Origin of the sequence: Acinetobacter sp. A22 (assembly GCF_030913345.1) — a bacterium.
GTDB classification, from domain to species: Bacteria; Pseudomonadota; Gammaproteobacteria; order Pseudomonadales; family Moraxellaceae; genus Acinetobacter; species Acinetobacter junii.
This window is the reverse complement of the sequence record NZ_CP133162.1, coordinates 173,014-230,684: the sequence shown is the minus strand read 5'-3', so window position 1 is coordinate 230,684 and position 57,671 is coordinate 173,014. Positions and strand designations below refer to the sequence as shown.

The 57,671-nt window shown below is 38.3% G+C and carries 50 protein-coding genes and 3 pseudogenes (1 of these 53 running past the window's edge); 17 read left to right on the top strand and 36 right to left on the bottom strand.

From position 1 onward, the window contains the following. Position 1: 1 nt before the first annotated feature. Complete coding sequence (locus tag Q9Q86_RS01090) at positions 2-760, bottom strand: hydrolase (protein ID WP_112987362.1); 759 nt, start codon at positions 758-760, stop codon at positions 2-4. 90 nt (positions 761-850) lie between these two features. On the opposite strand from Q9Q86_RS01090, the gene Q9Q86_RS01085 reads away from it, so the two are divergent. Continuing rightward, a complete protein-coding gene (locus Q9Q86_RS01085) occupies positions 851-1,426 on the top strand; it encodes a peroxiredoxin (protein ID WP_039047443.1) in 576 nt (191 codons plus the stop codon). Between the two features lie 52 nt (positions 1,427-1,478). Here Q9Q86_RS01085 and bfr read toward each other — a convergent pair whose 3' ends face one another. After that, a complete protein-coding gene (bfr, locus tag Q9Q86_RS01080; protein WP_112987361.1) occupies positions 1,479-1,943 on the bottom strand; it encodes a bacterioferritin in 465 nt (154 codons plus the stop codon). Positions 1,944-2,292: 349 nt separating this feature from the next. Between bfr and Q9Q86_RS01075 the strand changes: the two genes are divergently transcribed. Further along, complete coding sequence (locus Q9Q86_RS01075; protein ID WP_112987360.1) at positions 2,293-3,348, top strand: aldehyde reductase; 1,056 nt, start codon at positions 2,293-2,295, stop codon at positions 3,346-3,348. 51 nt (positions 3,349-3,399) lie between these two features. Here the strand turns inward: Q9Q86_RS01075 and ligA are convergent, their stop codons facing one another. The 6 genes and pseudogenes from ligA to Q9Q86_RS01045 form a co-directional block, all read right to left on the bottom strand. After that, positions 3,400-5,427: an NAD-dependent DNA ligase LigA gene (gene ligA / locus Q9Q86_RS01070; RefSeq protein ID WP_112987359.1), complete on the bottom strand. Its 2,028-nt coding sequence runs from the start codon at positions 5,425-5,427 to the stop codon at positions 3,400-3,402. 72 nt (positions 5,428-5,499) lie between these two features. Then, entirely contained in the window at positions 5,500-6,498 is a 999-nt protein-coding gene (locus tag Q9Q86_RS01065; RefSeq protein ID WP_087539836.1) for a cell division protein ZipA C-terminal FtsZ-binding domain-containing protein, read from the bottom strand. Position 6,499: 1 nt separating this feature from the next. Beyond that, entirely contained in the window at positions 6,500-9,949 is a 3,450-nt protein-coding gene (smc, locus tag Q9Q86_RS01060) for a chromosome segregation protein SMC (protein WP_112987358.1), read from the bottom strand. 10 nt (positions 9,950-9,959) lie between these two features. Continuing rightward, positions 9,960-10,655 (bottom strand): GntR family transcriptional regulator, encoded by a 696-nt coding sequence (locus tag Q9Q86_RS01055; protein ID WP_004960197.1) that lies wholly within the window; start codon positions 10,653-10,655, stop codon positions 9,960-9,962. 535 nt (positions 10,656-11,190) lie between these two features. Then, positions 11,191-11,903: pseudogene (locus tag Q9Q86_RS01050) on the bottom strand (IS5 family transposase). Positions 11,904-11,990: 87 nt separating this feature from the next. After that, on the bottom strand, positions 11,991-12,791 hold the full coding sequence (locus Q9Q86_RS01045; RefSeq protein WP_075696164.1) for a sulfite exporter TauE/SafE family protein: 801 nt from the start codon (positions 12,789-12,791) through the stop codon (positions 11,991-11,993). Between the two features lie 31 nt (positions 12,792-12,822). Between Q9Q86_RS01045 and Q9Q86_RS01040 the strand changes: the two genes are divergently transcribed. Continuing rightward, positions 12,823-13,575 carry a biotin--[acetyl-CoA-carboxylase] ligase gene (locus Q9Q86_RS01040; RefSeq protein WP_171293765.1) on the top strand — a complete coding sequence of 251 codons (753 nt, stop codon included), beginning with the start codon at positions 12,823-12,825 and terminating at the stop codon, positions 13,573-13,575. Positions 13,576-13,589: 14 nt separating this feature from the next. Continuing rightward, positions 13,590-14,333, top strand: coding sequence for a pantothenate kinase (locus Q9Q86_RS01035; RefSeq protein ID WP_004960213.1), 744 nt, complete (start codon positions 13,590-13,592; stop codon positions 14,331-14,333). Here Q9Q86_RS01035 and Q9Q86_RS01030 read toward each other — a convergent pair. Then, positions 14,303-14,890 (bottom strand): alpha/beta hydrolase, encoded by a 588-nt coding sequence (locus Q9Q86_RS01030; protein WP_112987327.1) that lies wholly within the window; start codon positions 14,888-14,890, stop codon positions 14,303-14,305. The two genes, Q9Q86_RS01035 and Q9Q86_RS01030, sit on opposite strands and share 31 nt — an antisense overlap. Positions 14,891-15,040: 150 nt before the next feature. After that, a complete protein-coding gene (gene ffh, locus Q9Q86_RS01025) occupies positions 15,041-16,456 on the bottom strand; it encodes a signal recognition particle protein (protein WP_112987328.1) in 1,416 nt (471 codons plus the stop codon). Positions 16,457-16,604: 148 nt separating this feature from the next. Here ffh and Q9Q86_RS01020 point away from each other — a divergent pair, with 148 nt between their 5' ends. Together Q9Q86_RS01020 and Q9Q86_RS01015 are read left to right on the top strand one after the other, a co-directional pair. Continuing rightward, the gene (locus Q9Q86_RS01020; protein WP_005403133.1) at positions 16,605-17,414 is read left to right on the top strand and encodes an inner membrane protein YpjD; all 810 of its coding nucleotides are present in this window, start codon (positions 16,605-16,607) and stop codon (positions 17,412-17,414) included. Between the two features lie 79 nt (positions 17,415-17,493). Beyond that, the gene (locus tag Q9Q86_RS01015; protein WP_112987329.1) at positions 17,494-18,423 is read left to right on the top strand and encodes a tRNA-dihydrouridine synthase; all 930 of its coding nucleotides are present in this window, start codon (positions 17,494-17,496) and stop codon (positions 18,421-18,423) included. Positions 18,424-18,463: 40 nt separating this feature from the next. Here Q9Q86_RS01015 and Q9Q86_RS01010 read toward each other — a convergent pair whose 3' ends face one another. The 7 genes from Q9Q86_RS01010 to Q9Q86_RS00980 form a co-directional block, all read right to left on the bottom strand. Further along, the gene (locus Q9Q86_RS01010; protein ID WP_112987330.1) at positions 18,464-19,525 is read right to left on the bottom strand and encodes a pilus assembly protein FilA; all 1,062 of its coding nucleotides are present in this window, start codon (positions 19,523-19,525) and stop codon (positions 18,464-18,466) included. A 12-nt stretch (positions 19,526-19,537) separates the two neighbouring features. Continuing rightward, positions 19,538-22,150: a DUF6160 family protein gene (locus Q9Q86_RS01005; protein ID WP_112987331.1), complete on the bottom strand. Its 2,613-nt coding sequence runs from the start codon at positions 22,148-22,150 to the stop codon at positions 19,538-19,540. A gap of 27 nt (positions 22,151-22,177) precedes the next feature. Further along, positions 22,178-22,981 (bottom strand): hypothetical protein, encoded by an 804-nt coding sequence (locus tag Q9Q86_RS01000; protein ID WP_112987332.1) that lies wholly within the window; start codon positions 22,979-22,981, stop codon positions 22,178-22,180. Between the two features lie 10 nt (positions 22,982-22,991). After that, a complete protein-coding gene (locus tag Q9Q86_RS00995) occupies positions 22,992-25,355 on the bottom strand; it encodes a hypothetical protein (RefSeq protein WP_112987333.1) in 2,364 nt (787 codons plus the stop codon). Positions 25,356-25,915: 560 nt separating this feature from the next. After that, a complete protein-coding gene (locus Q9Q86_RS00990; RefSeq protein ID WP_112987334.1) occupies positions 25,916-27,571 on the bottom strand; it encodes a hypothetical protein in 1,656 nt (551 codons plus the stop codon). Positions 27,572-27,810: 239 nt separating this feature from the next. Then, on the bottom strand, positions 27,811-28,380 hold the full coding sequence (gene dcd / locus Q9Q86_RS00985) for a dCTP deaminase (RefSeq protein ID WP_004914176.1): 570 nt from the start codon (positions 28,378-28,380) through the stop codon (positions 27,811-27,813). A gap of 105 nt (positions 28,381-28,485) precedes the next feature. Next, on the bottom strand, positions 28,486-29,079 hold the full coding sequence (locus Q9Q86_RS00980; RefSeq protein WP_112987335.1) for a LysE family translocator: 594 nt from the start codon (positions 29,077-29,079) through the stop codon (positions 28,486-28,488). 326 nt (positions 29,080-29,405) lie between these two features. On the opposite strand from Q9Q86_RS00980, the gene Q9Q86_RS00975 reads away from it, so the two are divergent. Then, a complete protein-coding gene (locus tag Q9Q86_RS00975) occupies positions 29,406-29,963 on the top strand; it encodes a DUF2062 domain-containing protein (RefSeq protein WP_042891389.1) in 558 nt (185 codons plus the stop codon). Positions 29,964-29,981: 18 nt separating this feature from the next. On the opposite strand, the pseudogene Q9Q86_RS00970 reads toward Q9Q86_RS00975, so the two are convergent. The 4 genes and pseudogenes from Q9Q86_RS00970 to Q9Q86_RS00955 form a co-directional block, all read right to left on the bottom strand. Further along, a pseudogene (locus tag Q9Q86_RS00970) lies at positions 29,982-30,854 on the bottom strand (5'-methylthioadenosine/S-adenosylhomocysteine nucleosidase). A 128-nt stretch (positions 30,855-30,982) separates the two neighbouring features. Next, positions 30,983-32,212 carry an iron-sulfur cluster carrier protein ApbC gene (gene apbC / locus Q9Q86_RS00965; protein WP_112987336.1) on the bottom strand — a complete coding sequence of 410 codons (1,230 nt, stop codon included), beginning with the start codon at positions 32,210-32,212 and terminating at the stop codon, positions 30,983-30,985. Between the two features lie 150 nt (positions 32,213-32,362). Further along, positions 32,363-32,899, bottom strand: a complete 537-nt coding sequence (locus Q9Q86_RS00960; protein WP_112987337.1) for a hypothetical protein — start codon at positions 32,897-32,899, stop codon at positions 32,363-32,365. Between the two features lie 192 nt (positions 32,900-33,091). After that, complete coding sequence (locus tag Q9Q86_RS00955) at positions 33,092-33,628, bottom strand: GNAT family N-acetyltransferase (RefSeq protein ID WP_112987338.1); 537 nt, start codon at positions 33,626-33,628, stop codon at positions 33,092-33,094. Between the two features lie 107 nt (positions 33,629-33,735). On the opposite strand from Q9Q86_RS00955, the gene Q9Q86_RS00950 reads away from it, so the two are divergent. Beyond that, complete coding sequence (locus Q9Q86_RS00950; RefSeq protein WP_004952510.1) at positions 33,736-34,239, top strand: hypothetical protein; 504 nt, start codon at positions 33,736-33,738, stop codon at positions 34,237-34,239. A gap of 21 nt (positions 34,240-34,260) precedes the next feature. On the opposite strand, the gene Q9Q86_RS00945 is transcribed toward Q9Q86_RS00950, so the two are convergent. Continuing rightward, complete coding sequence (locus tag Q9Q86_RS00945; RefSeq protein WP_004952507.1) at positions 34,261-34,725, bottom strand: hypothetical protein; 465 nt, start codon at positions 34,723-34,725, stop codon at positions 34,261-34,263. 200 nt (positions 34,726-34,925) lie between these two features. On the opposite strand from Q9Q86_RS00945, the gene metG reads away from it, so the two are divergent. Further along, positions 34,926-36,983, top strand: a complete 2,058-nt coding sequence (gene metG / locus Q9Q86_RS00940) for a methionine--tRNA ligase (protein ID WP_112987339.1) — start codon at positions 34,926-34,928, stop codon at positions 36,981-36,983. A gap of 71 nt (positions 36,984-37,054) precedes the next feature. On the opposite strand, the gene Q9Q86_RS00935 is transcribed toward metG, so the two are convergent. Beyond that, positions 37,055-37,609 (bottom strand): HNH endonuclease, encoded by a 555-nt coding sequence (locus Q9Q86_RS00935; RefSeq protein ID WP_112987340.1) that lies wholly within the window; start codon positions 37,607-37,609, stop codon positions 37,055-37,057. A gap of 189 nt (positions 37,610-37,798) precedes the next feature. On the opposite strand from Q9Q86_RS00935, the gene Q9Q86_RS00930 reads away from it, so the two are divergent. Further along, positions 37,799-38,764, top strand: a complete 966-nt coding sequence (locus Q9Q86_RS00930; protein ID WP_112987341.1) for an MBL fold metallo-hydrolase — start codon at positions 37,799-37,801, stop codon at positions 38,762-38,764. 57 nt (positions 38,765-38,821) lie between these two features. On the opposite strand, the gene Q9Q86_RS00925 is transcribed toward Q9Q86_RS00930, so the two are convergent. Continuing rightward, positions 38,822-39,445 (bottom strand): LysE family translocator, encoded by a 624-nt coding sequence (locus tag Q9Q86_RS00925; RefSeq protein WP_112987342.1) that lies wholly within the window; start codon positions 39,443-39,445, stop codon positions 38,822-38,824. Between the two features lie 311 nt (positions 39,446-39,756). Then, on the bottom strand, positions 39,757-40,437 hold the full coding sequence (locus Q9Q86_RS00920; protein ID WP_004952490.1) for a DUF1345 domain-containing protein: 681 nt from the start codon (positions 40,435-40,437) through the stop codon (positions 39,757-39,759). A 189-nt stretch (positions 40,438-40,626) separates the two neighbouring features. Here Q9Q86_RS00920 and Q9Q86_RS00915 point away from each other — a divergent pair, with 189 nt between their 5' ends. The 4 genes from Q9Q86_RS00915 (at position 40,627) to Q9Q86_RS00900 (ending at position 44,961) form a co-directional block, all read left to right on the top strand. Then, entirely contained in the window at positions 40,627-41,175 is a 549-nt protein-coding gene (locus Q9Q86_RS00915; RefSeq protein WP_112987343.1) for a TetR/AcrR family transcriptional regulator, read from the top strand. A 13-nt stretch (positions 41,176-41,188) separates the two neighbouring features. Continuing rightward, positions 41,189-42,835, top strand: a complete 1,647-nt coding sequence (locus Q9Q86_RS00910) for an MFS transporter (protein ID WP_112987344.1) — start codon at positions 41,189-41,191, stop codon at positions 42,833-42,835. Between the two features lie 125 nt (positions 42,836-42,960). Further along, the gene (locus Q9Q86_RS00905) at positions 42,961-44,028 is read left to right on the top strand and encodes an HlyD family secretion protein (protein ID WP_227540270.1); all 1,068 of its coding nucleotides are present in this window, start codon (positions 42,961-42,963) and stop codon (positions 44,026-44,028) included. 66 nt (positions 44,029-44,094) lie between these two features. Beyond that, a complete protein-coding gene (locus tag Q9Q86_RS00900) occupies positions 44,095-44,961 on the top strand; it encodes a 1-aminocyclopropane-1-carboxylate deaminase/D-cysteine desulfhydrase (protein ID WP_112987346.1) in 867 nt (288 codons plus the stop codon). 42 nt (positions 44,962-45,003) lie between these two features. Here Q9Q86_RS00900 and Q9Q86_RS00895 read toward each other — a convergent pair. Then, a pseudogene (locus Q9Q86_RS00895) lies at positions 45,004-45,371 on the bottom strand (DUF4870 family protein). Between the two features lie 142 nt (positions 45,372-45,513). On the opposite strand from Q9Q86_RS00895, the gene Q9Q86_RS00890 reads away from it, so the two are divergent. Beyond that, positions 45,514-46,710 carry an NAD(P)/FAD-dependent oxidoreductase gene (locus Q9Q86_RS00890; protein ID WP_075696149.1) on the top strand — a complete coding sequence of 399 codons (1,197 nt, stop codon included), beginning with the start codon at positions 45,514-45,516 and terminating at the stop codon, positions 46,708-46,710. 31 nt (positions 46,711-46,741) lie between these two features. On the opposite strand, the gene Q9Q86_RS00885 is transcribed toward Q9Q86_RS00890, so the two are convergent. The 3 genes from Q9Q86_RS00885 to Q9Q86_RS00875 form a co-directional block, all read right to left on the bottom strand. After that, positions 46,742-46,921 (bottom strand): hypothetical protein, encoded by a 180-nt coding sequence (locus Q9Q86_RS00885; protein WP_004914255.1) that lies wholly within the window; start codon positions 46,919-46,921, stop codon positions 46,742-46,744. A 96-nt stretch (positions 46,922-47,017) separates the two neighbouring features. Beyond that, entirely contained in the window at positions 47,018-48,580 is a 1,563-nt protein-coding gene (locus Q9Q86_RS00880; RefSeq protein ID WP_112987348.1) for a mechanosensitive ion channel, read from the bottom strand. 227 nt (positions 48,581-48,807) lie between these two features. Then, the gene (locus Q9Q86_RS00875) at positions 48,808-49,008 is read right to left on the bottom strand and encodes a hypothetical protein (protein WP_026057418.1); all 201 of its coding nucleotides are present in this window, start codon (positions 49,006-49,008) and stop codon (positions 48,808-48,810) included. Positions 49,009-49,220: 212 nt separating this feature from the next. Here Q9Q86_RS00875 and Q9Q86_RS00870 point away from each other — a divergent pair, with 212 nt between their 5' ends. Then, on the top strand, positions 49,221-49,643 hold the full coding sequence (locus Q9Q86_RS00870; protein ID WP_005403158.1) for a hypothetical protein: 423 nt from the start codon (positions 49,221-49,223) through the stop codon (positions 49,641-49,643). A gap of 21 nt (positions 49,644-49,664) precedes the next feature. Here the strand turns inward: Q9Q86_RS00870 and Q9Q86_RS00865 are convergent, their stop codons facing one another. Then, the gene (locus Q9Q86_RS00865; protein ID WP_112987349.1) at positions 49,665-50,426 is read right to left on the bottom strand and encodes a ferredoxin--NADP reductase; all 762 of its coding nucleotides are present in this window, start codon (positions 50,424-50,426) and stop codon (positions 49,665-49,667) included. Between the two features lie 84 nt (positions 50,427-50,510). Between Q9Q86_RS00865 and gigC the strand changes: the two genes are divergently transcribed. Continuing rightward, positions 50,511-51,395, top strand: a complete 885-nt coding sequence (gene gigC / locus Q9Q86_RS00860; protein ID WP_004914268.1) for a LysR family transcriptional regulator GigC — start codon at positions 50,511-50,513, stop codon at positions 51,393-51,395. A gap of 16 nt (positions 51,396-51,411) precedes the next feature. Here the strand turns inward: gigC and Q9Q86_RS00855 are convergent, their stop codons facing one another. From Q9Q86_RS00855 to nuoL, 6 genes are all read right to left on the bottom strand, one after another. Beyond that, positions 51,412-52,119, bottom strand: a complete 708-nt coding sequence (locus Q9Q86_RS00855; protein WP_112987350.1) for a cold shock domain-containing protein — start codon at positions 52,117-52,119, stop codon at positions 51,412-51,414. 96 nt (positions 52,120-52,215) lie between these two features. Then, positions 52,216-52,509: a cold shock domain-containing protein gene (locus Q9Q86_RS00850; protein ID WP_004914276.1), complete on the bottom strand. Its 294-nt coding sequence runs from the start codon at positions 52,507-52,509 to the stop codon at positions 52,216-52,218. A 114-nt stretch (positions 52,510-52,623) separates the two neighbouring features. Next, positions 52,624-53,259 (bottom strand): uracil phosphoribosyltransferase, encoded by a 636-nt coding sequence (upp, locus tag Q9Q86_RS00845; protein ID WP_004914278.1) that lies wholly within the window; start codon positions 53,257-53,259, stop codon positions 52,624-52,626. A gap of 114 nt (positions 53,260-53,373) precedes the next feature. Further along, positions 53,374-54,870, bottom strand: coding sequence for an NADH-quinone oxidoreductase subunit NuoN (gene nuoN / locus Q9Q86_RS00840; protein WP_004914279.1), 1,497 nt, complete (start codon positions 54,868-54,870; stop codon positions 53,374-53,376). A gap of 3 nt (positions 54,871-54,873) precedes the next feature. Then, entirely contained in the window at positions 54,874-56,472 is a 1,599-nt protein-coding gene (gene nuoM / locus Q9Q86_RS00835) for an NADH-quinone oxidoreductase subunit M (protein WP_004952461.1), read from the bottom strand. 1 nt (position 56,473) lies between these two features. Beyond that, a protein-coding gene (gene nuoL / locus Q9Q86_RS00830) for an NADH-quinone oxidoreductase subunit L (protein WP_112987351.1) crosses the window boundary here: on the bottom strand, positions 56,474-57,671 show its 3' portion. Its footprint extends 698 nt past the window's final position; only the last 1,198 of its 1,896 coding nucleotides appear in the window; its start codon lies beyond the right edge, outside the window; the stop codon is at positions 56,474-56,476.

The window sequence follows — 57,671 nt, the reverse complement described above, 5'->3', positions numbered from 1 at the left end:
TTCAAGCAAGATTGAACGTTGAGTAAATAAAATCTTCAATTACTTGCACAGTCTGCTCCACCATAAAACATGGAAAACCATGAGAAGCATCATCAATAGAAACAACAGTTAGATTTTTTGCAGCTAAATTCTGGATATTTTGAACAACTTGGTAAGGAACCAAAGCATCATGCTCAGCAAATACATGCAACTGTCTGCCTTGATAATTTTCATACAAATCAACCAAATTTAATTGCCCCAACAACTGCAACCCATCCCTAAGCAATGCAATCGCTTGTGGCCGTATCAATTTTTGCATAGCTAAGAAATCTTTTTTAGCCGAACTTGTACCTTGACAGACCAATAAGCCAAAACGTTTTAATGTGGTAATCGCATCCTGTTCGAATGACTGTTTAAACTGAATAAAAGTTTCAACTGGCATGGCTGTCGTCCAATTAGTTTGAGCAACAAAACATGGATTCGATGCTAGAGTGATTAAGAGCTTCTGTTCATCATATTGCAGTTGAATTTGGTTGACTAATAGTGTTGCTAGTTGACCTCCCAGTGACCATCCCACAATGACATCAAATTTCACTGCAAGTTCGACGTGCTGCTGCAAAACTTCATTATCGAGAGCATTAAAAATATTAATCCGCTGAACGAGATACCCCTTTTGTTCTAAAGCATCATGTAAAGGTTTTAATAATTCGGCACCACCACCCCAGCCAGTGATAAGTAAGATCTTTTTAGACAATGAGATACCTGTCGATTGCATAATCATTTTGTATAAAACATCGCATAAATTGGTTATTTTTCCTAGCGAGGTCAACTCGATTTGCTAAAATATGACCTATCACACTTTGAGATCAAAATGATGAATACGATAAAGTCCAAAGTTCTTATCGTTTGTAGCACACTTATGTTGCTCGGATCAGCGAGTTCAAGCTTTGCTCAAACCTCTATTTTCTCTAAACAAAATACCGCTCAAAAAGAATGGGTTGGACAGTCTGCACCAGATTTCAAACTGCAAGATCAAAGTGGGAAATGGCATACGTTAAGCCAATACAAAGGCAAATGGATTGTGCTTTATTTTTATCCAAAAGACGATACAGCTGGTTGTACCCAAGAAGCCAATCAATTTAAATCGCTCTATCCTCAGTTTTTAAAATCTAATGCTGTGGTACTCGGTGTGAGCTTAGACGATGTCGCGTCACATCAGAAATTCTCAAAAAAACTCGGACTTCCTTTCCCAATCTTGGCTGATGATAAAGGCGACCTTGCTGGAAAATTTGGAATTGTTCGAAATCTAGGTATTACCAAAATTGCCAAGCGAGAGAGTTTTTTAATTAATCCTCAAGGTGCCGTCATGTATCATTACACGAGTGTGAATACACAGACACATGCCGATCAAGTATTGAAAGATTTAAAAAGTTTACAGAAGAAATAGAATAGCAAATAAAAAAACTCAGCATATGCTGAGTTTTTTTAATTCACAAATCTTAGATTTGCGATTGAATATAATTCTGTAAACCAATCAATTCGATCAAACGTAGTTGCTTTTCTAACCAATAAGTATGATCTTCTTCTGTGTCAGAAAGCTGCTGACGCAATATATCACGACTAATAAAATCGCCTTTTTCTTCGCAGAGTTTGATTCCTGTCGCCAGTTTTTCACGTACATGATATTCCAGTGCCAAATCTGCTTTTAAACAACTTACCACATCAGTACCCACATTAATGTCTTCACGGTTCATGTTTGGTTGTGCACCTAAAAACAGAACACGGCGAATAATGGCATCTGCATGTGAGGCTTCTTCTTGCATTTCATGATCAATGCGTTCATAAATTTTGCTCAAGCCCCAATCTTCATACATTCTTGAATGAATTAAATATTGATCACGAGCAGCCAACTCACCGCCAATGAGCATATTTAAATAGTCGATGACTTCTGGATTGCCACGCATAATATTTACTCCTTCCGAATACAAGTATTATGAGCAACTTATAAGACATTTGCAAAAAATTAATTGTGTAAGTTTATGATTTTTATAAAATTAAAATGAGAAACATACGCATTTACAGTTCTAATTCGCATAATTTGTTTAGATAAAATAAGCTCTTGCAGATTTATTACCCCATTCGAAGCGGTAAAGTTACATCATTTTGTATTATTTGATTTTTGTAACGATTAACAATACTTCTTATTTGAACCTGGAATTGATCAAAAAAACATTAAAAATGACTGGTCAGCTGTTGTTTGTTTGAGCAAAATTCGCTAAATATCTTCAATCACAAAAATGATTAGGAAAAAAAATGGATAAAAGTAAAGCAATTCTAGTCACGGGTGCGACGGGTTATATTGCAGGCTGGATTATAGAACGCTTACTCAATCAAGGTTATAAAGTTCACGCAACCGTTCGAGACCCCTCAAAAAAAGATAAAATCCAACATCTCTATGACCTCGCTGAAAAATCATCAGGTGAAATTCACTTTTTTAAAGCAGACTTACTTGAAGCACATTCATTTGATGAAGCTATGAAAGGCTGTGAGGTTGTCATTCACACTGCGTCCCCTTTCGTAGTCACCAATTACAAAGATGCCGTAAAAGACATTATTGAACCTGCTGTGAAAGGAACAGAGAATGTACTAGACAGTGTGAACCGCACTGATTCAGTAAAACGCGTTGTTGTGACCTCAAGTATTGCATCAACCTACGGTGATGCAATTGAGATTCAAAATACTGCTCATAATGAATTTGATGAGAGCCACTGGAATAATAGCAGCAGTGAAACTCACCAACCATATCCATATTCAAAAGTGGCTGCCGAACGTAAAGCATGGGAAATGGCTGAACAACAAGATCGCTGGAGCCTTGTTTGTATCAATCCTGCACTTGTTATGGGTCCATCACTCACTGATGCGAGTCAATCAGGCAGTATTGAAGTATTACAACAGTTTGGTAATGGCACAACCTTATTTGGTGTTCCACCAATGTGGAATGGAATCGTAGATGTTCGAGATGTTGCGGATGCTCACGTTGCAGCTGCCTTAAATACTCAAGCAAAAGGTCGTTATATTATTTGTGGTGGCACACTAAGCTTATTAGAAATGGGCAAAGCTTTAACGCAGAAGTTTGGTTATAAATATCCTTTTCCACACTTTACTGTACCTAAAGCAGCATTCTCATTGGTCGCACCAATATTTGGGCACTCTCGTCAATTCGTAAAACTCAATATGGGATATCCAATTTATTTTAATGCTCAACGTAGCGTAGATGAATTGGGTATCGAATATAGAGACATTCGAGAAAGTGTTTGCGAACATTTCCAACAATTACTTGATGATGGCATTGTAAAAAAACGTGCATAAGCAAAAAGCCCGTTCAATGTGACTCACTGAACGGGCTTTTTTATAGCTTTATTAGGCTTCGTACTGTGCAAGGAACTCTAAAAACTCTTGCTCGTTCATTACACGAATGTCTAACTTTTGTGCCTTATCAAGTTTGCTGCCTGCTTTCTCACCTGCAACGACACATTTGGTTTTACTTGAAACACTACCGCTCACACGCGCACCTAAAGCTTGAAGCCGCTGGGTTGCTTCATCACGCCCCATACTTTCCAATGTGCCAGTCACAACCCAACTTTCACCATTCAAAGGCTGGCGAGTTGGTGCAGTTGGTGCATCCCAATGAATCCCTGCAGCAAGTAAACGCTGCAAGACCTCTAAGTTATGCTCGGCTTGGAAAAAATCCACAATCCATTCTGCCGTAATATCACCTACATCAGGTGTTTTCTTCAAAGCATCAATATCTGCAGCTTTCAAAGCATCGAAGGTCTGGAAAGTATTGGCGAGCATACGTGCCGTAGTTTCACCTACACCACGAATACCTAAAGCATAAATGAAGCGTGCCAATGTGGTTTTCTTACTTGCATCAATTGCATCAATAAGGTTTTGAACTGACTTTTCACCCATTTTTTCAATGCTGAGTAATTTTTCTCGATGTTCATGTAAGTGATAGATATCGGCTACATCTCTGAGTAGATCTAGATGTAATAATGACTCTACCCAACGATCCCCTAAGCCCTCAATATCCATAGCCTTGCGTGAAACAAAGTGGCGAATCGCCTCAATACGCTGTGCTGCACAATATAAACCACCAGAACAACGAGCTAAAGCCTCACCTTCTGGCATGACGACAGGAGAATCACATACTGGACAATTCGTTGGTAGATAAACAAGCTCAGCATCGGCAGGTCTAAATTCAGCCCAAACCTTTTCAACTTTTGGAATCACATCACCCGTCCGATACACGCTGACGGTATCGCCAACACGTACATCTAAACGATGAATTTCACCAATATTATGTAAAGTTACATTCGAGACAGTCACACCGCCAACAAAGACAGGAGCTAAACGAGCAACAGGTGTTAGCGTGCCAGTACGCCCTACTTGCCAGTCAATATTTTCAACCTTGGTCAAAGCCGCTTGCGCTGGGAATTTATAGGCTGTCGCCCAACGTGGCTCTCGACTTAAAAAGCCCAGTTGTTGCTGCTGTTTAAGGTCATCGACTTTGACCACCATCCCATCAATTTCAACTCTGAGATTCGGACGTTCAAGCTGAATTTGCTCATAGCGTTGTTGGACTTCTTCAATCGACTCACAAAGATATTGACGCTCTGCGATCTCAAAGCCAAATTTGGTCAACCAGTGCAAACTGTCATGCATCGTCGTTAAGCCATGATGAGGCTCGCATTGAGCAATACCATAAGCATAAAAAGCCAATGGACGCGATGCTGCGATATTGGGGTCAAGCTGTCTTAAACTCCCCGCAGCAGCATTTCGTGGATTAGCAAAGGTCTTTTCACCTTTAGCCTCCTGATCTGCATTGAGTTTTTCAAAACCTGATTTTGGCATCAATACTTCTCCACGCACCTCTAAGAGTTGTGGAATAGCTTGGTGCTGAGAAGATAAAATCTTAGGTAAATTACGGATGGTTTTGACATTTTGAGTAATGTCCTCGCCTGTTTCTCCATCACCACGAGTTACGCCTCGAACCAACACACCATTTTCATACCAAAGCGAAATCGCTAAACCATCGAGTTTAAGTTCAACCTCGTATTGAACCTTTTGATTCGGTAGGCGCTCATCAATACGACGTGCAAAGGCAAATAAATCATCCTGATTGAAAACATTACCTAATGACAGCATCGGCACCACATGAGTCACACTTTCAAATTTTGATAATGCTTGTCCACCGACTTTATTCGTGGGTGTATCAGCTTGCATAAACTCTGGATACTGTTGTTCTAATGCTTTAAGTTGATGAAATAAATGGTCATATTCACTGTCGGTGATCGTAGGTTGATCCATCACGTAGTAAGCATGATTATGTTTAGCGATCAATTGAATCAATTGACGCATTTGCTCAATAACTGAGTTTTGTTCCATTTAAATTTCACCATATAAAAGGGCGGAAAACCGCCCTATGTCTTTCATTGCATTTATTACAAAAATTTGATTTTAAACAGTTGTTTGACTTGGTCGATAGTCAATCACATGATGACGCCAATGCTCTTTCAACTGCGGAGAAAACTCGAGGTTATTCTCATCATAAACTTTACCATCAATTTCACGTGCTATTAATCCTGCAATACTGGTCATCATATCGTAGCCAGTAACCGCTTTGCTGTTTGGTAAAGCAAGGAAGAAAGCCAAGCCCTGTACTTGTTCACCTGATAATGTCTCCAAGTCAAAACCTGCTGGACCATTATCTGTAATGCGCAATACTGAAAACATCAAAGCACTTGGTTCATCAGTATTTTCATAGCGATGGAAACATGACATTTCGCCAAAACGCAAACCGTATTTAAGTAATACTTTTAATGCTTTGTCACCAGAAAGTGCACGGCGCGGGTTTGGATAGACATTTAAGGCAATAATTTCTTCAGCAGTTGCTAACGCACTTTCATCATCGTAACGTTGTTGCTCATGCAAATGGACATCTAAAATATTACTTTCACCATCAAACTCAGCAATCTCAACAGTCTCAATACTTGGGTTTAACGTGAGTTCAGGCTCAACTTTCACTTCATCAAGTTTATCGGAAGGATTTACTTGATCCTCTAAAGCCTCCCCCTCTGTCTGAGTTGGAGTGGAAAGTTCAGCTTCAGTTGCTACAGATGTTTTAACTTCAACTGATTCAGCAATCTCTTGAACTTTTTCAGGTTCAGATGCTTTTTCAACTACAGTGACTGGTTGAGAAGCAATAACGGGAGCAGCTTCGATTGGATTGGTTTTAAAACTAGGCTCAACACGTTCAACAGCTAGCTCAGGAGTTTCCACCTTCAGAATCTGATCTCTCACATGACGTGGAATCACAGGCTGATTACTTTCAGGATTAATGTGCAAATCTGCTTCTAGTGAAGGCTCAACTGGTTTTGGTTTTCTTAAAATCATTATCAAACCAACGAGCATAATCACAACGGCAATAACAATGCCTATTATTGTATTCATTTCCATATTAGGACTCCGCAACTAACCCGTATTCTTTTGCCTGTTCTAAATCGACAGTCACTAATTTTGATGTACCTGGCTCTGGCATGGTCACTCCCAATAAATCAGTTGCCATTGTCATCGCCAATTTATTATGTGTAATGTAAATGAATTGTACCTGTTCAGAAAGCTCTTTTACCAAATTACAATACCGTTGTACATTCGCATCATCCAATGGCGCATCTACTTCATCTAGAACGCAGAAAGGCGCTGGATTCAATCTAAAGATCGCAAACACCAAAGCTAAAGCAGTGAGTGCTTTTTCTCCACCTGACAGCAATGCGAGCGAGCTATTACGTTTGCCTGGTGGACGAGCCATTAATTTGACACCTGACTGCCAGTCATCCTCAAGACTCAAAGTAGCTTCACCACCGTTAAAAACTTTAGGGAACAATACTTGTAGCTCTTGGTTGACCTGATCAAAAGTGGTCATAAATAGCTTTCGTGTTTCTTGATCAATGCTTTTCATTGCATCTTTTAGTTGGTCAACAGTATTTTGCAAATCTTGCATCTGATGGCTAAGCTCATCAAAACGCTGTGACACCTCTTCGTATTCTTGAGAAGCTGCTAAATTAACTGCGCCAATTTTCTCAAACTGTTGTTGTGCTTTTTCCAGTTTTTGCTGATGCTCTTTAATTTCAATCGACAGATCAGATACAGGTTCGGAATTAAGTTCTTTGAGTTGTTCTAAATAATGTTCACGATCTGACTTAGCTGCCTGCCATGCCAAGCGTTTTTGTTCCAACTGTTCACGCACCAGTTCATCTTTTTGTTGGGCTTGATGGCGTTGCTCTGTCAGTTGTTGCTGCTTTTCTTGTACTTGATTCAATTCAAGCTGCCATTCATTCCAATTTTTTTGCAATTTTTCAGTTTGCTGGAACTGTTCTTGGAATTGTGATTCGAGGTTTGGTAACTCGAGTTGAATTGGATCAACAAATTTCTTTGCCTGTTCTATTTGCTCAATAATTTGTCGATATTGTGTCTTTAAAAAAGAAATATCTTTTTCCAACAACTCAATCTGTTGATTGGCTTGTGAAGTCTGCTGGCGTAATACTTCACGTTGTTGTTGTTGTTGAGTCAACTGTTGTTGTTGCTCATCTAACTGCTCATTTAAACTTTCAACCTGAAACTGCAAAGTTTTATAGTTCGGTAAAACCGCTTCTAATTTAATTGCGAGAGCATGCAGATCAATTTCTAGATCATCTCTCTGCATCGCATCTTCTTCAAGCTGCAAATCCAATTGTTTTAGTTGATCTGCCAATTGCTGTTGCTGCAATACAAAAGCCTGTGCAGTACTTTGTAATTTAGCAATTTGCACATCGAGTTGTTGTAATTCTTTTTGCTTTTGTTTTTGGCTTTGTTGCTGTTGCTGTAAATGTTGTTGCTGTTGCTGCAAAGTTTGTTGTTGAACAGAAAATTGGTTTTCTAACTCAAGTAATTGTGGCTGCATTTCTGCAAGTTGTTGTTCGATTTCCTCTAAACGCACTTGATGGCTTAGCATGCCCTGTGCACTTTGGCTATCTTCATCATAGTGCAGAGCGATCACCCAATCAGCCCCGACATGATAACCATCAAGCGTCAAAATTGATTGTGCATGAATAAGATCAGACTGATAACTCAATGCTATTGTTAAATCATCTGCAACGGCAACATTTGCCCAGAGCGAAGATTGTGGAGCTTCAATAAAATCATTTAAACGACGCAGTTGTTGTATTTGAATCTTTTGCTGCGTGGATGATTTTAACTGACGTGCCACATCTTCTTGGAATGTTTGTCCACTTTCGATCAACTGTGCTTGTAACCATTTAGCTAAAAATTTCTCAATGATCACAGCATGAGATTTGCCTTGAGTTGTTAAGCGCAAGCTTTGCATCAATCGAACAGCATTTTGATTTTGTTTTGGACTCTGCTTCGCCAGCAATTGATTCAAATTTTTCTGTTCAGCCAATAGAACTTGAATTTCTGTTTTTAAACTCTGTAGATTGGTTTTATCTTGCTGTTGTTGATCCTGCAAAATCTTTGTATTTTGTTGAAATTGCTCTATTTCGGTTTCTAAAATAATGATTTCTTGTTGTAATTGCTGCTGTAATTGTTCTAGTTGCGCTTGCTCATCATCCTGAACCTGAGCACGAATCTGATTACTTTGGTTCTGCAAAGTCTGCTTTTGTTGTTCGATTCGTTGCACATTTTTAGCAAGCTGTTCAATTTGTGCCGCCATTTGCAACTTTTTTTGTTGCTGCTGATCAACTTGGGTTTTAATTTGATCAAATTGTTGTTGTGCTTGTTTTTGTTGGGCCTGAAGATCACTAAAGTGATGTTCGGTCGATTGTGTTTGCTGCTCCAATTCGACTAAGGCTTCACTCTGCTCATCATATTGTGCAGTTAAAGTTTCTACCTGAAGTTCAGAAAGCTGTAGTCGTTCTTTAGTTTGAAGTTTTTGTTGTTCAAGCTGAATCAGACTACTACTATTTTGTTGAAATAAGCTTTGCTTTTGCTCCAAAGTCATTTTCAATTCAGCCAGTTTCTTCTCTGCCTGTTGCCATTCATGCTGCAAAGGTGACGATTGCTGAATCAAATGTTGAAATAAAGCACTTGTCGCTTCTAAATCATGCTCAATTGTATGCGACTCTGACCGAACTAATTTAAAGCGTTCGCCAAGCTCGTTCATTTCAACAGTATATTCTTGTTGTAACTTCTGACTTTGATTCGCTTGGAAAGACAGTATTTCGATTTTTAAAGTACGAATCTGATTTTCTAAGGTTTTATATTGGATGGCGGCTTCGGACTGGCGTTTTAGCGTTCTCAGCTGTGATTTTAATTCAGCCGCTATATCTTCCAAACGCGCTAAGTTTTGCTCAGTATGTTCTAAATGCTGCAAAGTCTCACGACGACGTGCTTGATAGCGAGATACGCCAGCAGCTTCTTCAATAAACACTCGCATTTCTTCAGGTTTAGCATCAACCAAACGATTGATCATACCCTGTTCAATGACTGCATAAGAACGTGGTCCTAGACCAGTTCCTAAAAAAATATCGGTAATATCACGACGGCGGCATCGTGTGCCATTCAAGAAGTATTCTGATTTTCCTTCACGTGTGACCTGACGACGAACAGCAAGCTCATTATATGCATTGTATGCGCCGCCTAATTTTCCATATGTATTATCGAAACGAAGCTCTACACTGGCAACACCGACAGGTTTACGTTTAGATGTCCCTGTAAAAATAACATCCTGCATACTACCGCCACGCAACTGACGTGCATTCGATTCGCCCATAACCCAACGGATCGCATCAATCACATTCGATTTTCCGCAACCGTTCGGCCCAACTACCGCAGTGCGGTTCGCCTTAAAATGTAAAGTGGTACTATCGGCAAAAGATTTAAAGCCTGAAAGTTTTAAACTGCTTAAACGCATACTGCCCTAACTAACGGCGTGAGCGTCTCGCCCAAGCCAATTCAATCTGTTTCATTCGTGTTAGAGATTCCAACACAAGGTTGCGCAAGTGTCGACAAAAATCTTCCATAAATAAAGCAGCTTGTTGTGATTTTCGGATCAAAATTGCATCAATCACTAACTTAAACAAGGTAAATGATTCTTGTAGTTCTCGGCGCGATGTATTTAAGGTTAAAAAATAGCTACGACGTAGTGATGGCAACAATTCCTTATAAAATTGCATCATGTAAGGATTAGCCACCATCTCATGTTGTTCTGCTAGATATTTAAAAATAGCATCATAGAATTTCTCTATATCACCAGCACGAACAAACTCAACAAGTTGATCCAATAACTCTTGTAGTTGCTCAGCTTCATTTACTCGCCAAGTTTCACTAATACGCTGCACAATGTGCCCAAGAACCATCACATTGGTATCAAACAAAGCTTTGACTTGCTGAGCAGACATTTCAGAAACAATCGCCCCACGACGTGGAAAAATTTCGATCAAATATGTACGTTCTAGTAATAACAATGCTTCACGGACAGAGCCACGACTGACATCTAATTCTTTAGCAATGCGCAATTCTTGAATGCGTTCACCCTCGACAAGCTCACCACTAATTATTTGTTCACTAATATATTTTGCAATCTGTTCAGAAAGACTATCCGCCTCTTCGAGATTCATGAGCCCCTCGCTATCTTTGTTATACGCATTTTCCAATGCTGTTTGCGCTTTTTTGTTTTAACTGATCTGACCTTATAAATTCTATATCATTGTCTGACAATTTCATTGCTTTTTAAGCCAATCACTACTTTTAGACACTATTTCATCTTTAAAATTGACTTAATAATCTATTTTTATAATTTAAAGATCAATTATTTAGATACTCTACTCAGCATCAACCGAATATCTGAAACATTTTTTCTAATTGATTTTTTATTGATATCATTCTCATAAATTTTTATTTACGCAAAATAAGTCTCATTTAAAACTCTAGCATCCTAGTTCGTTTATCCAATAAAAAAGTAGTTACAAGCAAGCAATCTTATTGTTCATAACTTAATTTCCAAACGAAGATCACCATCTTTAAGCTATAAAGTCCTTCCTTTTCAGTCATTACACGTCAACAACATGACGTGCACTTTTAGAACAAAACAGCCTATTAAATCAACTTAATAGTAATGATTGCATTAAATTAAGAACTAGGGTCTGTTGAGAATTACCGAGAGTTAATTACACTCGCGCACAATTGAATCATGGCTTCAAAACTCGTATCTGTTTTACAACTACGCATCGCTATACGTTTAAATTCTTTTAACTTACAGAAATAGTTTTCAATGAGATGACGCCATTTATACATAGTCGTATCAAATGCTCTCATTACTTTTCGATTAGATTTGGGTGGGATCACCACTTTCACTTTACGTTCATTGAGTTCTTGGATGAGCCAATCTGCATCAAATGCTTTATCAGCTAGTAATGCTTGAAAATCAACATCTTCAATTAAAGGTTTGGTTTCTACTAAATCGTGATATTGACCAGGCATTAATCGAAACTTAATGAGGTTGCCTAGACTATCCACTAAGGCAAGAATTTTACAGGTCATTCCACCTCGAGATTTACCTATAGACTGTTTGAAAGTCCCCCTTTTGCACCTTGCCCATGTCGATGAACTTTAACAATCGTTCCATCAATCATGGCGTATTCCAAATCAACATCTTCATTTACAGATGCAAAAATAGTTTCAAATACACCAGCTTTAACCCAGTCACGGTATCTTTTAAAGACGGTATTCCATTTACCAAAATGAGCAGGTAGATCACGCCATGGACTGCCTGTACGGGCAATCCATAGGACTGCTTCTAAAAATAATCGATTATCTTTTCCACTACGACCTCGATCGGTCACTTTACCTAGGCAAAAAGGTTCCATTTTTGCCCATTGGGCATCAGTAAGTATGTATCTATCCATAGTACTATTATAAATTAATCAGTAGTCTTTGTTAATTCTCAACAAGCCCTAAATTAAACCTTTGTAAATAAAGTAGCTTCCAACAAAAACCAATAATCCTGCAAAACACTTCTTCAGCATCGCTGCTGATAGTCGATGTGCTACCCTAGCACCAACTTTGGCAGTAATAAAACTCATCACACTGATCCCCAGAAAAGCATATACATGTACATAGCCAATCGTATTGGGAACATCAATCTGTTCTTTTGCACCAAACCACATAAATCCAATCGCACCTGCTAAAGCGATTGGTAAACCACAGGCTGCAGATGTTGCTACAGCTTGTTGCATCACTACACCATGTCGATTGAGATAAGGAACCGTTAAACTCCCGCCCCCAATACCAAAAATCGCGGATGCGATACCAATTCCGCCCCCTGCTGCAAATTGTAGAGGTGCTGAAGGTAAATGCTTATTAGGATCAATCTGTGCATGCGCTCCTCTAAACATTTTATAAGCCATCCACACTGCAAAAATGCCAATCACTAACTGTAAATGTTGTCCTGACATGAGATCAGCAATTCCCGCCCCAAAAAAAGAGCCTAATATCAATCCTGGAGCTAGATTCTTAAATACCGACCATAGCACTGCGCCTTTTTTATGATGCGCCATGACTGAGCTGATTGAGGTAACAACTATGGTTGCAAGTGATGTACCTACAGCTATGTGCATAATGACATTAGGATCATAATTCAGCTGAGTGAATACAATAAATAAAATTGGAACAATTATTAATCCACCACCAACACCAAACAATCCTGCGGTGAATCCAGCAATTGCACCAATGAGCAAATATATGATTAACTCCATGAATACATGACCACTCTACTTGTAAAAAATGATGGATGATTTCGCAACACGCCAGTTACAGCAACTCTTAAATGCAAAGAATCAATATCCAGAAGTGGTGTTATTCAAAACCACAACGACATCTACTAATGATGATATGCGTGAGCTTGCTCAAAAAGGCATGACAACAGGTCTTGTGTGTAGCGCGCAACAAACCAAAGGACGTGGTCAACACCAACGTGAATGGGTTTCCCCTGATGGAAATGTTTATTTAAGCACACTGATTCAAACCAATACAGCACTTGATGGGCGACTTGCACTTGAAGTTGCATTGAATATTTTACAGATCCCATGCTTACGTAACTTATCATTAAACGTCAAATGGCCAAATGATTTATACAGTTCACAAGGGAAATGGGGTGGGATCTTAGTTGAACCGCTTTCTGTAAATCAAGCGATTGTCGGTGTAGGTATTAATATTAACACCCCTAATGTGGAAGATGCAGATCAATCCATTACATCACTACATCATTTAGGACTACAGCAACTTGAACGATTTCAGCTTATTGCTGAATTATATGTTGCGATTCAACAAGCAGCCCAATGGTTCGAACATGGTAGCTATAATCTAACTGAACGATTTAATCATCATGCGATTTGGATCAATGAGTTTGTAGAGTTTGAACATGCACTAGGTAAAACCTATGGTCAGTTCCAAGGCATTTCGAATGATGGTGCCGTTATAATCAAATCAGATCAAACACAACAGTTCTATCAAGGTCGTTTACGTCTTGCATCTAACTAAGGGATCACAATGCGATGAAAAGTTTATGGCTTGATATTGGTAATACTCGTTTAAAATATTGGATTACACAGCAAGATCAAATTATTGAGCATGCTGCTGAATTACATCTCCAATCGCCTGCCGACTTGTTGTTAGGACTTATTCAACATTTTCGTTATCAGAACATTACTCACGTTGGGGTATCTTCTGTTCTTGACAGTGAAAATAATCATCGTATTAAAACAATCCTAGATATTTTAGAAATACCCGTCATTTTTGCCAAAGTACATACTGAATATGCTGGATTACGATGTGGCTACGATGTTCCAAGTCAGTTAGGAATAGACCGATGGTTGCAAGTATTAGCAACCGCTAAACCGAATGAGAGTTATTGTGTGATTGGATGTGGAACGGCTTTAACTATTGATCTTATTGATGGTTTCCAACATCTAGGTGGATATATTTTACCTAATCTGTACTTACAGCGTGACTCCCTGATTCAAAACACTAAGGGTATCAAAATTCCAGATTCTGCCTTTGATAATCTAGATCCAGGACATAACACCGTTGATGCTGTCCATCATGGCATTCTTTTAGGCTTGATTAGCACGATTCATCAAATCATGCAGCAATCGCCAAGAAAACTCGTACTCACAGGTGGTGATGCCAATTTGTTTGAAAAATTTTTAAAGCATTATCAACCGCAAATCGAATCGGATTTACTTTTAAAAGGCTTAAAACATTATGTTCAAGTCAATTCTGCTGCTACTAATGTTTGAATTACCTTAAATAAATGTTCAAATTCACGATAGCCATCATCCTCACAAAAATGTCCTGCTTGGCTTACTTCAATCAATTGCGCATTAATATAATGTGCAAATTTGAATGTGTATGGCACAGGCACGTCAGGATCATTGCTTGAAAAAAACACGATACGTCGAAGGATATTCGTTCGAAGGTATTTGCTATCGAAACAATTTTCTTGAATAAATTGACTCCATTCTGGATGTTGCGGAATTGTTTCGTTAAAACCTGCTAAAAATAATGCTGCCTTAATAGATGTCCCTTTGAGCTTATCAGCTAAATATCTCGCTGCCGCTAGACAAGATAATCCATGTGCAACCAAAATACTTTGTTGATTAATAGTATTTAATTGAGCCTCTAAGCAAGTTTGCCAAACCTCCGCATCAGGATGACTTGAATCAGCCAGAACAACTCTTTCAGCAGCGATACCAATGCTTTTTAGTTCTTGCTCTAACCAGATATACCAATGCTGTTCTGGATTTGCATTTTCACAATGCAAAATAAAAACCTTATTTTTCATATCTTGTGACACAGTTTACATTTATCAATAAAATCATATATTTAATTTTTATTATCCAATTTTTACTAAACGTTTAGTGTTTAATTTTGTACTATTTTTATACACCAACTTTCAGAAAAATAAAAAAGGCGCTAATGCGCCTTCAAATGAAAGTATGGACTTTTATTTATTATTTTTTGTATCGTTGTTACCAAATAATGGTCCCATACCGCCACCACCACCGAATTGTTTCTGCATATTGCCCAATGATTTCAACATTTTGCTCATGCCTGATGGATTCGCAAATTTCTTCATCATCTTCGCCATTTGTGCTTGTTGCTTGATCAATTTATTCACTTCAGCAACATCCATACCACAACCAGCAGCAATACGTTTTTTACGGCTTGGATTAATTAAATCAGGATTACGACGTTCTTTAATCGTCATCGACTGAATAATCGCTTCCATACGCTTAACTTGCTTTTCAGGATTAGCTTTTTCAATTGCATCCTGAATGCCCGCATTACTCATACCAGGCAACTTATCCAAGAAGCCCATCATGCCGCCCATTTTACTCATTTGCTCAAATTGCATCAGCATATCTTCAAAGTTGAAGGTACCGCCTTTTTGCAATTTTTTCGCCATTTTTTCGGCTTTTTCTTTGTCGATCTTACGTTCAACTTCTTCGACTAAAGAAAGGACATCACCCATGCCCAAGATACGTTGTGCAACACGATCTGGGTGGAATGGCTCAAGCGCATCTAGTTTCTCACCAATACCCAAGAACTTGATCGGCTTACCCGTGATGGCACGAACAGAAAGTGCAGCACCACCGCGTGCATCACCATCAGTTTTAGTGAGAATCACACCAGTTAAAGCCAAAGCATCATTAAAAGCTTTTGCTGTATTGGCAGCATCTTGACCTGTCATCGCGTCAACGACGAACAAAGTCTCAGTCGGCTTCACCGCAGCATGTAATTCTTTGATCTCATCCATCATGTCTTCATCGACATGTAGACGACCTGCCGTATCGACAATCAAAACGTCAGCAAATTGAATTTTTGCTTGCTCAATCGCACGATTGACAATATCAATTGGTTTTTCTGACGCTTGTGATGGAATAAAACCAACACCGACTTCATTTGATACTGTTTCTAACTGCTTAATCGCTGCTGGACGATACACGTCGGCAGAAACAGTCATTACTTTTTTCTTTTGGCGCTCTTTGAGGAAACGCGCTAATTTTGCAGCCGTCGTGGTTTTACCAGCACCTTGCAAACCAGCAAGTAGGACCACAACCGGTGGTTTTGCGCTTAAATCAAGAGTCTCATTTGCCTCACCCATCATTTTGGTGAGTTCATCATAGACAATTTTTACAAATGCCTGACCTGGAGAAAGCTGAGTCATTACTTCTTGACCAAGTGCTTCTTCCTTCACCTTCGCGATAAATTCACGAGTTACAGGTAACGCCACATCGGCTTCAAGAAGTGCCATACGTACTTCACGTAAGGTATCTTTAATATTGTCTTCGGTCAGCTGCCCTGAGCCAGTAACATTTCTTAAACTCTGTGTGAGTCGTTCTGTTAAGGTATCAAACATTGCGAAATCCGCTTAAAATGGCTAGTTGCAAAAAAAATCTTTCTTAAAATAGAAAATTTATGCATAAGATGCTATAGGATACTGTAGTTCGAAGCGAATTTATATCTTATATGGTGAATATTATTCATCCCCCTAAAAAAGGTTTGACATGATCAGTCTCCCCTTGGTTTACACAATTTTGGCACTTGTCTCATATACCAGTTCATTCTGGTATCTGTTTATCCATTTAATGTCAAAACGTACTCCAAATCTTTGGTGTTATGGTCTTATTGTTGTATTAGGATTGATACTTCATGGTCTTGTCTTGTCACAGGATATGATCACACCGTTAGGGGTAAATTATGATGTATTTAATCTCATTTCCTTTACCTCTGGACTGATGTTAAGCCTAAGTTTAATTTTAAGTCTGATTCGCCCAATATTACCTTTAAATTTAATCGGCATTCCTGTTGCTGCGATTGGACTAATCCTAGGGTTTTCTTTAAGCCAATCCAATCAAACCATTGAACATCATGGAGTCGGTTTAGATACCCATATTATTTTGTCTTTGTCCGCTTATGCGGTTCTGTTAATGGCAACCATTCAAGCAGTTCTATTATGGTTTCAAGACAGAGAACTCAAGAAAAAACAAAAAAAACGTATTTGGGTCAACCTGCTCCCCCCTTTTCAAGTGATGGAATCCTTACTTTTTGATTTAATTATTACTGGGTTTGGTTTACTCACCGCTGCACTAATCTTTGGTTTCTTTACCATTGATAATTTCTTTGCTCAACACCTCGCTCACAAAACTGCATTTAGTATTATTTCTTGGTTTTTATATGGAGCTTTACTAATCGGACATTACAAATTTGGTTGGCGTGGACGTAAAGCGATTCGATTTACAATTACAGGATTCGTATTACTAGCAATCGGATTTATTGGCAGTAAATTTGTTTTAGAAATGATATTAGGGCGTTAATTTAACTGTCCCAATAAAAACTAGACAGCTTCTCTTAAAATGCGTATAAACCAGTTTTTGTTTAACTAGGTAATGCATTGTGAAACTCGCACTCGCCCCTATGGAAGGTCTAACAGATCCAATTATGCGTGATGTCCTCACTCATGTTGGTCGTTTTGATTGGTGTGTGACTGAGTTTATTCGTATTACTGACAGCATTCTACCTGACCATATTTATTACAGTTTTTGTCCTGAACTAAAAACTGATGGTAAAACAGCTGCTGGAACACCAGTACATGTTCAATTTTTAGGAAATAATCCTGAAATGCTCGCAGCCAATGCTGCTAAAGTCGTTGAACTCGGTGCTCCTGCAATTGATCTAAATTTTGGATGTCCAGCTAAAACAGTCAATCGCCATCGAGGCGGTTCAGTTTTATTAGATGAACCTGAAACGGTACATCTCTTAGTCAAAGCTGTTCGTGATGCTGTACCTAAACATATTCCAATTTCAGCAAAAATGCGACTCGGTTATTTAGATGAAAATCATACACTCGATAATGCACATGCCATTGAAGATGCTGGTGCTAGTTGGCTCACAGTTCATGCTCGTACAAAAGCTGATGGCTATACACCTCCTGCCTATTGGGAAAAAATCCAGCCAATTACTGAAGCATTAAAAATCAATGTAATTGCCAATGGTGAAATCTGGAATAATGCTGACGCCAAAGCATGTTTAGAACAATCAAGTTGTCAGGATTTGATGATAGGACGTGGCGCTGTTACAACTCCAGATTTGACACTCTGTATCCGTGAAAATAGCGACCAAGCAATTTTAACATGGCAGGAGCTAGTCGTATTACAACAACGTTTTTTAAGCGGACAATTCAAAACTGAAATTGGAATGATTGGTCGTTACAAGCAATGGTTAGGTATGATGACTAAAGCCTATCCAGAAGCTCAAGAGTTGTGGAGCCTAGTAAAACGAGAAAAGCAACTTGAGAATATTCTAGAATATTTAAATAAAAAATAGGGAGCGATACTCCCTATTTTTTACTAATGCTCTTGATTAATTACAGACCACTAATTTTCATTTTTAAGTCAGTAACTGAAGCATTTTTAAATCCAACATTTCCAATTGAACTATTTTGTAAACCATTAAATCGATAATTAGCACTTCCAACCGCAGGAATTGTTGTCATATCATTACCTAATTTGATTTCATTTAATGATAAATCAACTGCATCAGAGGTGATACAAGTACTAGGTGTTGTAGAGCACGTGTTTACAAAATTTCCAAAAACAAAACCATCGGATTCAATACCAGCATGAAAATTATCTAAACGAAAACCTGTTAAAGGATTTGATGCTTTCATTTGAAACTTAAAATTTGCACCAATAGCTGTTGTTGTTGGATCAGTTTCAGTAGCGTAGCTAGAGACTAGCATCATATTACACCCTGTCCCAGCTCCACAAATAGAATCAATCGCCCCACCTAGACGCACCATGTAACTCTGTGGCGCTGCTCCGAGTTGAATATTCATTTTCGGTTTATTCGTAGCTAAAAACTTTATATTCAAACCGTCATTTAATCTAAGTAACTCTTTAACACCTGTATTTAATGTTGCTGTAGTTCCACCAAAAATGGTTCTTTGCGTATAAATACCAGGAGTTGTCAAACCCATATCTGATACAGCATTTGCACCAGCCGTATAGATAGAGAATTTAGAAAATACTAACTCATCTAAATTTCCAAAAGTTATCCCGATATTCGCGAAAGCTCCATTAGTACCAGTCCCCTTATCTGTATCAATAACAGCATTTAGACTTAAGTTAGTAGAAGTACCAGCAGCTTTTGCGGTTATAGTTGGACTCGACATAGTTGAATTAGGACTTTGTGCAAGTACTAACGCAGCTCTACCACGATATTCTGTTGCAGCAATCGTCTTCGTATCCCAACCATCAGGATCAATCACAGCCATTTGTTTAAATTCAATGCTTGGGGTAGTTACATTAATATTTAAACCATCTTGACCAGTCGCAACAGATAGACTTTGATCATCCATTGGTTGCATTGCTATTACTAGAGGACTAAAAAATAGAGTTAGACATCCTAGCATCTTATTTTTATTCATCAGATTCTATCCTTAGTTTCGAGGAATAATTCCTAATTGACCAGTAATACGTCCACCCGTCAACACCATTTCACCTAAGCGTTGTGGCTGTGCTCCCACTGTTGGAGGATAAAGATTTATATCTCGAACTCTTAATACACCCGCAATCTTTTCAGCATTTGTTGCACTATTTGCTCCACCAGTTGCTCCAATACCTGTTGTTCCAGCTGGGTTGAAAGTTAGACCTGCTTTAAAGGAAACCATACCATCACAACCAGCTGTAGGACATGTCTCTCGAGTATCTGGTGAAATAATAATTGCATTATTAAATGCAACTTTACCATCGATATTATCGAAACCTACAGTAGAACCATCTAATGGATCACTTAACTGAATTGCGCTTTTCCCACCATCTTTTACAGCCTTAAGCTCTAACTCACCAACAACACTCAAGCGACTACCGTCAGTACTGGTATATTCACTATTTGGTATTAAAGAAAGATCTATTTTCTTACCATCTAAACGTAATTTAGTAGACAACAAAACATCATTATTATTTGAGAAGTCCGCTGATGAAGCTGATGCCGGTGTAGATGTCCCTTTATATAATGCTCCTGGTAAATATCCTCCTGCAATTTGTGCAGATAAGATAATCAAAATGTCTTTTAAGCTAGCATTAAAACTTCCATTTTCAAGCCCAACTGTTCCCGTACCGCGCAATAACATATCGATATTACGCAAACCAATATAGCGTACTGAGTTTGTATCTGCGTTATCTAATAACAAGATTGAAGTAGTCTTTTGCTTAGTAGTATCTGTACTTCCATTCATACCCGTAGTACTCATGGCAAGTGAAAAACCTAAACGCTCCGCACCAGCTACAACAGTATATCTTGTTCCACCTAAATCATAATAGTAAGCATCTGCTGGAGCAGTTGTACCATACATGGCTAAATTTGCATTTAAATCATAGAAAGGTAATGCTAAACCCCACGTATTACCTGTAGTATCATTGATTTTAGGAATCGTTGTACCTGTCGTTCTTGCACTATTGGTAAAACGACCGCTGCGTGAAAATGCCTGAAACTCTGCACCTCGTATAGCTGCCAGAAGCGCATAAGGATTTTGATCAGTCGTTCCATTATGAATATTTTGAACGTAATCAGCATCAGTGGTTAATGTTGTAGAACTAGAACCATTCCAATAACGACTTGTTTGCAATACTTTATTCGCTGGTAATAAAACAGTTTTTGTATCTACTAAATTTAGATAAACATTTCCTGTATCAAACGAACCTCTGTTTCTCAAATTCAAACCCGTTAATTCTCCGAATTCAAATCCGTAGGTATTAAACCCTGCGCCCCCTAGCTCCAATGTCGTCGCTTTTGTATTATCGCCTTGCAACATTGGATCATTCTTTTTAGTAAAGTCAGCTTTCATACGGAAAGCTATACCGGTATTACCAATAATATTTTGTGTTCCTGACGAACTAACCTCGTTATTCGCTTTACCTAAAATATTAGTATTATCAGGATTACCAAATTGGTTAGACGCTACATTATAAACAGGATCTGTTCGGGTAAATCCATCGTTGCTATTAGCATTTGTACCACGTATCTGTATAGAACCATTGACCATACGACCACTTGCACCTAATCGTATAAGTCCTTGAGCTTTTTCTGATGTAGCTTGACCATTTAAAGGGGTTTTAGTTCCATCTACAGAATAACGGTTATTTGGATTTACATTTTTATTCAGCATAAATTCTAAGTTTAAACCCGAATTACTCGCCGTAGAAGAATATGTATTTCCTGTAATTGTTCCAGAATTTGCAGGATCATTTACACGAGTAAAATCGACATAACCGTATGTTGTATTAGGCGTGGTACTTGTTGAAGTATTTACAGTACCATCTGCATTGTAATTAATAACTGCATCTGGTACTCCAGCTGCATTAGTTCGAACAATAAATCCTTCTGTACCATCAATGTACATTACGCCTTTAGCAAAAAAATTAAAATTAAAATTTTTCAGGATTAATTGATTGAGTGTTTGGCTTGGTGATAATCCAGTTGTTTGTCCAAGATAAATACTTGCATTTTTCGAAGCAAACGTTAATTCACTCTGACCAGTCTTACTAAATAGACCATCTCGAGTTTTAAAACTAATACTTGTATCTGAGTTAGTTTGTATCGCGATGTCCCCAACTGGACTGCCACAAGCTGTTGAGTCACAAACCTTAAACTTATTCATACTGATTAAAACAGGCGCAACTTTTAAATTGAAGTCTAATCCTGCCTTATTGGATTCACTACCAGTATTCATTTGGATATTGATATTAGGTCTTACTGTTGGTGATGAGCTATGCGATTGAATTTTGAAATTCTCAGCTTCAGCTCGTAAGGTGGTGTCAGTTGCTTTTCCTGCACTTCCACGTCCTGCATTATCTTGCCAAAAGAAAGTCCCTACATTCAACTCTTTAAAATCTAAATTAACATTTAACCCATCTTGTGCGTTAACGTCACGCATAGATGTATCATCTAATGCTTGTAAAGCATAAGTAGAGTTGCTAACTAATAAAATACTTACAGCTAGAGTATTAAGTACAAAATATCGTGTCTGTAGCTTCTGATTTTTCTTTTCCATTGTTCAATCCTTTGAATTCAATAAAATTTAACAACGAGCATTATTACTACATGCAAAAATTTGTACCTTACCATCTATTGCAAGATTGCCATTCATTTGTAAACCGATAAAACCTTTTTCTCGGCCAGTGTCATAATTATTTGCTGTTGTCACAGTAATAGGTGAAGAAGTCTCAATTACACCTGTACTTTGCGGAACTGCACTAAATGTTCCTGTTTTTAAGAATCCATAATCTTGCGGGTTAGTGCTTGTACCCTCTATCAGATTACCATTAGTATCATAATATGAAAGGACAGAGCCCGTATCTTGCTCAATTGATAATGCATTAAAGCCAAAATTACGAATTTGAATTGGCTTACTACTATCAAAAGTAAATTGCATAGCAGGCTTAATTACCGTACCAGTGCCAGTTTTTGGAAGGTATTGTAAATCAACTGCATCTAAGCCTAATTTCTGGATATTCAAAGTACCCTGCAATCCTTTGAAGACTACCCAAAGTTTACGTCCTTTATTATCTATACTAGGATCACTAGCTGCCATCGACCAAACTGGATCATTTGCTCCAGCTGAACCCTGTTGTACAAAGCGTTTATTTACAGAAATTGCTAACCGACAATACTCTAAGCGTGCTGGATCGCAGTTAAAAGTTGGTGTAATTCCTGCTAATAAATCGCTATCACTTAAGATATTATGGTTTAAGGAGAGTTTAAATGATAAATCTGCCCCACCCTGTCCTTGTATAGACTGAAGTGTTTGATTATCCAAAGCTTGTAATTCAGCATGAGATAAATTAGTTATAGATAATAGGAGTAAAATCGCTATTTTTTTCATCTTAATACTCCTATAGTCCTTTTGTGGTTAATTTCATATGTTGAATTAAAAGCCCATCAATTACTGCTGAACCATAGTTATTCATTGCCGAAGGGTTCACACCACCAGTTGGAACTGCTGGAGCAGGATCATTAGCGCTGCCATATAAAATTTTCTCTAAACCACCATTAACATTAAACCATCTTGCCTCATTATTACGTGTACCAAATGCCCATTGTCTATTTTCTGCTTTCGCCGCTGTAGATTTCAATATCGTTAATCGACTTAAACCTTTAACGCCTTCTCCTGATTGGCTTGTTCCAGCACACATACCATTTCCTGTCTCATCTGGCCCACACTCATCAAGACCTGCAATAAATCCACCTAGAGTTAAGTTATTTAAATCTGTTGCACTTGTGACGCTACCTTTTTGACCAACCACAGCGCTGCCACCATCTACAGGCGTGCCACCTAAACAATCAAATGCTGTAGTACAGTACCTTGCATATGTTCCATCAGTATTACCAAAAACTTTTGTACCATCTGCATTAACACTATCCAAATATATCCAATCCTCATAGTAACCTTGAGTTGTAAACCACCGGAACTCTTCTACTGTACTTGCCCATCCAGCCGTAATTGTATGCCCATCATAAGGATCGGTTACTGTGGAACCATCAGATAATAAACCACCTTGCGATCTCAAAACATAACGATCAGTCACTAAATAACTCGTATCAACACGTTGTCGACGCTGTTGATACTGCACCTCATTGTAAGTCTTTGTTCCAGATATTTCTGTTCTTGAAACAGGCTGACCAAAGAATACTCCCATTGACTCAACACCATCATAAGCCAACAACGTCTTTCCACCATCAGGGCTATAAGCTGTACCAATACTAATACTACTGTGTGTTGCTAATTTAGTTCCATTTGCCAAATTATAGTTTGTACGCGCAGAACCACCTTGGTAACCAGAGATGGTAGAATCACCACATTGGTAGACATTACAAGTCGAACCTAAATAACTAGTATCTAAGCCAGAATAGTCTGTGTAAATTTTCTTGTAAATTTCAGGTTTATTTGGAATACGTGCTATTTCTAAACTAAAATTTCGCCCATCAGAACCCAAAATTACAGGTTGATATAGACTTCCTAATACAAGGTTGATATTCGGATAATAGAGATACAATCCTTCATTAGCCTCAAATGTTGGTGCAACAGTTCCATTTAAAGCTGGTGTTGATAAATTTGATTGTACTGTTGGGTTAGCAGCAGATGTCGTTTCTTTTGTACTTATACGCAATACTTTGTCACCAGCTTGGAATCCAGTAGGTAAATTCCACGATGCACCTGATACAGTATCTTTGACCTTGCGATCTCTGAATCTGAATTGACAATTAGCATCACTAAAACTTATTGAAGCGTCACCACAACCTGTCGTTGCATTTCTCCAACCCGCTGTTGTAGAGTAGTTTGTACCACCATCTATACTATAGGTACGAGATGCTGTACCGGGATTGTAGACAGCCTTGAAGTTTTGACTGTCACCACTATTTATACGAAAAACACCTGAGACGCCTAAAGTGTTATTATAAAAGGCACTCATACCATTATTATTGCTCGAGCCACCTAAGGTTTGAAATATTTGCAAATTACTGCCATTTATTCCAAAACCATTCGCTATTGCTTGCAAACGTAAACGATTCGCTCGATCGCCAGCTGAAGCCTCATCAGCAGTTTGTGTGGAGCTAAATAATTCTCCGAGTTTAAATTGATCAGGATCACCTTCAGGTTTACTTTGATCCCGTACAAAAGCATCAACCCATAGTGCAAGCTTTAAATTATAGGCATCTACACCTGTTTTTGTCCCAGTTTCATATAATGGTGCTTCAAGGTTTAGATATGTAACCGTTCCGTTTGTACCAGAAAAATCAGGAACATTTGTTGCTGTTGCAGCTTTGAGCACCCAAGGGTTATTTGCTGTTCCCCAGCTTGCAATCTTGGAACCAAATCGGTTATTTGAGTCATTATCATTTTTGGATAAAGCCAAACCATACAAGTATAGATCTGCTTTACCAACAGAGTGATCAGCTGTAGTCACTGACCCATCGTTGTTCGTATCTTGAACCATAGAGGTTAAACCACCTACTGGAACATAATGGATATAGCCGGTATCTTTACTTCTATCAGTTAGAGATGTTTCATTACCTGCTTTATCTCCACGCAAGACAAAAGAAAAGTCTGTAGGTAAAATTGCAACACCTTCACCAGTCGTTTGGCTTAAAGCATCGTCAGAAATTTCCTCCAGTGCAAAAGCATATTTACTTAAACACAGACCAATCAACGTTGCTAGCACAGTTCGTTTGAATGATACCGTATAAAGTGTAGTCATCTTGACCTTCCTATTCCACGATGCTCCGCATCATCATTATTTTTCTCAATTTTTTTGAGTGATTTAACTGCTATACAAAGAGTACTTTCGAGCTTCACTCGAGATAAAGGGCAAATTTCACCCAAGCAATCTCAGTTTTATTATGCCGAATAATTACACAAAAGCAAAACAAAGCTGTCAAATGTTACATATTTCCGATAGATGAAAATACAACTAAAATCAGCTCACTTATCAACATACTAATTTTTAAAAGTATTCCCTACAGGTCTCAGATTCTCACATAAAAAGTGCTGCTTATCGTGTTAAAACATGTCTGCTATTGATTAGATCGTATACTTAACAAATATCTCAATATCATTCCTATCAATCGTTAATATTCTTAGATGGGAAAACCATCATAATTTTATTATTAATTTTTATAATTGAGACACAAAAAAACAAATAAAGTCATCATTGATAACAATAAATCGCCACTATCTTATTAAGTATTTTCTAACATCATTCAGAAATCTAAGAATAAAAAAAGCAGCATAAGCTGCTTAAATTTAAAATATTAAAAATCAACAGAACTTCAAGTTACCATAACAGTTTGGTGTAAAATATTGATTACCTAAAGTTAGACCGTTTACAGTCAAACCCAAATTAGATAATGCAAAGCCACCTGTTGCCCCCGTAGGTCCAATCTGAATACCTAATGCCTCATTACCACTAATCAATCCGGCTAAATCATTTGTTGATGGTGGGTTCTCTGCTAGGAAAGCATTTACTTGCTGAGCAATTTGTGGAAGAACACATTGTTGTGGTACCGCAGTTGTACCTTCACACAAATTAACTGGATTTGTTGGAACAATAGTTCCCAAATCAACACCATCTTTAACACTCAACCACCAACCTGGTGAAGTAATATCATCTAAAGGTTGGCCTGGCCATAGAAGATTTTGTGACTGTAAACTTAGAGATGCTCCAGAATTAAGAGGTAAAGAGTGAATCAAGCCTAATGGTTGATTAACAGTAACACTCGCAGTAATATTTTTCACTTTTGTATACAAGTTTACGTAATAACTACTACCCGCAACAACACAACCAACACCACTACAACTATCAACTCTAGCTCTTATAGAAGCTTTAACATTTGTATTGTCATTTGCCTGATTTGGATCATTAACACCCCCTTGTGTACCTACTGCAGAGATATTATTTGGATTCAAATAGACAATATTACCACCAGCTCCATCAGAAATTGTTGTACTTCCAATCGTATATGTTGGTTTCACAGGGAAAGTACTACCATTAGAAGACAGACCATAACTATTACATTGACTATTTCCACTACCACAGTTACTGTTATTGAAATCACGTCCCAAAACTAAATCTGGTAGTTGCACCACAGGATTGAGAGATAGAACCGTAGGCATACGATTACCTTTAATCGCAAATCCAGGAATTTCAAAACCAACATTTTTAAATCCTGGTACCCAAAATCCACCTTGATCTAAAGTGAATTTAGCAACCGTACCTAAAGGGGCATTTAATGAACCTGAAATTCGGTTATAAGGATGATCAGAAGCATCAAAATAACTTGGCGCAGTCTCAATTACACCTTTAATTTTACCAGAACTATCCGAGCGGACAGGTATATAACCAGATAAAGCATTAATACCATTTGGAACAGCAGAGTTTTCTGTTCCAATCGTTAATAATCCTTGTGCTTTTTCTGAACTGACACGAAAACCAACCATTTCTCGCGTAGCTGCAGAACCGGGATTTTTAATTGCAAACTCAATAAAAGGATTCGTTAATTTCGCAGAGCTTCCAACACGATTTGTACGGTTTTGATCACTGCCAGCATCTGTTGCTGGATTACCTGTAATGCCAGGGTTACCACTCAAACTCACATTATCTAAATCAATATCACAACCAGGCCCATTACGACCACCACAACCTAATTGTAATTTCTTAATATTCACATTAAGTTCTAGCTCAGCTTCCATGCCTAACTTATAAAACCCGACCGTTTGATCACCACCAGATCTAGCTCTTTCCAAGTTCGCAGCATCAGTAGGAGCAATATATGACAAACTCATTAATGCTTGACCAGTTGTAGCCGACATTTCAGTATCAGTTAAGCTTGTTAAAGTAGAAGTAGCATTAGTAGTATTCAAGCACAATCCGCCCAAAGCCAACAATGCCAAATGAAGAGACTTAAACTGTCGCATGAAACCGACCTCCATGTTCTAAACATCCGTATTTTTTTTATAGGTGTTATGCCAAACCACAACTCGGCTTTTAAATGAGCTTATAGTGATTCTGTACAAAAACAAACCAAATTATGTTCATTCTATCTTATTTTTATCAAAATACTAGCTTCATTCATCTGAACTATTTTTAACGATAAAGTATTTTGTAAGAAATGATATGTAGAAAAAAGCCCATCATGTTATAGATGGGCTAATTATTAGGTCTTAGGTAAAGTCACACCTGTCTGCCCTTGATATTTACCACCACGATCTTTATATGATGTTTCACATACTTCATCGCTTTCAAAGAAAAGCATTTGTGCGACACCCTCACCCGCATAGATACGCGCAGGTAAGTTTGTAGTATTGGAAAACTCTAAAGTAACGTGACCTTCCCACTCAGGCTCTAACGGCGTCACATTTACAATAATACCGCAACGCGCATAAGTCGACTTACCCAAACAAACAGTAAGTACATTTCGCGGGATACGGAAGTATTCAATGGTACGTGCTAAGGCAAATGAGTTTGGTGGGATGATACAAACGTCTGATTCAATGTCAATAAAGCTTTTATCGTCAAAGTTTTTAGGATCAACAATCGCTGAATGAACGTTGGTAAATACTTTGAATTCACGTGCGCATCGAACATCATAGCCATAGCTCGACACCCCATAAGAAATCAACTTTTCGCCATTTTCACCATAACGAACTTGATTCTCTGCATAAGGTTCAATCATGCCGTGTTTTTCGCTCATTTCACGAATCCAACGATCAGATTTTATTGCCATGACTTTTTTCCAAAATCTAAATTAATGATTGGCAGGTACTTTAACGTAAATCATCATTAATGAAAATAAGACTGCTATCCTGATAGGCAGAATAGCAGAGATACTTTATAAATTGATTAATGCAGAATAGCTGATCGGGATTGAAAAACTAATAAGCACGACGGATGCTGTGCGTTGTAATTTTGATTGTGAAAGCCATTTAACCTTATTGGTCGCCAACATTGCTCCAACAGATATCCAAAACAGAGCGATCGGCAAAATCAAACCAACAAAAACACTCATATGTACTAAGTAAATGTCTTGGTTCTTCCATGCAACTGCTGGAAAAATTGCAGAGGCAAACAACAAAGCTTTAGGATTTAAAAGCGTAGCAAACAATAATTCACGTGGGCGAATAGTTGGTTGATTTAATGCCACTTGTTGATTCGCTGTACGCCAAAGCTTAATCGCCAAATACAAAATATAGCCAGCGCTCATTAATTTTAAAAAGGTGGGAAGTAATGGTAAAGCTGTTGATACTTTGCCAATCAACATCCCCCAAGCTGTTATAGCAACGATATAACCCAATGCTTCAGCTGGAATAAGTAAAAGTGATTTGCGTACACCAACCTGAACACCAGATGATGCCAATAATGTGTTGGTTGGGCCAGGAGTAAATAATATGGTTATAACTAAACCAATGAAAAACCATGAAATCATTGAATGACCTCACTAAAGGATTCTCTGAGATTAATTCAATTACAATTTTATAGCAAAAAAATAACTGTAAGCACTTATAACGTTAATTTCACTACAATTATTTAACTATTTATTTTATTTCATCTTTATAAATTTCAAGTAGCTCACTACTGAACAGTCACCTAGATATCTATGTATATTTAAAGTACGATTACCGTGAATTTTTGAATAACATCTTACTGATTAGATTAAGATTTAGCATGAAATTTAAGCTAAGCCTAAGCAAAAAGTGGTATTTTATAATCAGTTGATCACACTATTTTCATTCTTCTACTCGCCAATATTTTATGCCTAAGCAATTTTTTCATAAGTGGCTTCCTTCATCAGAGAAAGTTGCTCAACTCAAGTTTATGCGCATTTTTGGGCAAAGTACCTTAAATCCTTTACTTTGGTATGTGAATCGTCACTCTATTGCCAAAGCGATGTTTATTGGTACCTTTTGGGGCATATTACCTGTACCTTTCCATAGTTTATTTATTATTCTGACAATCCTATGGTTTGAGGTTAATTTGCCGATCGGATTGTGTATGGCATGGCTGACAAATCCTCTCACTGTAGTTCCTATACTTTATTTAGGCTTTTGGTTTGGTACTAAGATTTATCATGTCAATATGATTGATCAAGAGATGTTATTGGGTGTGCTACATCAAATCATCAATTGGTTGAAGAACTTTGGACATGGACATATAGACTTGAGTCTGGCAAAAATCTTAATTTCAGGTTTAGTCATAGAAGCCATTCTGTTTGCTTTATTGTTTTATTGTGCAACTCACCTCTTATGGCGCTGGTTTGTTATAAAAAGTTGGAAAAATAGAATTCAAAATAATCAAGAAGAAATCATGTAGCTGATTTCTTCTAGGTCTTTAGTTTTTATCCAATTGTTTTTTCATGTATTGTTCAACCACATCAAGCACATAGTCCTGACATGCCTCACCCGTAGCAGGATTATATGCACCATTATTGGTAATATTATTAGATAAAATTCTTATACCTAAAAATGGAACATTAAACTGATGTGCAATCTGTGCGACGGAAGCTGCCTCGATCTCCTCTACAGAAGTTTGATAATTAGTATGGAAAAACTGGATTCGATCCAGCTCATTATTCCAAACATCTGCTGAACCAATCGTTCCCTCAACCACATTCCCTTTGCTATAAGAAGCTTTTGCTTTATGTGCAGCAATCAGTAACTGTTGATCACCTTCAAATTTGCGTATCGCAATCGGTTCAGGGTCAGACTCATCTTCTGGTAACACATCAAATGCCTCTGTCCATGCCAATGAGTTTGAACCGCCTCCTATCGGTAATCTTGGTGTTCTAAACGCACCAATATTTGTCGTGTATTTGCCTAATACAATATCAAACACGTTTAAAGCAGGATCATGCCCGCCTGATGTACCTTGGTTAATAATTGCAATGGGTTGATATCGCTCAATTGCAAGTGCTGTAGCTGCGGCAGAATTACTCATGCCCATACGTGTTTTGGACACGATCACTGGATAACCTTTATAAGTTCCTTTCCAAAACTTCCATCCACCCACTGTTTCAACACTGACGTTATCTAATTTTGATGCCATACGTTCAGATTCGACAGGTAAAGCACCTTGGATCACGATGGGTTGTAATTTAATTTGTGATTGCTCAGTCTCTTTTGGAGAATCTTAACCATTACAAGCACTCAGTAAAAATGCACTACACAATCCCAGAATACTTACAGCTCTTTTGATGGACTTCATATCATCACTCGAAAATAAAATAGTGATGAAGCAACTCCCATGCCATATTTTACCAAACGATATATTTAAAACATTAAACAAAGAAAAGCCCAACGAAATGTTGGGCCGAACTTAAAAATAACCATCAATTAGAAAATGCGCTTGTCATCTCTCTGACGTTTTGGAAGTTTTTCCATCTGTTTTAAGACACTTTCCGCAATATTGATATAGCTTTCAGAAGCGACATCTTGTGCGATGACACTTGGTTTACCATTATCGGCATTCTCTCGGATTTTTGCATCTAAAGGTAAACGACCTAGTAGAGGTATGTCATATTGTTCAGAAAGCTGATCACCACCACCCGTACCAAATATTTGTTCTTCATGTCCACAGTTAGAGCAGATATGGGTGGACATATTTTCAATCACACCCAATACAGGGATGTTCACTTTATTAAATAATTCAATCCCTTTTACCGCATCCATGAGCGCAACATTTTGCGGTGTGGTCACAATGACGGCACCTGTGACTGGAATACGCTGTGCCAACGTAAGTTGAATGTCTCCAGTGCCTGGTGGCATATCAATCACCAACACATCCAGATCAGGCCACAGAGTTTGATTAAATAACTGCATCAATGCGCCAGTGGCTTTAGGGCCACGCCATGCTACAGGAGTGTTATGCGCACCAATCAAATGACCGATTGAAATCACGGCCATACCATAAGCATCTAAAGGAACAAAATGTTCATTTTCAATCTGTGGTGTGCGACCAGCATTGCCCAACATAGTTGGAATACTTGGACCATAGATATCTGCATCCAACACCCCAACTTTTAAACCGAGTTTTTGCAATGCGAGCGCAAGATTCACAGTTGTGGTTGATTTACCTACACCACCTTTACCCGACGAAACCAAGATTACGTTTTGAATACGTGGATGTGGAGCAACATCTCGTTGTTGTGGCGCAGCTTTTTCAATCGGAGGATTATTTGGGTCTGCTTCAGCTTTCGGAGATGCATCCATGACTGGAGGAAGGTTGGTGTTTTGTGCTTTTGGTTTAGATGAACAACTATGTCCCGCTTCGCCATGGGCAGCGTGTTTCTGCTGAATAATATGCAGATTGAGTTCTTGGATACCACACTTTTCTAAGGCATCTGCAAGTTCATCATGGATTTGTTGTAAATGATCTTTTTCTTCAGGAAATGTATTGATCGTGAGCTGTAGGATGCGACCTTGAACATTGACTTGGCTGATACGATCTTTCAAGGCATTTTCAGAGTTTGGAAGAATATAATTCTGAAGGACTGTTTGGATTTCATCTTCCTTTACTTCTTGCGCAGGCGAAAAAACGGATTTTAAGGAAGAAAGCCACGACATTTTGTACTCCAAAAACTGATCATACTCACTGAATGTGGTTAGTTTAGCAGTATTGAAGATTCGACGCTCATATCAAAGACCGTAATTGCTCAATTTTATGTCGCAATTTATCTTTGTCTATCAGCGTCGATTGTTAAAGCTTTATCGTGATTAGCCTTTGAATTTATTGATCGTATCAGTGGCAGCTTTCTTTAAATCATCTAACTTGCTGCTAGCTTGAGCTTTCAGATCATCAAATTTTGCAGCTGCCTCATCTTTTAACTCAGCTGCTTTGGCTTTTGCATCTTCTAATTTATGCGTTGCCTCTTCTTTTAAGTGATCTAATTTCTCTTTGGCAGCATGTTGAGTATCCGCCAGTTTTTCTTTTAACTCATCTGCTTTAGCTGATAATGCAGCTTTACTTTCACCGTATTGATCGCTTGCATTGGTCTTTAAATCATCTAAAGCTTGCTCGCCTTTTTGCTTCAACTGATTGGCTTTATCTTTAGCTTGCTGTAAATCAGCTTTAGTTTGATCAATATCTTTCGCTGCGAAGTTTTTTACATCCGCCACAGTTTCCTGACCTTTTTGTTTGATATCACTTCTAAGCTCGCTGACTTTATCTTTAGCCTGCTGAAAGTCTGCTTTGGTTTGCTCTAAATCTTTTGCTGCGAACTGTTTTAACTGATCAATTTTGTCATTACTCATGTCTTGTTCCTCTTGTTATTTCGTAAAAGCTGTCGTTGATTTCTATTACAGTTATACAAGATTCTGCCTACACTTATCGTGTTTGCTGCAAATTGAAACAAATGGGATACAGGATGATTCAAATTTATTGCTGATTAATAACCATTTGAATTTTCATATATAAAAATCATATAAATGCATAACACAACTAAATTACTTGATACGATCAGACTGCTGAATCTCATACAATACATGCCAACTTAATGGATGATCTTGAACTAGAGCAGGATGTTGAAATTCTGCTAATTTCCTCATCCCTAAGCTTTGCATAAGCGCTTGCGAACGCAGATTTTCTAAAGTGGTAAAAGACACAACAGTTTCAAGCTGCAAATGATTAAAAGCAAAATCCAAGGCTGCATTTGCTGCTTCTTTTGCATAACCTTTGCCCCAAAATGCTTGATCTAAACGCCAGCCAATTTCAACACAGGGCGAAAATGAAAACTGTGTGGGTTGATCATGTAATCCTACCAAGCCTATCAATTGTTGAGTCTGTTTTAATTCTACTGCCCAAAAACCCCACCCCTGTTTTTCAATAATTTCCTTTAATTTATCTATATATACATCGCTTTCAGCGCGCGTTAAAACTTTTGGAAAATACCGCATAACCTCTGGATTAGCACTCATCTCTGCAAAAGGTAAATAATCGGTGTCTCGCCATTGGCGTAAAATCAGTCTTGATGTTTCGATCATTTTTAGAACCATTAAATTTGTATTAAAAACTATTCACAATATAGGGAATTAGATCAGATATACTTTTGCGCTATCGTGAAATTAACCTGACTTATAAAGCTTTATATATGAATGAAAATGAACTTTTAGAAATTCAAAATGAACTGCAAGCTCAACAAAAGCGCCTGAACTATATCCTTTCGAGTAAAAGAAGAATCCAAAGCATGATTGATTCTTTTGAAGGTGATTTGGCAGAACAATTACTTCCTGTCATTCATAATGAAAGCAACGATTATGGTGGAATCGCAACAAGTTTGGCACTTTCAATTTGTTGGAAATTTTCAAAAGTTGAATTTCCAAAGACCGTTCATTGGTGTGATAGTTTAGAAATTAATAGTCTTTCAATTAAAGATGAATTTACTTTTATTATTCAGGCACAAGCTTGGTTAGGTTTATCGGCAAATGCTGATAGTGCTCTTTGGCAAACGCCGATGTTTGCTGAGATTACGCTCGATCCGAAAACAGATGGCCTAAAGAGCTATCACATTCATTTCTTATCTAAAGGGAAAATCATCTCTTTAAGAAAGAATTCTAAGCAAAGTGTCACCGTTAAGCAGATGCAAAGTATGTAATCCTTTAGGGTTGCATACTTTTTAATCAAATAGGTTCATATTCTTCTTTTGATTTACTTTATTCATTACAAAATAACAACTGTTCGCCCCCATACAACCCAAAGCCAAAATCGGCAGCATCATGAAATACATCACAACACCAATTTTTAAAGTTGAAAAATCAATGTGGTTCACTTGATCTTCGAACAGAATCGTTAAGACAAGTAAAGCCCAAGCAACTAAGATCACAAAACTTATTTTTAAAAACTGGTATGAATCAAAAATCTGAGTGGGCAGTTTCAATACTGCAAAAACAATCAGATAAAAGATAAAAGCCAAAACGATGAGGATTGGGGTCAAATACATCATAACTTCCATGCCATCACTGACTACATGAAGCAGATGATTCTGTCGATAATTTAAGAACAAACAAAATGGAATCACAAAACTAAAAACAGAAACTAAACTGGCTGAGACTGATGAAAAAACTAATGACCAAGACCTCATTTTTATTTTCCTCTCTTTGATATTGTGATTATTCTCGATCAAACAGATGTACTTTGATTGAAGACAAAGTGAAGCTTGTATGAAGTTTCAAAATAAGATTCCCTTCAGGCTAAAAAGATTTCACCGATTCCCTTGTGCAAGTCGCTCTTAAGTCATGTAAAATCATCCACCTTGTAAATACGAATGAGAGAACAATATCCGTGCGTAAAATTTTAGTCACCAATGCCCTTCCTTATGCCAATGGTCCTATCCATATGGGTCACTTACTCGGTTATATCCAAGCAGATATTTGGGTTCGTGCGATGCGTGCAATGGGTCATGACGTGACTTACGTATGTGCGGATGATGCTCATGGCACAGCGATCATGTTACGTGCTGAAGCGAATGGCATTAGCCCTGAAGCGCAAATTGCCAATGTTCAAAAAGAACACATTCGTGATTTTGATGGTTTTGGTGTGCATTTCGATCATTATGATTCAACTCATAGCGATGCAAACAAAGCTCGTGCATCTGAGATTTATATTAAAAACCGTGAAGCAGGCAATATCGCTGTTCGCCCTGTCACACAATTATTTGATCCTGAAAAAGGCATGTTCTTGTCTGATCGTTTCATTAAAGGCACGTGCCCGAAATGTAAAGCTGAAGATCAATACGGCGACTCATGTGAAGTCTGCGGTACAACCTATAACGCGACCGAGTTATTAAACCCACGCTCAACATTGAGTGGTGCAACGCCAGTTGAGAAATCATCAGATCACTATTTCTTTAAACTACCGAATTTCTCAGAATACTTACAGAAATGGACACGTGATCAAGGTCGTTTACCATTGTCTATTGCCAACAAACTAGATGAATGGTTTGAATCAGGTTTATCAGATTGGGATATTTCGCGTGATGCGCCTTATTTCGGTTTTGAAATTCCAGATGCTCCAAACAAATATTTCTATGTTTGGGTAGATGCTCCAATTGGTTATATGTCGAGTTTTGAAAACTACATCAAAACTAAACGTCCTGATCTAAGCTTTGATGATTTCTGGAAAAAAGACAGCGACAAAGAGGTTTATCACTTCATTGGTAAAGACATTGTTTACTTCCATGCACTGTTTTGGCCTGCAATGCTTGAAGGTGCGAACTATCGCACGCCATCTGGTTTATTCGTAAATGGTTTCTTAACGGTGAACGGTCAGAAGATGTCAAAATCTCGCGGCACATTCATCAAAGCTGAAACTTATTTACAGCACTTGAATCCTGAATATTTACGTTATTACTTTGCTTCTAAGCTTTCTGACAAAGTTGAAGATTCAGATTTGAATTTAGATGACTTCGTACAGAAAGTGAATTCTGACCTTGTCGGTAAAGTGGTGAATATTGCCAGCCGTTGTGCAAAATTCATTAACAGCAATTTCAATAATACGCTTTCAAACACATGCGCTGAACCTGAATTGGTTCAAAGCTTTATTGATGCGGGCGATTCAATTGCTCAAGCCTATGAAGCACGTGAATTCTCTGCTGCTATTCGTGAAATCATGGCTCTTGCTGACAAAGCGAATCAATATATTGATGAGAAAAAACCGTGGGCGCTTGCGAAGCAAGAAGGTCAAGAACAACAAGTTCATGATGTTTGCTCAGTTGGTATCAACTTATTCCGTCAGCTTGCAATTTACTTGGCTCCAGTGCTTCCAACACTTGCGGCTCAAGTTCAGTCTTTCTTACAGCTTGAAAGCTTTGACTTTGCCTCACGTCAGCAAATCTTAGTTGCTCATGAAATTGCTCAATTCCAACCACTTATGCAGCGTGTTGATCCTAAAGCCGTTGCAGCAATGGTGGACGCATCTAAAGATTCTTTAGCTGCTGCGGCAGAATCGCCAAAAGTGGAAAAGAAAAAAGAGAAGAAAGCCGAGAAAAAGCCTGAGCCTAAAGTGGGTGAAGCTGAAATCATTGGTATTGAAGACTTTATGAAAGTTGATCTACGTGTTGCGCAAGTGCTTGAAGCAGCAACCGTTGAGGGTTCTGATAAATTGCTGCAATTGACTTTAGATGTGGGTGAAGCTGAACCGCGTAATGTGTTTAGTGGTATCCGTGAGTTTTATCAGCCAGAAGATTTAAAAGGCAAATTAGTGGTGATGGTTGCGAACCTTGCACCTCGTAAAATGCGTTTTGGTATTTCTAATGGTATGGTACTTGCAGCAGGTAATGGTGAAGGTGTTTGGGTGATTTCACCTGAGTCGGGCGCTAAACCTGGCGATAAAGTTTCTTAAGATTTTAAATCTAAGATGAGAAAAGCCTCTACGTTGTAGGGGCTTTTTTTAGTGCTTTAGATTGTACAAAGTTATTCTTTTTTCCCATAATGTGCTTTTCTATGACAATTTGGACAAATTGCAACGGCATTCTCGACCGTATCTTCTCCACCATCAGCTAATCGAATTTTATGGTGCACTTCAAGATAAGGCATGCCATCTTTTTCTCGTATAAAAGGAGCAACTAAATTACAAGACTCACAAATTCCTTTAGCTCGTAAAAGCACTTCGGCTACCACATCAGGATTCCTATTGAAAACTACTATTTCAACTTTATACTGAGATGGAGTCTTATTTGCTTTAGAAAGTCGTTGCTTTCTTATTTCAGAACTAGTATCAAGTGATTCATTTATTCTTTCTTCAAATTTTTTAATTTCATCTAGAGTTTCTTCATGAAATAAGTTAAATCCAAGTTTTTTAAGCTCAGAAATGGGAGTGGAAGTATTAAATTTACTTGGTTCAATATTAGTAGCTAAAGCATAAATATATTTTAAAGGGTATAAATTTTTACTATTTATACCATAGACATACCAGCTTCTAGGTTTTTTAAATTTGAAAGGTCTATCTCCTTGATCGTATTTTTTCATAGCAAGTTTTATATCATTCTTAGATTAACTCATATTGTTAAATATTCCTTGTCAAAAACTTTTAATTACTTTCTTGATTTTAACTTGTTACTTAAACTTTTCATTAACCTTATAAGAAAAAATTCTATCTAGAACTGATGTTACGAGTATGATACAACAAACATATATTGTCGCTTTAATAATAAACTTATGAATACCTTAAAACCACTTTTCCTCGCTTTAACCCTTTGCACACCAGCCATCTTCACCCAAGCTGCTGAATCCACCATCTCCCTACAAAAACAAGTCGCTGGTTACTACCAATATCAAGCAGGTGACGTACAAATCACAGCCCTGCTCGATGGTACAAACTTTATGTCACCAAGCTTGTTTAAAGACATACCGCAACAACAAGTCCAAGAAATCTTAAAAAAATACTATGCAGATCAAGAGAAAGGCGTACAAACCTCAGTCAATGCCTTCCTCGTTAATACAGGAAAATCTCTAGTATTAGTGGATAGCGGTGCAGCTAGTTGTTTTGGTGCTCATTTAGGTTCAGTTTTAACCAACCTAAAAGCATCAGGCTATCAACCTGAACAAGTCGAGACCATTCTACTCACACATCTACATCCCGACCATGTCTGTGGTATCAGTAAAGATGGCGTTTCCAATTTCCCTAATGCAACCGTATACGTATCAAATGATGAAGCAAGTTTTTGGTTAGATCCGAAACAAGCAGCAAAACTACCGAAAGAAAAACAAGCCAATTACTCAGGTACGGTTGAGAAAATTAAACAAGCGATTGCGCCTTACCAAGCCAAACAACGCTTTAAAACCTATAAACTCGGTGATGACATTCAAGGTTTTAAAGTCATTAATACGGCAGGACATACACCAGGGCATTTTAGCTATGAGCTAAAAACCAAAGATGAAAACGTGGTGTTTATTGGAGATATCGTACATTCACATACTGTGCAATTTGATAAGCCTGAAACGGCAATTGAATACGATATAGACCCGAAAAAAGCCGTTGAAACGCGTTTAAAGCAATTCGCTGATTTTGCTAAAAACGGACAAACGATTGCTGCACCACATTTACCTTTCCCCGGCATTGGACACATTTATTCAGCCGATGGAAAAAGCTATCAATGGATTCCAACTCATTTCAAAGATTAAATGTTTTTATTTAGAATTAGTCCATAAAAAAAGCGACCTTCTTGGTCGCTTCTTTTATCACTTCATTCCAAAGATCAACTTCAATCCAAGCAAGGTCATGACACCACCTGCGATACGATCAAAAACAGCTTTAGACTTTAAATAAACTTTACGTGGTCCTTCTGCTGACAATGCAACAGCCACTAGAGAATACCAACCTGCATCAATAAAGAAACACAAAACTGGCAACACCACATAGAAATAAGTTGGAATTTCTTTAGGTAATAAAGCAGTAAAAATACTGGCAAGCACGATTGCAATTTTAGGATTACTCAATTGCGTGATAAGACCTAAACGAAAAGCTTGTGCATAGCTCATGTTATGAACTGCACCCTCCGTTGATGCCATTGGTTCTTTGGCATGTTTAATAATTTTATAAGCGAGCCAAAGTAAATACAGACCCCCAAAGATTTTTAAAGCCAAATATGCTGAAGGCACTGCAAGTAAGATTGCCTGTAATCCCATCACAGCTAGAAAACCAAACAACGCTGCACCCGTACCTGTGCCAAGCGCAGTAAATAAACCATGTTTACGTGAAATCGCAATCGAGTTTTTTGCAACATAAATAAATGTCGGACCAGGGCTAATCGCACCCAACATCAATGCCAATGTAATCGAGCCTAAAATCAATATTGATTCCAAGATAAACCTCAAAATTAGAATAATTTTCTATCAAATATTTTATGCGAAAAAGACTCATACAAGATACTATTTTTTACAAACCACAGTGCATGGATAAAATCTTATAATTCAATAAATTAATTAAAAACAATAATAAAAATCAAATAACTTCTATAAAAAACTATCAGAATTACTGAGCTAAGATGAGCTATTAAATAAAAAACCAATCATCTACGTTTCTTATTTACCAGATAAAAGATTAAATATTTACTCCACTATTTCACTATTTTGAATAATAAAACTCACCTTATAGATTCATTTAGCATTGTTAATTAGCCAAAACCGATCAGGCTCGCTGCCACATTGATTGCAACCGCCAAAATCACGGTATTAAAAATAAAAGCTAAAACACAATGAAAAATATTCAGATGTCTAAGCTGTGAGCTGGTAATAGAAACATCTGCGGTTTGTGCAGAAGTGCCAATGATATAGCTGAAATAGACAAAATCGAGATAATCAGGTTGATCTGTTTTTGGAAAATCCAATCCCCCATCGACTTGACGGCTTTTCGCAAGATAATAGTCATGTGCATAATGAATAGCGAACAAGGTATGCAGTAATAGCCACGATGAGAAAATAGTTCCTATCGTTAGCAAGATCAGAATCGTTTTAATGATTGCTTGATCTTTCGGAACATGACTGAGTTGCACAGCAATCGAAATAAAACAAACAACGATTGCGATTAAAGCAACCGTAAGTATCATCCACTTCCCTTCATCTTGTTGTTTTGCTCGTTCTAAGATGTGTTCTGGATCTAAACGCCACATCATCTTTAGAATCATAAACAAATATAGCCAGATTGCAGTATTCCAGCCAATTTGTAGCCGTGTTGCCCAATGCCATGAGCTGAATGCTTGCAGCACAAAAAAGATAACGAAGCCCAAAGCAAAAGTTGCGGATAAGTATGGACGATGTTTTAAACCACGAAAAAATCGATGCATGAAGGCTTGCATATAAAACCTACCTTAAAATTTTCAAAATCAAATTGTTTTATTTTTTAATACGATAAGTTTGTTGCTACACAAACCAATTTACCTCTATTACTCAATATAAACAAATCAGATATCGATCGTTTATTTACATCGGACAAATTTGTCCGTTAAATAACTCTTATCCAATTTATATACCTAGCAAGTTCAATAATGAATAAACGTGTTCAACAAGCTGCTCATAATCGCGAAGAATTGCTTCATGCAGCAGAAGAGGTATTTCGGGCTCAAGGTGTACATGTGCCATTACAAGCGATTATTGATCATGCAGGCGTAGGACGAGCAACCTTTTATCGTAATTTCGCTGATCGTAAAGCACTCATGTTTGCCCTACTTGATCAAGCGATGATGCGCTTAGAACAGAGAGCATCCGCTCTACTCGAATATAATGATGGTTTTATTCGTTTGATTGAAGGGCATATTGAACAACTCCCTCATCTGATCGTACTCATTGATTACTGGCGTATCATTGATCGCCAAGACCCAATCATGCTAAACATTTATGAGCGACGAGATAAAGCATTACAACCTTTAATTGATAAAGCCATAGCACATCAATTATGTCGCCCTGATCTGACCCCACAAGACTTTGGCATGATTACGGCGATCTTAGGATCTTCGTTTCAAGGGCATCCTGCTTCTGATCAAGTACGACTGGCAAAACGCGCAATAGAATTATTATTAAACGGCATCAAAATTTAGTTCGAGGAATAATATGGATAACAGCCCTCGCTATCTTGAAACTCCACCCGATTGGTCAGCCGATGAACGCCCTACGCTACCCGGCTCTCCTGCGGCTATCGCACATGCAAAGCCAAAACGTTTTGCATATTTCTTTATTGGGCTATTTATTTGTATTGCTGCCAGTTTAAGTAATGGTTTTATTGTCGCTAATTTACCAATTTTCCAAGGTGAGTATGGTCTCACACCATCACAAGCAGCTTGGTTACCTGCTGCTTATGTGATGGCAAATGTCAGTTCCAATTTGATCTTATTTAAAGCTCGGCAACAGTATGGCTTAAGGCTATTTTCAGAAATTGGATTATTAGTATTCATTGGTGTGTTGGTCTTACACATCTTTGTCAAAACCTATGAAATGGCTTTATTTGTCCGTTTTATTGCAGGTTTAGCCGCTGCTCCACTTAGCTCATTGGGTATGTATTACACCATGCAAGCTTTTGGTAAAGCAGATATGGCAAAAGGGATTTATTTGGCTTTCGGCTTTCAGCAACTTGGTTTGCCTTTGGCTTGGATTATCTCGCCGTTTTTACTAAGCGCCAATCAATGGGATGTGATTTATACCTTTGAACTGGGTTTGGCAATTTGTTGTTTTGCAATGGTGGTAGCTTTAAAACTGCCTCGAAGTATGCGTCTCGCGGTTTTTGAGAAACAAGACTTCTTTACCTTTGCACTGCTCGCTCCAGGTTTCGCCTGCCTGTGTATCGTATTAACACAAGGGCCTATTCACTGGTGGTTTGATAGCCCTTGGTTAGCCTATACCTTGATCGTCGGTTTTTGTTTAATTGTGTTTGGTTTGACTTATGAACATTATCGTCGCAATCCACTGATCATGACACGTTGGTTGGCGACAGGCGATCTTTTGAGTTTCATCGTCAGTGCCTTTGCGCTCAGACTATTAATGTCTGAACAAAGCTACGCTGCGGTCAATTTTCTAAAAACTGTTGGTATGGGTCCTGATCAATTTGTTCCGCTTTATGTGGTTATTTTCTGTGGAACGATTGCAGGTTCAGTATTTAGTGCGCTGACATTTCATCGTGATCGCTTAATTTTAAATTTATTTCTGGCTGAAGTTTTAATTCTGATCGCCTGTGCTTTGGATTATCACCTGACCAGTGATGTACGACCTGCAAACTTTTATCGAAGCCAGTTCTTGGTGAGTTTTGCAGGGGGCGTATTTATTGGTCCACTGCTATTGATGGGTTTTATGCGTACCTTACAACGTGGTCCTCAATATGTCGTGACCTTCATTGTATTGTTCTCAGCCACACAAAACTTTGGTGGTTTAGTCGGTTCATCATTTTTCAATACCTATCAGCAACGCCACACTTATGATTATAAAGTTGAGATTAGTAGCAATCTTGATCCTACCGATCCTCTCGTCGCACAGCGTTTGCAAAGTTATCAACACAGTTCAATGCTCACAACGAATGACCCTGTTTTACAAAACAATCAAGCCCTACAGAATTTAAATAAGGTGGTGACTCGTGAAGCTCAGGTTCGTGCCTATAACGATGTGATTGCCTTAAATGGCATCTTTGCCGTTATTTTGCTGCTTTGGGGCTTATTTAAATATGCTCGGAATAAGTACAAAACCCGTAGAAGCTTGCAAACAGCAAATTAACTTTTATTGTATTTGATTGAGAAAAAATTATGTCTGAACAAGAGAAACCTGAAAGTTCCAAGACCGAAAACGCTGAGCAGAATAATCATGCTCAGTCTGACAAAGCAGTTGAGTCCGTGCCTAAAATGCCACCACCACCGCCACCTACAACCAGTAAATTGATTAAAACTAAACGCTCAACCTTATGGTGGATGCTTTTAGTATTAATCGTGGGGATTACCATTATTTTATGGGCGTGGCGAATTGGTCCATTTCACACAGCGATTGAACAAACTGACAACAGCTATGTGAAAGGCAAAACTACCATTCTTTCCTCACAGATTAATGGTTATATCAAAGATGTATTGGTCAAGGACTTTGATCAGGTCAAACAAGGTCAAGTCTTGATGCATATTGATGCAACCACCTATGATCAAAAAGTCACGCAGGCTGTCTCAGGTGTAGAACAAGCAGAAAATAGTCTAGCCAATCAAACTCAAGCCATCGCCCAACGACAAGCTGATGTGGTTGCAGCGCAAGCCAAACTTGATCAAGTCAAAGCGCAATACGACTTATCCATCGCACAACTCAAACGCTATCAGCAACTTGGAGATAGCGGTGCAGCATCAAAATCTGAACAGGATAAAGCGGCTGCGGATGCACAAAATAATCTAGCTTTGCTCAAACAAGCGCAGGCGAATATCCTCGTTGCACAAGAAGCATTAAAAACGGCACAAGTCGCTCAAGCTGGACTAAAAGCACAAGTGAATAGCGCACAAGCGCAATTAGATCAAGCCAATACCACAAAGGATTACAGCACGATTGTTGCACCGTTAGATGGTCAACTCGGTGAGGTCAATCCACGAGTAGGTCAATACGTGGCGGCAGGAACACAATTATTGTATTTAATCCCGAAACAAACATGGGTGATTGCGAACTTTAAAGAAACGCAAATTGCCAATATGAAAATTGGGCAAAAAGCGTATTTTACTGTGGATGCCATGAATCATCAGAAATTCACAGGACATGTAGAGCAAATTTCCCCTGCGGCTGGTTCCGAATTTAGCGTACTAAAACCTGATAATGCCACAGGTAGCTTTACTAAAGTGGTGCAACGGATTGCAGTGCGTATTGCGATAGATCCAAACCAAAAAGGCATCGAAAATTTACGTCCTGGTATGTCCGTGATTAGCTCTGTAGATACCGACTCTTAATGCAGCACTGACATTCTCAATCAAATACATTTACAATGTGATCAAATTCAATTTTAGTTTATTCAAATGTTTGATCACATTGCTTTTCCAACTCCTTATCAAACATTAGACCTTCCCTTTCCTGTACAATTGATGGTGAAACGTCTTGATCTCATTCACCCTCAGATTTCAGGGAATAAATTTTTCAAACTGAAATACAATCTACTCGAAGCTAAGCAACAAAATTTGAATCAAGTACTGACCTTTGGCGGGGCCTACTCCAATCACATCGCTGCAACAGCTTATGCAGCACATTATTTTGGTTTTCAAAGTATTGGCATTATTCGTGGTGAGGAGTTAGCTAAACAAGCGTTCAATCCAACCCTGCAAACCGCACAAGATTTTGGTATGCAACTGCATTTTGTCAGTCGAGCTGAATACCGACTTCGCCATGAAGTTGAGTATTTACAACAATTAAAACAGCGTTATCCAAATACTTTGATTATTCCAGAAGGCGGGACTAATCAACTTGCGATACAAGGCACGAAAGAAATTCTGTCTGCTGATGATCGAGAAAATTATGATGTGATTTGTTGTGCTGTCGGTACAGGTGGCACGATTGCAGGGATCATCGAAAGTAGTTCAGCTCAGCAGCATATTTTAGGCTTTTCGGCACTTAAAGGTGATTTTCTCAAGTACGATATTCAACAATGGACCAATAAAACCAACTGGTCTTTAACAGATGAATATTGTTGTGGTGGTTATGCCAAAACCAATTCTGAACTGCTGCAATTTATGCAGCAATTCGAACAACAATATGCTGTTCCACTAGAGCAGGTCTACACAGCTAAAATGATGATGGGATTATTTGATTTAATTCAACAAGGGCACTTCCCTGTGAATACGAGAATCTTAGCGATTCATACAGGTGGACTACAAGGACGCATGAAATAAAAGTCACCCTGAAGTGACTTTTGATCTACTGATTCTAACGGCTTAAAACCATCCATCACCGATTGGTTTATTGTCCATAAACACCACAAGACCTTTTACTATGCGATAAATAAACCAAATCGACACCGCAAACAAGATTGGAATGCCGATGAGAACAAATGACAATACGAAACCAATCACAGCACCAATGAGGGTGAACCAAAAGGTTTTGATTTGCCATTCAAAATGGCTCGCCAACCACGTACCTTGTACTTCATTACGTTCCATATAGTTCATGATGACAGCTGCAATACTGGTCAAACCCACAAAAAAATACTGGCTGCATATAAACCATAGGCAATTAAAGTATATTGTCTTAGTTGATCTTGGTTGTTCGGCTGAATATCATTTAAAAATGTTTTATCGTTCATTATTTTTTACCCCTCTATAGAATTCAACTTTATAGCATGCCTTGATTTTAAAGGCATATTTTTTAATCAAACAATCGACATACTCAAAAGGCTTTAAATCTTCTATAATTGCCCGCTTTTCGTATTCTATCGAGTAATGCTCATGGTTCATCAAGTTGATGTGGTTGTTTTAGGTGCAGGTGCATCGGGCTTGATGTTAGCTGCTGAAGCAGGCAAACGTGGACGTTCAGTCGTCGTACTTGAAAAAGCCAATAAAGTCGGTAAAAAAATTCTGATGTCAGGTGGTGGTAAATGCAACTTCACCAATTTAGAGGTAGAGCCTTCCAACTATCTTTCAGAAAATCCTCATTTTGTGATTTCAGCCTTAACCCGTTATACCAATTGGGATTTTATTGGTTTGGTCTGTGAATACGGCATCGAATATGAAGAACGTAAACATGGTCAGCTCTTCACGCTGAAAGGCTCTAAAGAAATTCTTGAATTGTTACTTTCAGAATGTAGCAAATCAAAGCACGTTGAAATTCAAACACACTGCGAAGTTGAACAGGTAAAAAATAAAGCAGATTCAGGTTTTATTATTGAAACCAATCAAGGCACTTATCACTGTGAGTCGTTAGTAGTTGCCACTGGTGGTTTATCGATTCCAACATTAGGCGGTTCAGGTTTTGGCTATGAACTGGCAAAGCAGTTCGGACATCATGTATTTCCAACCCGTGCTGGTCTTGTTCCCTTTACTTTTTCAGATCAGTTTAAAGAGGTAACCACTCGCCTAAGTGGTAATGCATTAGATGCAACCTTGATCAACGATCGTCATCAATTTACTGAAGCACTTTTATTTACCCATCGCGGTTTAAGTGGTCCAAGCTCCTTGCAACTATCCAATTACTGGCATGTTGGAGAAAGTTTTAAAATAGACTTTTTCCCAAGCCAAGATTTATTGGATTTTTTCAAAGCCAAGAAAAAATCACAACCTAAAGTTCTACTCAGAACTTTACTGAATGAGTTCACTGCAAAAAGTATCGTTATTGAGTTACAGCAACTCATTTGGGCGGATCACAGTGAAACTGCGATTGGCAATATCAGTGATGCTCAACTGGAGCTCATTGCAACACAACTACATGCTTATGCTGTAAAACCTTCAGGAACTGAGGGATATCGAACTGCAGAAGTGACTCTCGGTGGCGTAGATACCAGCGAGGTATCCTCCAAAACCATGGAAAGTAAAAAACAAAAAGGCTTGTACTTTATTGGAGAGGTTCTCGATGTAACAGGTCATCTTGGGGGATATAACTTCCAATGGGCGTGGTCATCAGCACAAGCCGCTGCTCAATTCGTCTAGAAAATTCAAATTGAGCAGATCATTTGATGAACTAAGAGTGATGCTCAGGAGAATTCGCTGCTTCAACAGAAGAGGATTGCGAGCTATTTGATGTTGATTTTTCTTTGCTCGTGCCAGACTTTGCGATCACGAATTTATATGCACTTGCCAAAAATCCTACGGTGATTCCAGCAATAATAATCGGTGCAAATACGCGGTTAGGCTTCTTCATTTAATTCTCCTATAGACTTTTTATTTATTGAAAAAACAAAACGACCACCCTGTTAAGAGTGGTCGAATTGATCAAAAAAATCAAAGATTATTTTTTCTATTCATCTGAATATGGAGATGAAGGAGGAGTTGGATTGCTATTGGTACTAATTGTAGGTTGATTTTGATGAATTGGATTTGGTTGCTTAGCTTCGGTTTTTGCTTTATCCAATAAATCTGTCAATAAACGTTCAGCAGGTTGACGACCGCCTAAACCAAATGCTAATGCAAAAGCAACTGCAACAGAACCCAAAGTCAAACCAAATGCCAAGTTAACAATCGAATCGGCAATACCCATTGCTTTTAGACCCATCGCAATAACCAAGCCCATGATCAAAATGCGAACTAGATTACCTAACCAACGTGAGCTGTTGTATTCACCACGTTGCACGACATTCGCAACCACATTTGCAAGCCAAAAACCGATGACCAAGATCACAGCACCGAGTAAAATGTCTGCACCGAATTGGATAAACATGGCAATCAAGCCACTTACCTGTTCTAAGCCTAAGCGATTCGCTGCTTCAGAAACAGCAAATAACATAGTAAAGAACACGATCAAATAGCCAACAATATCAGAAACACGTGTTTGTCCAAGAAAACGTTGTACATCAAGTTTCATCGGAACTTCGTCAACACCAGCACCAGATATTAATTCAGCGACCAAACGTCCAACAAATCTCGATACCACATAAGCCACAATTAAAATCAATCCAGCCGCGATAATTTGTGGAATTGCATGCATGATTTCATTCAACATCGCTGTTGCTGGTTGTGAAATTGCTTCAACACCCAATGCTTCAAATGCCACAATTAATGCTGTAATGATAATAATTGCAAATACAAATGAACCTAAGAATTTAGAAACACTTGAATTTTTAAATAATCCGATCTTTTCTGCTTGAGCCTGTAAACCTAAGCTATTGGTTAAGCCCTCAACAATACCACGAACGATTTTCGCTAAAATGTAACCAACAAAAATGATTACGCCTGTAATGAATAGATTCGGTAAGAATGCAATTGCTTCATTTACCATATTCTGCACAGGAACAAGTAGCCCAGTTAAACCGAGAATAGATAAAACAATCGGCAAGAATAATAATAGAACTAACCAATAAAAGATCTCAGCAATATTACTGCTCAGTGAACTAACACCAACTTCACTACTTAACTTATCGTCTAACTGAGTTTTGGATAATACATTGGTCAAGCCTACACGTACCAAACGTGCAACAATCCAACCAATAAATCCGACGGCAACAGCAGCTAACAGATTTGGAATATAAGCCAGTACACGACCAACCATATTGCTAAATGGATCGCTTACACCACTAATATTTAAGACATTTAATGCACCAACAACGGCCAAAATCATCACAAACCAAAATACAAGTTTGGAGATGAGACTTTCTATATTGGGCGCTCTACCAGTCGCCGATGACAATTTATGATTGGTATCAAATTTTTGTAATAACTTTTTCACGCCTGCTGCAATCACTAGGGCAATAATCCAACCCACCAGTAGAATAACAATTGCGGCTAATATTGGCTGAAATTGATCCCAATAATACATTGCATCAAATCTCCCTCTTTGGGATGGATCACTAAAAATTTCATTCATATCTTGTTATCCTTTTATGTGTTTTTTAAGTCAAATACAGCTACCCATACTCATTCTGTTAAGAGAACATCACGAATGGATATCTAGACCATAATTTTTGTTTAATTCTCAATCAACGAACAGCATCACTAATACAACAAAAATTACGCATAATTTTGCAAAAAAAGCCCATTAGTTCACACCAATGAGCTCGTTAAATCGATTAGGTTTGGTCTAAGATAGATTGCTTACGCATTTAAAAGGACCGAGTGCAACTGTGACATGATCACTTGTGCAGTAGGTTTATTCGAATGGTCTGCAACCATAAAAATTAATAATGCTAGCAAGAACAGCCCTACGATAATGAGCATATAGACTGGTAATTTCCTTTTCCTTGCTATTTCTTCTTTACTGGCCACATGAGGCTGTGGCTTACTAAAATCATGCATCATAGTTTGCCCTCATCCTTTTATTGCTTAGACCTTTATATTAGCAATGGACTGTGTTGCATTGTGTGACAAAGCTTCGCACTATCGTTGTTTTATTTGCATAACTCTACTTTTTATTATTTGCATTCTTGTATAAAATATAGGCGGTTTAGAAAATGATAAAAATAAGCTATAATCCTCTGTCACGTTTCTGTTCTGTTTTTAATTACTGTATGTCCTATAGCCAACAAAGTGTTTCTCTAGATTTAGACACTGATGTCACACATCAATGTTTTTTACATCACACACGCGATGAACATTTGATTGGTATTATCGAGTTCAATAAACCAAGCTATATTTTAAAATGGGGTGATCTAGAATATTTCCGTCGACGTACTGAAGAATTCTCGGTTATGCCCTTACCCGATTGCATTAATGCAATGATTATCGATATTCGGAATGTACAACCATTTCTCGATAATGAAGTTCCGATTTTACCTTGGCGATTACTTGAAGAAGATTGCCCAGTTCGACTGGTTGTTCCCCATGATCGCTTAGAGCACTACACTGGACTTTTTGAGCCCACATGGCTGAATACAGATGTTGATACCGCAATTCAAGAAATCCGCGAATTTATGGATATGTTTGTTCACTAATAACATATCCATGCGTACCTATTACCAATAGTTCTCTACAGCAATATTTCCCTCACCACGACGATTCATCGTCAGTCCACGTTGTTTTAATGCATCCTTGGTATCTTCTACCATTTGTGGATTACCACATAACATCACATGGCTAGTAGCAGGATTGAGTGATAGGCCAACCACTTTTTCTAGCTCACCATTTTCAATCAAAATAGGTAAACGATCATGTAGGGTTGCATTTGGATCACGGGTAATAATTGGTACAAATTTGAACCCTGTATGCCCTTCACCAAAACTCTCAGCAATCTCTTGTATACGATCTACATAAGCCAGTTCAGCTATAGATCTCACACTATATATAAGATGAATATGCTGATATTTCGTCCACGTTTCAAAGTCTTGGAGCATAGATAAAAAGGGAGCCAATCCAGTACCTGTGGCTAATAACCATAAATCATGAGCTAAAGGCAATTGATAGCGAGCTAAAGTTAGATACCCATACGCAGTTTTGTCGAGATATAACTCATCATCGACTTCAAGATGTTGAAGGTTTGAAGTAAACGCACCATCAGGTACAACGATAGAAAAGAATTCCAGATTTTCATCAAAAGGTGAAGAAACGACTGAATATGCACGAACCACCAATTCACCATTTACCATCAACCCAATACGAGCAAATTGACCTGCTGTAAATTTAAAATGGGCGGGTCTCGTCATCGTGAAACTAAAAAGATTGTGAGCCCAACGATGTACAGATAAAACCTTTTCTACGGTAAATTTTTCAATTGACATGATTTGAACGTGGCACGAAACAGTATGCTCATGTTAGCATGATCGAATATTTGATGGATACTCAAAACATTAAGGCTATATAACATGCGAATGACCTTACGCCAATTGGCTGTTTTTGTGGCGGTCGCTCAGGAAGGAACCGTAACCAAAGCCAGTGATGCTGTTAGACTTACTCAAAGTGCAGCAAGTATGGCTTTAGCTGATTTAGAAGATGGTCTTGGTGCGCCATTGTTCGATCGACTCGGCAAGCGTTTACAGCTTAATGATTTGGGACGCTTTTTATTGCCACAAGCATTAGAAATATTAGGTCGCTGTGAATCTTTTGAGCAAGCAGCCAAAGGTGAATTACAAAGTATTGACCTTAGATTGGGAGCAACGCTCACAATCAGCGACTACTTAATGCCTGATTTAATGGCTGATTTCTTACAAAAACACCCACAAGCACACTTACAATTACAAGTGGGTAATACTCGTCAAATGATTGAAGCAGTCAATCAATTCCAACTGGATTTGGCTTTAATTGAAGGTTCTTGTCATTTGCCACAATTACAGTGTATTCACTGGCGTGATGATGAATTAGCCGTTTGCTGTGCACCTTCACATCCTCTTGCTCAAATTCAACGTGCATTAAGCCCTGCTGACTTTCTAAATGTTGAATGGATTTTACGTGAAGAAGGCTCTGGTACACGTGAAGTTTTTGACAATGCAATTTTACAAGATGTTCCTGATGCGAATATTCGTTTGACCTTAGGTCATAACGAAGCAATTTTAAAAATTGTAGCGGGTGGGCTTGGGATGTCCTGTGTATCAAGATTGGCGATTGAGCCTTTAGCTGAAAAAGGTCAATTGGTCATCCTTGACACACCGTTCTGGCAACTGACAAGACCACTTTATATGCTGGTACACCGTCAAAAATATCAGGGACCAGGATTAAAAGCCTTTCTACAATTTTGTGAAGATCAGATTTAAATCTGATCTTTTTAATTTACCATCTCGAATCATTCTCACACGGTTCACCATCATTATCACCATCCATTTTGGTATTAGGACAATTGCGCACAAAGAACTCTGCTTCTTCACGTGATCTCATTTGTGAACAATGTTGGCGTCCATCACATTTAAATTGAGTCTGGTTCGCTGTCGATTGTTGTGATCGGTTATTCATGACAGGAACAGATGTCGAGGCTTGCAGAGCGTTTTCTGTCTTTTGAGATAATTTAATTTCTGGCAGTTCACCCAAAGCATCTCGTTGCTGTTGCACAATTTTCTTCTGCTCTGCAATCAGCTGTGCTGTTTTTAATTCTTTTGATTCTGCATACGACTGATATTTTTTAAAAACTAATCCTCCTAAAATAGCAATCACAATCAAGCCAATAATCATAAAAGTCATACCTTTTTGATTTTCATGTTTTTGCTGTGATACCGATTTATTTTGTGTAGATGAGTTGTTGGCATAGTTTGGATAATCAATATGTGCTTGTTTTTGATCTAAGCGCACAATATTTGCAGCTTTAAACTTTCCATTATTATCTTCAACGATCAAAAATTTTAGTTTTTCACCCATTTTAGGTTCACCAGATGCTTTAGGAAAATCTTTGATATGGAAGAAAACATCAGTTTGATGACCATCTACCTTAATAAAACCAAAACCTCTTTCTGTATCGTATTTTTTTATTTTTCCTTCAACAAACATTTTGCACTCAATTTTTCATGTTTTGGTTATTCTAATAAAAAAGAGACCCTAAAGCCCCTTTTCTCATGATATTTCAATAAAAGATTACTGTAATGATCAACGTCTTAAGTTTGATAACAATTCATTAGTAATCGACTTATTGTGATCCATGATTTTGTTTTTCTTAGTTTTAGCGGGGTTAGGATCAACACGCTCAATTTTAATTGCTTTATATTTACCTTGATTTTCTACAACTGAAAATTTCACTTTTTCATTGCGCTTAGGTTCACCTTCAGCTGCAGGGTAATCTGAGATATGAAAAAAGATATCTTCACCATTCGATGCAATAAAACCAAATCCTTTCTCAGGATTATATTGCTTAATTTTCCCGTGGTAGAGCTCTTGCTTCATGACATTTATCCTACTTTACGATGATGCTCATCATACTATATAGAAAATAAAAAAGAGACTTTCTATTTCCCTTTCAAATAACAGAAATAAAAAGTCTCTTTTCATATTTAAAAATTAATCTTTTTGCACACTACCAAAGATTTTATCGCCTGCATCACCTAAACCAGGCACGATATAACCTTCTTCATTCAGGCCTTGATCAATTGAAGCCGTATAAATACGAACATCAGGGTGTGCCGCTTCTACTTTTGCAATCCCTTCAGGAGCAGCAACCAAAATCATCACTCGAATATCTTTACAGCCACTAGCTTTCAATACATCAATTGCAGCAATCAATGAATTACCCGTTGCAAGCATAGGATCAATAATCATCGCCAAACGATTAGCGACATCTGGTACTAGCTTTTTATAGTAAGTGCGAACTTCTAAAGTTGCTTCGTCACGCTCTAAACCTAAAACACTCACCTTTGCACTTGGAATCAGGTTAAGTACACCTTCTAGCATTCCAATTCCTGCACGAAGAATCGGAACAATCGTGATTTTTTTCCCTGCAATACGTTGAGTTGTTACTTTCCCTGCCCACCCATCAATTTCGTGATCCACAACAGATAAGTCCTTTGTTGCTTCATACGTCAATAGCATCGTAACTTCTTGCGCTAATTCACGGAAGTTCTTAGTACTAATGTCAGAGCGACGAAGTAAACCAAGTTTATGGCGAATAAGCGGATGACGAATTTCTTGAATCGACACGAGTAAGTACCTAGCTAATATAAATATTCGCTTATTATAAAGTGTTTTTTTACTATTCAATAAAAAAGCCCCCAGTTTTGGAGGCTTTTTTGTACAAATCAGATTATCGGATGATTACTGTTGCTGAGATAACATGAAATGTAATGGAGAAAGAATCTCTGATTTCAATGCTAAATTGATCATTGGATCTGGATAGATACCCAAGAACAATACCAACAATGCAGCACCTAGTACCATAATCCCACCAACTTTAGTTCCCCAATGCGCATCAGCATCAATACGAGGAGTATCTGGTGAAGTCATGTACATAACAACCATGACACGCAAATAGTAGTACAAACCGATACCACTACCCACAACGATCATTGCAGCTAAGAACCAGTGTTGAGTTGTTACTGCAGCCATGACCACAAGGAACTTACCAATAAAGCCCGCTGTTAATGGGATACCAGCTAGCGATAACATCATCACAGTTAATGTTGCAGTCAAAATCGGACGACGCCAGAACAAACCACGGTAGTCCGCAAGACTTTGTGCTTCATCCACGTTGTTATAAGGGCTCGACATTAACGTAACTGCACCAAACGCACCGATTGTTGTAAGTACATAAGTAATCACATAAACCGTCACGCTACCAAGGCTCGCATAAGTCATGCTAATTAAAGCAATTAACAAATAACCAAAGTGAGCAATCGACGAATAACCAAGAATACGTTTCAAGTTTACTTGACGTACTGCAAGTAAGTTACCTACTAAAATTGACAATACAGCAATAATTGTAAGAACTGTTACCAGCGATTCAACTAGGATTGCACCTGACGCCAATAAGTAACGTACAAACAAACCGATCGTTGCTACTTTCGCAGCTGTCGCCAAGAATGTTGCCATCGGTGCTGGAGCACCTGCATACACATCTGGTGTCCATTTGTGGAATGGAGCAAGTGACAGTTTAAACGCAACAGCAAAGATGATTAAGCCTAAGCCCAATAACACCATTGGCTGTTTGATTGCAGTGAATAACGCTTGTACAGAATCATAGAATGATAATGAACCTGTATAAGCATAAATATACGCCATACCCATTAACAACATTGCAGATGCCGTCGCTGAAAGCACAAGATATTTAATCCCTGCTTCCAAAGATTGGCTGCGCTGATGGGTATATGCCAACATACCATATACTGGAATTGACATTAATTCTAAGCTAATAAAGAACGAAGCATAATGAGAGCTAGCAACCATCAACATCGCACCTGCTACTGAACACAGTAACAAGATGTACAACTCTTCGCGATTGTCTTTATATGTCTCAATATAAGCATGTGACAAAGTACAACATGCCAAAGCTGCGATCAAAATCATGAATTGATAGAGCATGGTAAATGGATCAACCATAAACATGCCCATCACGTTTACAGGTGCATAGTGACCTGTATACGCAGTGTATGCGATAAAAATTGCAGCGAGGTTAAGCCCCACAACTGAAGTTGTTGCGATTAAATTATGATTACGTTTAATCGAAATCAATAACATCACAACAATTGCAGTCAACGCCACAATCATCACAGGGACGAGCGGCATAAGTTCAGAAAAAGAAAGTGTGAAGTTCATGGTTTATTGCATCTCCACATGCTCAAGTTGAGTTGCTGTCTGCTGAACAGTTTCAACAACTTCTTGTACTGGCATATAACTATTTACTAACCATTGCATGCTTGAATGCGATACATCCAAGAATGTTTGTGGGTAAATACCTAACCAAACCAAACCGATCACACAGATCATCAAGATAGTAACTTCACGTGCTGATAAATCTTTTAATGGGCTTGTATAGTGCTGCTGTTGCTCTGGATTTGGTGTACCAAACAATGCTTTATGAATCAAAATCAAACCATAAAGACCAGCAAACACCAAGCTTACTGCCGCAATAATCGTGAATACAGGATAAGCTTTGAATGAACCCATCAAGATCAGGAATTCACCAATAAAGTTACCTAAACCTGGTACACCTACAAGTGCAGCTACAAAGAACATTAAGAAAAATGGAAGGTACTGCAGCTGACCGCGTAAACCACCCATTAAGCGTAAGTCACGTGTATGTAAACGCTCATAAACCTGACCAGACATGATAAATAATGCAGCAGATGACAAGCCATGTGCCAACATCATGATCATAAGCCCCTGGAATGTCAGGATATTACCTGCGTAAATAGCAAGTAAGATGAAACCCATGTGCGAAATAGACGTATACGCAAGCAAACGTTTCATATCTGTTTGCTGGTACGCTAAGAATGCACCGTAGAAAATACCAATCAAACCAAGAATGATCGCAATATCAGCAAATTGTGCTGATGCTGCTGGGAAGAATGGGATAACGAAACGAAGTAGACCATAGGCTGCTGTTTTAATCAAAATACCAGCTAAGTCCACAGAACCTGCAGTTGGTGCTTGTGCATGCGCATCAGGTAACCAACCGTGTAATGGGAACACAGGTAATTTCACAGCAAAACCGATGAAGAAACATAGCATAAATGCATAAGCAACTTCAGGCGGTAAGTGGTTCGCCACAGCCAATAGATAGTTGTAATCGAAGCCAATCATACCTGTCATCATGTATCCATAAACCACAAGGCCTAAGATACCGATCAACATGATCAAACCAGCAATTTGCGTGTATAAGAAGAACTTGGTTGCAGCATAAACACGTGAACGACCATTCGAGCCTTTATGACCCCATAACGCAATCAAGAAGTAGATTGGTACGAGCATCATCTCCCAGAAGAAGAAGAACAAGAATAAGTCAATCGCTAGGAATACACCGATAACACCACCTAAACTCCACAGGAGGTTTAAGTGGAAGAAACCAACATTCTTTTGGATCTCACCCCATGAACAGCCAACCGCAAGTACACCAAGTAATGCAGTCAGTAATACCATGAGTAAAGATAAACCATCCACTGCCAAGTGAATGCTAATGCCTAGTGTCTGAATCCAAGGTAAATGGAACTCAGCCGCCCAAGTTGGGACTTTACCACCCAGCTCGTAACTAAATGTACCACTTTGCCAAAGTGCAATGCCTAAACCAAAGGTAATAAGCATACCAATTAAGGCAATCCAACGCGGTAATTGTTGGTCGAATTTATCAACCAACCAACAAATAAAACCAGCAATGAAAGGAACTAAAATCAGTGCGGGTAAAATTAAATTGTTTTCCATTTTATTTCCCCACAACCTGAATCACGATCAAGATCATCAATAGCACCACTACACCGAGTGACATGCTTGATGCGTATTCACGTAATGAACCAGTTTGACGCGAGCTAGTAAAGGTATTACCACCTTTCACAATCGCAGGTAGTACTAGCCATAAACCATCAACTGGATCACGACCTAAGATTTTCGCAATCAATAAATAAGGTTTGACGAATACGATGTCATACAAAGCATCAAAACCAAATGCTGTGCGGCAAATATGTGCTAAACCAGCGCCCAATGATGTTTGAGCAAATGATTTAACAGCACCATATGCGAAAGCAAATAGGAAGATACCTACTGCTAAACCAGCAAGAGCAATACCACTCGCCAAATGTTCTGCATGTACAACTGCTTCATGTAAAGTTTCAGGGATAACAAAACTTGGAATGCTTGCGGCAGTCAATAAATTTGCAACTGGTGCTTGCAAGAAGTAACCAATTCCTGTTGATAACACAGCAAGAATCGCAAGTGGTGCCCAATATGTCACACCATGAATTTCATGCGCATGTGTTTTTTCTTCACCGAAGAATACGACCCAAATTAGACGGAACGTATAAATAGAAGTTAAGAAAGCACCCGCTACACCAACCCAATACAATGTGTTGTAAAGTGGAATATTTGCAATTGTAGACTGTGCATATACTGCACCTAAGATGGCATCTTTAGAGAAGAAACCAACAGTTACGATTGGAAGTGCAGCCAATGCGCCACCACCGATGACGAAACACCAAAATACGAATGGAATCTTTTTACGTAATCCACCCATTTTGAAAATGTTTTGTTCGTGATGACATGCAAGAATTACGGCACCCGAAGAAAGGAACAATAATGCTTTGAAGAATGCATGAGCCAACATGTGGAACAAACCAGCTTGGTAAGCTTCAGCACCTACAGCCATAAACATATAACCTAACTGACTCATAGTTGAGTAAGCCAAGATACGTTTGATGTCGGTTTGAACTAGCGCTGCAAAACCAGCCACAAGCAATGTCACAGCACCTGTAATCGAGATGAACTGCATCACTTCTGGTGCCATTTCCATCACGGAGAACATACGGCAGCATAAGTACACACCTGCTGTAACCATTGTTGCAGCATGGATCAATGCAGATACTGGTGTCGGACCTGCCATCGCATCAGCCAACCATGTTTGTAATGGA

Coding starts and splice junctions, on each gene's coding strand:
- Q9Q86_RS00855 (WP_112987350.1), bottom strand. CDS start 52,119: ATGTTTGTTGAAGGAAAAATAAAAAAATACGATACAGAAAGAGGTTTT.
- Q9Q86_RS01010 (WP_112987330.1), bottom strand. CDS start 19,525: ATGAATAAAAATAAGATGCTAGGATGTCTAACTCTATTTTTTAGTCCT.
- Q9Q86_RS00990 (WP_112987334.1), bottom strand. CDS start 27,571: ATGCGACAGTTTAAGTCTCTTCATTTGGCATTGTTGGCTTTGGGCGGA.
- Q9Q86_RS01085 (WP_039047443.1), top strand. CDS start 851: ATGATGAATACGATAAAGTCCAAAGTTCTTATCGTTTGTAGCACACTT.
- Q9Q86_RS00920 (WP_004952490.1), bottom strand. CDS start 40,437: ATGCAAGCCTTCATGCATCGATTTTTTCGTGGTTTAAAACATCGTCCA.
- Q9Q86_RS01065 (WP_087539836.1), bottom strand. CDS start 6,498: ATGGAAATGAATACAATAATAGGCATTGTTATTGCCGTTGTGATTATG.
- Q9Q86_RS00900 (WP_112987346.1), top strand. CDS start 44,095: ATGTTTGATCACATTGCTTTTCCAACTCCTTATCAAACATTAGACCTT.
- Q9Q86_RS00890 (WP_075696149.1), top strand. CDS start 45,514: ATGGTTCATCAAGTTGATGTGGTTGTTTTAGGTGCAGGTGCATCGGGC.
- Q9Q86_RS00870 (WP_005403158.1), top strand. CDS start 49,221: ATGTCCTATAGCCAACAAAGTGTTTCTCTAGATTTAGACACTGATGTC.
- Q9Q86_RS01005 (WP_112987331.1), bottom strand. CDS start 22,150: ATGGAAAAGAAAAATCAGAAGCTACAGACACGATATTTTGTACTTAAT.
- smc (WP_112987358.1), bottom strand. CDS start 9,949: ATGCGTTTAAGCAGTTTAAAACTTTCAGGCTTTAAATCTTTTGCCGAT.
- nuoM (WP_004952461.1), bottom strand. CDS start 56,472: ATGGAAAACAATTTAATTTTACCCGCACTGATTTTAGTTCCTTTCATT.
- Q9Q86_RS00885 (WP_004914255.1), bottom strand. CDS start 46,921: ATGAAGAAGCCTAACCGCGTATTTGCACCGATTATTATTGCTGGAATC.
- Q9Q86_RS00995 (WP_112987333.1), bottom strand. CDS start 25,355: ATGACTACACTTTATACGGTATCATTCAAACGAACTGTGCTAGCAACG.
- Q9Q86_RS00945 (WP_004952507.1), bottom strand. CDS start 34,725: ATGAGGTCTTGGTCATTAGTTTTTTCATCAGTCTCAGCCAGTTTAGTT.
- apbC (WP_112987336.1), bottom strand. CDS start 32,212: ATGTCGTGGCTTTCTTCCTTAAAATCCGTTTTTTCGCCTGCGCAAGAA.
- Q9Q86_RS00930 (WP_112987341.1), top strand. CDS start 37,799: ATGAATACCTTAAAACCACTTTTCCTCGCTTTAACCCTTTGCACACCA.
- gigC (WP_004914268.1), top strand. CDS start 50,511: ATGCGAATGACCTTACGCCAATTGGCTGTTTTTGTGGCGGTCGCTCAG.
- Q9Q86_RS01055 (WP_004960197.1), bottom strand. CDS start 10,655: ATGAATCTCGAAGAGGCGGATAGTCTTTCTGAACAGATTGCAAAATAT.
- Q9Q86_RS00850 (WP_004914276.1), bottom strand. CDS start 52,509: ATGAAGCAAGAGCTCTACCACGGGAAAATTAAGCAATATAATCCTGAG.
- Q9Q86_RS00950 (WP_004952510.1), top strand. CDS start 33,736: ATGAATGAAAATGAACTTTTAGAAATTCAAAATGAACTGCAAGCTCAA.
- ffh (WP_112987328.1), bottom strand. CDS start 16,456: ATGTTTGATACCTTAACAGAACGACTCACACAGAGTTTAAGAAATGTT.
- Q9Q86_RS00960 (WP_112987337.1), bottom strand. CDS start 32,899: ATGAGTAATGACAAAATTGATCAGTTAAAACAGTTCGCAGCAAAAGAT.
- Q9Q86_RS00915 (WP_112987343.1), top strand. CDS start 40,627: ATGAATAAACGTGTTCAACAAGCTGCTCATAATCGCGAAGAATTGCTT.
- Q9Q86_RS01075 (WP_112987360.1), top strand. CDS start 2,293: ATGGATAAAAGTAAAGCAATTCTAGTCACGGGTGCGACGGGTTATATT.
- Q9Q86_RS00865 (WP_112987349.1), bottom strand. CDS start 50,426: ATGTCAATTGAAAAATTTACCGTAGAAAAGGTTTTATCTGTACATCGT.
- Q9Q86_RS01040 (WP_171293765.1), top strand. CDS start 12,823: ATGGATGATTTCGCAACACGCCAGTTACAGCAACTCTTAAATGCAAAG.
- dcd (WP_004914176.1), bottom strand. CDS start 28,380: ATGGCAATAAAATCTGATCGTTGGATTCGTGAAATGAGCGAAAAACAC.
- Q9Q86_RS01000 (WP_112987332.1), bottom strand. CDS start 22,981: ATGAAAAAAATAGCGATTTTACTCCTATTATCTATAACTAATTTATCT.
- Q9Q86_RS00910 (WP_112987344.1), top strand. CDS start 41,189: ATGGATAACAGCCCTCGCTATCTTGAAACTCCACCCGATTGGTCAGCC.
- Q9Q86_RS00875 (WP_026057418.1), bottom strand. CDS start 49,008: ATGCATGATTTTAGTAAGCCACAGCCTCATGTGGCCAGTAAAGAAGAA.
- Q9Q86_RS00975 (WP_042891389.1), top strand. CDS start 29,406: ATGCCTAAGCAATTTTTTCATAAGTGGCTTCCTTCATCAGAGAAAGTT.
- Q9Q86_RS01090 (WP_112987362.1), bottom strand. CDS start 760: ATGATTATGCAATCGACAGGTATCTCATTGTCTAAAAAGATCTTACTT.
- Q9Q86_RS01035 (WP_004960213.1), top strand. CDS start 13,590: ATGAAAAGTTTATGGCTTGATATTGGTAATACTCGTTTAAAATATTGG.
- ligA (WP_112987359.1), bottom strand. CDS start 5,427: ATGGAACAAAACTCAGTTATTGAGCAAATGCGTCAATTGATTCAATTG.
- bfr (WP_112987361.1), bottom strand. CDS start 1,943: ATGCGTGGCAATCCAGAAGTCATCGACTATTTAAATATGCTCATTGGC.
- Q9Q86_RS00980 (WP_112987335.1), bottom strand. CDS start 29,079: ATGATTTCATGGTTTTTCATTGGTTTAGTTATAACCATATTATTTACT.
- nuoN (WP_004914279.1), bottom strand. CDS start 54,870: ATGAACTTCACACTTTCTTTTTCTGAACTTATGCCGCTCGTCCCTGTG.
- Q9Q86_RS00880 (WP_112987348.1), bottom strand. CDS start 48,580: ATGAATGAAATTTTTAGTGATCCATCCCAAAGAGGGAGATTTGATGCA.
- Q9Q86_RS00935 (WP_112987340.1), bottom strand. CDS start 37,609: ATGAAAAAATACGATCAAGGAGATAGACCTTTCAAATTTAAAAAACCT.
- Q9Q86_RS01020 (WP_005403133.1), top strand. CDS start 16,605: ATGATCAGTCTCCCCTTGGTTTACACAATTTTGGCACTTGTCTCATAT.
- Q9Q86_RS01045 (WP_075696164.1), bottom strand. CDS start 12,791: ATGGAGTTAATCATATATTTGCTCATTGGTGCAATTGCTGGATTCACC.
- Q9Q86_RS00955 (WP_112987338.1), bottom strand. CDS start 33,628: ATGATCGAAACATCAAGACTGATTTTACGCCAATGGCGAGACACCGAT.
- Q9Q86_RS00905 (WP_227540270.1), top strand. CDS start 42,961: ATGCCACCACCACCGCCACCTACAACCAGTAAATTGATTAAAACTAAA.